Consider the following 55,654-nt stretch of genomic DNA (forward strand, 5'->3'; position numbering starts at 1 on the left):
GCGAGTGAGGTCACCTTCCAGTTGCCGACGTTCCCCTCCGCCACCATCCAGATCTCCGGGTGAGGCCACCGTGACCACAGCCCGTAGCCTCCCCATGGCCGTAACCACAGCCACCTTCCTCCTCGCCTCGACCCTCTACGGCACCGCGGCCCACGCCGATGACACCGACCCCAGCGTCCCGCCAGGAACCGAACCGTCCGCCACCGCCCCCGTGAAGATCGACCCCACCGACCCGGACCTGAAACTCCCCGAGGGAGCCACCCTCGCCGACCTCAAGGTCCTGGACATCAAGTCGGTCGTGGAGGACCAGAGCGGAGACGAACGCCGCGAGGACACCAACGCGGACGTGAAGTTCGCCCTCCAGGCAGAGGTGCTGTTCAGCAAGGACAGCGCCAAGCTGAGCGACGAGGCGAAGGCCCGCATCGCCGGTATCGCGGAGGAGATCAAGAAACAGAACGCGACGCAGGTCAGGGTCTTCGGCTTCACGGACAACCTGGGCTCCTCCGCCCACGGCGACGTCCTGTCCAGGCAGCGGGCCAACGCCGTCCAGGCGCTCCTGGACCAGGACCTGAACGACGCGAACATCACCTTCGAGGTACGGGGCTACGGCGAGCAGTACCCGATCGCGGACAACTCGACGGAGGAGGGCCGCAGGAAGAACCGCCGGGTGGAGGTCACCTTCCCGCGCTCGGAAAGCTGAAGCGGCCTACTGGCCGGTCTCGAGCTCGTAGTCGAACCAGATCCGATGGGTGCCGTCCGCGTCGACGGCGATGCCGCCGGCCCCGCGGATCCCGAGGAGCGCCCCCGTCCCGCTGCCGGGCACGATGACGAAGAACTCACGCTCCCGCCCCTCCCCGAGGGTCGTGGCGGAGTGGGCGAAGTTGAAGGATCCCGCACGCTCGTGGAGGGCGCCCTCGAAGGATTCCATGGCGACGTAGGTGCCGGTCCCCGTCGCCTGATCGAACGCGGCGGTGAACAGGGTGGCCGAACGCCCGGCGACCTCCCCCTCGTACTGCTTCTCCATCGTCGCCACCCCGACGGGCACCGCTGTCTCGACGCCCGGGCCGGGCACCGGGGCAGGAGTGAAGTCCGCGACCTTGAACGTCCCTGAAGCTCTCATGCCCGGATCGTAGGCCGAGGCACTGACATCGGCGGGCATCACGCACCCGATCGCGGCGCGCGACAGGGAATCACTCGGCCTCGCCCGTCACCGTCACCTGCGTTCCCACACCCAGCCCCCACCCGGCCATGGCCCCCGCCGCCGCCTCCAGCACGTGCCGGGAGCGGAGCCGGGGCAGGCCAAGGCGGCCCGGCTTCATGGTGCGTACGGCGATCACGCGGAGCCGGCGGTCGAGGTAGGCGACGTCGATGGGCATCCGCATACGAAACGTGTGCACGCTGCTCGCGGGGGACAGCAGCATGGCCCCCTCGACGGAGTCCCGCCCCAGCAGCCCTTTCGTACGCGCGCGGTACGACACCGCGATCTCCAGCGGAACAGTGGCCGCCGGCTTCCCCGTCCGGACGACCAGCGTTCCTCGCCCGTCCCGCCACCGTCCCATGCCGGCCACCTCCGCTGCACCGCCGTCGGCTGTCCGGACCGACCGTATCCTGGGTCCTACGACGCCACGTCCGGCGAAACCTCCCTTTCCGGCCGGAGGTCCCACACCGCCACACCCACCTTGTGCGCCAGCTCTTCGATGTCCGGGGCGGCCCGGACGATCTGCGCGGTGTCGTCGGTGGCGGTCCACATCACCACATCCGCGCCGACCCTCTCGTCGCGCCAGGCGTAACGCAGCGCGGCGAGCAGCTCGGCAGTGCCGTCCTGGCGCAGGTACCGAAAGGCCCGCACTCCCTCGCCGAGCAGTTCCGTACGGAAGGCCTCGACAAGCGGCGGCTCAACGGCGTCCGGATCCTCCGCCCCGACGAGAAACCGCAGCGTATCCTCGCGGTTCCCGGAGGCGGGCTTGACCATGGCGAAGAGCTGAAGGGGCATGCTCGCCGGCTCCCACACGCGCAGCAACACACGGGTGTCGAAGGGCGCGGGGGCGAAGGCTTCCGCGAAGCGGCGCAACGTGTCGGCGAGAAAGAGGATCTCCGGCCGGCCTGCTTCCCCTCCGTGCGACCGCCAGAACAACTCGGCACACTCACGTGCCCACGCGCCGATGTCGCGCCACTCCTCGACGTCCCAACGCGGAGGGATCTCCAGCCACCGGGTGGGGTCGTACTCGATATCGAGACTGAACTCGTGCTCCAGCTCGACTTGGGGTTCGGTCATGGGGAAGTAGTGTCCGGTCCCCGGCCGTCCGTTAAGTCGTCCACGGACGCCATTCACTCCCGGGTGTCACGATCCGCGGTCAGACGGTTGACGGCCCGATTTCCTGGATGCCCTTGGGATCGTTGAAGCGGTACCAGGGGAGAGAGGGAGCAGCCGCATGGCGGAACGGCTGGCCGTTGACGGTCACGAGCTCGCGCACTTCATGAAGATGCTGAAGAAATCCGCGAGTGCCCTCGACGGAGTCCGCAAGGCACTGCTGGACGCGGACGTCACAGGGCTCGGCACCGACGACCTCGACCGCGCGTGCGAAGACTTCCAGGGCGACTGGCAGTACGGCACGCAGGAGATCGGCAAACAGACAGAGGATCTCGCCGACATCATCGGCCAGAGCAGGGACAGTTACCGCGAGGTGGACAAGGCGCTCGAGGAGGTCCTGAAGAAGGCCAGGGGTGACAAGAAGGGGAGCCGGAGGTGACGGGCACCTCCGGAACAGAGAACACCGGTGCGGCCCTCGACCCGAAGTCGCGCGCGGATCTCGGCAAGCCGCAGGGGCTCAAGTCGGCGCCGTACCTCCCCCATCCCGTCTATCCTCACCTCGGTTTCGATCCCGTGCCCGGTAGCACGGATACCGTCCACGACCTGTACACGAAGCTCGCGAACTGCGCCAAGGTCCTGGAAGAGACGCACGGTCTCGTCACCAAGCTGATGGACGGAAGCTACTGGAAGGGAGACGCGGCCGTTGCCTTCCGGGAGCAACTCGACGGCGGCCGCCTGCCGCTGAACCTGAAGAACGCCGCCCACTCCATCCGTAGGGCGGCCCGGCAGCTGGATCGCTGGGAAGGCGAACTCGACGACTTCCATCGCCGGGCCAAGCGCCTCGAAGAGGACGCGAAGGACGCCCAGACCGCGCTGGACGCCGCCAAGGGCCGCGCCGACGCGAACAACAATCCCGGCCCGGACAAGAAGGGCTCGCGTCACGACAACGCCCAGAAGGCCCTGACCCACGCGAACACAGCCATGGACGAGGCCCAGGCGGAGCTCGACAGGATCATCGGCAAGGCGAAGAAGCTCGCCGAGGAACACGAGGCGAAGGCACAGTACCGAGCGGGCAAGATCCGAGACGCGACGAGGAGGCTGGCGCCGCATGAGCCGGGCATGTTCGACAAGTTCACAGATTGGTTGACGGACAACCTGCCTGACATTCTCAGCGCTTGCGCGGCGGTGTTGGGCGTGGTTGCGCTGCTGGGTCTTACGGCTATCGCACCCTGGGCGCTCTTCCTGGCGGCGGGGTTGCTGAGCGCGACGGCCCTCGGCCTGCGTCTCTCAGATCCCGAGGTTCGGGCTTCGCTGGCCGAAGGCTTGCACGGCGAGCTGGACCTTGATTTCTGGAGCAACGCCCTTGGGGTGGCGGGGGACTTTCTGGGAATGCTGCCGATGTTGGGCGCGGTGGCGAAGGGGGCCATGAAAGCTCCGGAGTCCCTGGCGGTGGCGTCCAGAACGGCTGGTGAGGCCGACGAGGTGTTGACCCTCGGGCAGAAGATCGCCAAGGCAGGGACTTCGATCAAAACGGTCGGAGCTGCGGTCGGGACTTCCGTCAAGGCGCAGGCCGCCGCTACGGAAGGCGCTGCGAGCATCCTGGCTCACGAGAAGGTGTTCGGCGGTCGGCTGGGACCGATTGTGGAGAGGGCCGACCGTCCGGCGACCATCTTGGGCGCCGGGACTGCTGTTTACGGCGTTGCTGGTAGCGTCGTGGAAAGCCTTGACAATGACACGGCCACGGTGATTACCAGCGGCCTCGACGGTCCCAGAACTCTGGGGGTGGACGTGCCGGCGACGTTCGGAGCACTTCACTTCCTCGTCTTCGGAGCGAGGCCGGCCTCATGAGCGGCACCCCCTTCCTCATCGATGACTCGGCGCGCAGCCAGGAGGCAGACATTTGGTTTGCGCTGCCTGCGGGCTTCGTCGCACTTCCGCTCCTGGAACTCGGGAGCAGCCCTGAGAAAGCCGAATTGGGGGACACGTTGCGCCCCCTGTTGGAGGCGCTCCCCGCTGCCGAGGTTCGGCAGCGGTTGGTATCCGGCTTCGCTCCGATCCGGCGGATGGCTCAGGTACTGCTGGAGACTGGAGCCGTCCATTGGTCCCTCGGCCTGCACGCCGACGATGAGGGCGACGAGAGTCCTCTGCTCTCCTTGTTCACACTCGCTTGGCGGACAACTGCCTGGGCCCCGCGCAGCGTGATCGCGGCCCGTGCCGCCGTGGGCAGCGGGAACGCCGAACACATCGAGGCTCTTGATCTTCCCTGTGGCCCAGCCTCGCTCGTGCAAGAGCGCCTGACGATGCTGCCGGAGACGGGGCTTTCCAAGCAGGAACTGCTTCAGGTCACCGCGTATGTTCCGTGCCCTGACGGTGTCAGAATCGCGATCTTGACATTGGCTACCACGGCAGTAGAGCGCGCGCAGCACTATTGCACGTTGCTTCGGCATATCGCGCACACGGTCAGTTTCGCCAACCCGCTTCAAGACGTACCTGGTGAGGAATGACATGACCCCCGTCCGCTACCCGACAGCCTGGGATAGCCCAGCCACGCGGCGTTCCTGGACGATCCTCCTCATGTGGGCCTTCGTCGGCCAGATTCTCTGGCCGGTGGCTTGGGTGGGTCTCCTGGAGTGGTACGTGACCTCGCCGACCTGGACGCTGTGGTTGTTCTTCGTTCCGATGCTCTATGCCTTCTACCGATCTTTTCTCCAACCCGCATACATCACTGGGGCGTTTCGCACACGCCGTCTCTTGCGGGAGTGGCCGTGGAAGGTATTCGTAGCACCGGAGAGTGGCATTGGAAAGATCCCCGGAGGGGGCATGGGGGATGTCTGGCTGAGCTTTCCCGATCCTGAGCGACCGGAAGAGAAGGTGCCGGTGATCCTGCACGGGCACATTCGGTCCGCCTGGTGGAGGCGACGCCTCGGACGGGGCTTCACAACTAGGAAGACCGCGCAGGTGAAAGAGATTTGGTTCGCGGGCGACCCTCGAGCCGCCGGCGTTATCGCGGTCCCGGGGCCACGTCGCTTGTTCGTGATTTACCAGCGCTCGAGCCATAGCAGCGATGTCCCTACCAATGCTTGAGCAGCCTGAAGGGGCCAGGGGGCGGCCCGGCACCGGTGGTCCGTAAAGGCGTTGTCTGGCGGCGCTCGGACTGGATAGGAACTCCCCATGACCACACTAGGCGCCGTATTCCGCCCCCAGCTCCCCCGGAACGCCTCCGCCCCATAGCCCGACTCGCGGACGCCGCAGGGCTGGAGGAGCTCTGGCTCTGGGAGGACTGCTTCCGTGAAGGTGGGATTTCCACGGCCGCCTCCGCTCTCGCCTGGACCGAGCGGGTGCGGGTCGGGGTCGGGCTGTTGCCCGTGCCGTTGCGGAATGTGGCCGTTACCGCGATGGAGGTGGCGGGGCTGCACCGGATGTTCCCCGGGCGGGCTGCTGTCGTCGTCGGGCACGGGGTGCAGGAGTGGATGGGGCAGGTCGGGGCGCGGGTCGAGTCGCCGGTGCGTTGCTGCGGGAGCATCTCGTCGCGCTGCGTGCCCTGTTGCGCGGGGAGCGGCTCACCACCGAGGGGCGGTACGTGAAGCTGGACGGCGTGGCCCTCGACTGGCCGCCGGAGGCCGCCGTGGAGGTCCTCGCCGGCGGCACCGGTCCGCGCACGCTGCGGCTGACCGGTGAGGCGGCCGACGGGACGGTGCTCACCGCGGGCACTCCGCCCGAGGGGGTGCGCAAGGCCCGCCGGCTCATCGGGGAGGGGCGGGTGTCGGCCGGGCGGGCCGGGGCCGATGACCACAGGGTCGTCGTCTATCTCCTCACCGCCACCGGGAGCGACGCCGCCGCCCGTCTGCGCGCCGAGCTGGAGGACGAGGGGCTCGGCGACGTGCCGGATTTCGGTGTCGCCGAGGCCGTGCGGCGGCTCGCGGACGCCGGGGCCGACACCGTGGTCCTGCAGCCGACGGGGGACGAGCCCGGCCTGGAGGGCTTCGTGCGGTTCGTGGCCGAGGAGGTACGGCCCCTCGTGCCGTAGGAAGTGGCGGCGGAGAGCCGTTGTCAGTGCCTGGTGCCCACACTCGGACCCATGAGTCAGCCGTACGACAACCGTGACGACGTACAGCTCCGTGACGTCCTCGACGCCGACCTCGAAGCCTTCCTCGCCTACGAGCACGAGCCGGAGGCCGTCCGGCGGTCGAGGTTCACGCCCCGGCCGCGGGAGGCCTTTCTCACCCACTGGAGAAAGAACGTCCTCGGCGACCCCGGCTGCCTCGTACAGACCGTCACCGTGGACGGCGAGGTGGCCGGGAACATCGTGTCCTGGTGGGAGGGCGACCGCAGGTTCCTCGGGTACTGGCTCGGGCGGCCGTACTGGGGGAGGGGCATCGGCAGCCGTGCCCTGACGCTCTTTCTGCGGAAGGACCGGATCCGGCCGTTGTACGCCGACCCGTTCTCCGGGAACAACGCCTCCGTCCGCCTCCTCGAGAAGCACGGCTTCGCACGCGACGGCATGGTCCGGCACGGGGAGGACGAGCATGTGCTGCTCGTCCTCCGGGACACCGCGGGGGAGGAGGACCGGTAGTGCCCCCGGGGCGCCCGCCCTCGAACCCTGCCTGCTGCGCGGCAGCGCCCCCGTCCACAGCCGTGTCCCGCACATCCGCGGCGGACGGATGGCTGCCGCCACTCGCCCGCTTCGGTCAACGCCTCATCGACCGGCGGGGAGTCGGACCTCGTCAGACCCCACCGGTGACCGGCCGCCGGTCCCCCGTCGCCCCGTCGATGAGCTCCCGCACGATGTCCATGTGCCCGGCGTGCCTCGCGGTCTCCTCGATCATGTGGACGAGGACCCAGCGCAGGGAGACGGGCTGTTCCCGCCAGGCGGGCGGGCCCAGGGTTTCCAGGGACAGTTCGGCGATCGTGCGGTCGGCGGCGGCGCGGGCGTAGAAGGCGACGATCCGTTCCGTCGTCTCGTCGGGAGCGACGGTCATGTCCTCGTCGGAGTACGGGTCGAACCACGGCGGCTCGACCTCGCGGCCGAAGGTGCCGGTGAACCAGCCGTACTCCACCGACCCCAGATGCTTCACCAGGCCGAGCAGTTGCGTCCCGGACGGGGTCATCGGGCGCCGCAACTGCTCGTCGTCCAGGCCCTCCAGCTTCCACAGGACCGCGTCCCGGTGCCGGTCGAGGCTCGCGTGCAGCGTCGCCTTCTCGTCGGCCGCCGTGTACGCCGACTCCCCACCCGCGTCGACTGTCATGTCCCGGAAAGCCAGCAGCGTCCCGCCCCGGAAAATCAGCAGCTTTCCCCGTGGCCGCCCTGCGACGATCTCCTCATGGACAACTCCCGGACCTTCGATGACCTGGTCGCCGAGGGCGCCGCCGTGCCCACCGAGGGCTGGGACTTCTCCTGGTTCGAGGGGCGGGCCACCGAGGCGCGGCCCTCATGGGGCTACGCCCGCTCGGCGGGCCACCGGCTGGCCCGGGCCACGGCGGCGCTCGACATCCAGACCGGGGGAGGGGAGGTGCTCGACTTCGCCCTCGGTACGGCGGCGCCCGCCCGGCCCGTACTGGTCGCCGCCACCGAGGGCTGGCCGCCGAACGCCGCCAAGGCGACCGCCCTGCTGCGGCCCCGCGGTGTCGTGGTCGTCGCCGCGCCGGAGGACGCGTCGCTGCCCTTCGCCGACGAGGCCTTCGACCTGGTCCTCAGCCGGCACCCGGTGTGCCCGCAGTGGGAGGAGATCGCCCGCGTACTGCGGCCGGGCGGTACGTACTTCGCCCAGCACGTCGGGCCGAGCAGCGTGTTCGAGCTGGTCGAGTACTTCCTCGGGCCGCAGCCGGACGGCGTGCGCAGCGGCCGCCACCCCGACCGGGAGCGGGCCGGCGCGGAAGCGGCGGGGCTGGAGATCGTCGACCTGCGGGCCGAGCGGCTGCGGATGGAGTTCCACGACATCGCCGCCGTCGTGCACTTCCTGCGCAAGGTGGTCTGGATGGTGCCCGGCTTCACCGTCGAGGCGTACGAGCCGCGGCTGCGTGCCCTGCACGAGCGGATCGAGGCCGAGGGACCCTTCGTCGCGCACAGCACCCGCCACCTCTTGGATGCCCGGAAGCCGGAGTAGCGAATCGGGCGATCTGCGCATAAGTGAACGGGCCGACCCCCGTGTTCACCTTTCGCATCCCTGGGGTTTCCACATCGTTATACCGGGCGACTCCCAACCGCCTCGACCCTCGCGTAAGTTCAGACCAAGAAAATTCGCGCAAGCAAATCCGCGCGGGTGGTACCGCGCGGTGGAGGGGGCTGCGCGGTGCCGGAATCCCGTCGGCGCACGCGTCAAGCGGCCGTTCGCGACCGGGTCGCCCATCGGAGGGATCGGGAGGACAACTCGCCGAGCGGCCCCCAAGAGGGCCCAAACCCTCTTGATCTCACCGCATACGGCCCGCTTCCCTGTGAATCCGCTGTGATTCAGCCGTGCGAACCCCCTGAACGAAGCCTTCCGTCCTCACCGCCGCGTCGCCATGTGACTCCGGAGCGTAGTTGTGGCCCGCCGATGCACGCATCCGCCCTCACGAAGGGTTATGGTGGAAACCCCCCCTCGGGCCGGTCCGTCTCCCCCCCCACGGACCGGCCCGTTTTTTCTCCCCAGGGGGTGAGCCGACCAGCGGCACGGGGCTCAAAATCCCGTGTCAAAGCCCCGCGGGGGTAGGCTTCGGCCCGCGGGGACCGCGACACCGGAGGGGCTGACAATCACGTGAACCTGCGCGACAGGCTGCGCGGCCTGCTGGTCAGGCTGTACGCACACCGGGTGGAAGGCCACCTGGACCACGCTCAGGTGCCCAAGCACATCGGCGTCATCATGGACGGCAACCGCCGGTGGGCGAAGGCCGCCGGCTCCAGCACCGTCCACGGTCACCGGGCAGGTGCCGACAAGATCGAGGAGTTCCTCGGCTGGTGCTCCGAGACGGACGTCGAGGTGGTCACGCTCTGGCTGCTGTCCACGGACAACTTCGACCGGCCCAAGGAGGAGCTCGTCCCGCTCCTCGGCATCATCGAGGACGTCGTGCGCACCCTGGCAGCCGACGGCCGCTGGCGGGTGCACCACGTCGGCACGCCCGACATCCTCCCCTCGCAGATGCAGACCGCGCTGAAGGAGGCCGAGGAGGCCACCGCGCACGTCGACGGGATACTGGTCAACGTCGCCATCGGCTACGGCGGCCGCCAGGAGATCGCGGACGCCGTCCGCGCGATGCTCCTCGACGCCCACGACAGGGGCGTCTCGATGGAGGACCTCGCCGAGTCCGTCGACGTCGAGATGATCGGCCGTCACCTCTACACCGGCGCCCAGCCCGACCCCGACCTGGTGATCCGTACCAGCGGCGAACAGCGGCTGTCCGGATTCATGCTGTGGCAGACGGCCCATTCGGAGTACTACTTCTGTGAGGTCTTCTGGCCGGCCTTCCGCAAGGTCGACTTCCTGCGTGCCCTGCGCGACTACGCCGCACGTCACCGGCGTTACGGCGGCTGACCGGCGGACACCGGCCCCCGGGACATACCCCAGGGGGAAAGGCGCTCGTATACCCCATTTCGACCGGGTGTAACAAGGAGTTCATCAGCGCGCTGTCCCATGCCTTTGCATGGCGCCGCTTGTTCGAGGGCATAAGCCAAGCAGGTCGACACCCGAACCACGGGTGTCGCATCTCAGCGGACGGCACGGGGCCGTCCGCCCGGGAGGCCCTTTGCACCAGCCCGACCGTGCGGTCACTGCACGGACGCAGCCGCGGAGGGCCGGTTCTCGGCCCGCCGTGCGCGGAGGCCGTCGACCGGTCCAGCTCACTCTCGTCGCTCCCCGACCTCATCCGAGGGGGTACGTCCTTCCGTGGTGACCAGCACAAAGCGCCACAAGCCAGACCGGCGCACGTATGTTCTCGACACCAGCGTCCTGCTGGCCGACCCGAACGCCCTGGCCCGCTTCGACGAGCACGAGGTCGTGCTCCCCATCGTCGTGGTGACGGAGCTGGAGGCCAAGCGGCACCATCCCGAACTCGGCTACTTCGCCCGGCAGGCCCTGCGCCTGCTTGACGACTACCGGGTGAAGTACGGTCGCCTCGACGCCCCCATCCCGATCGGGGAACTCGGCGGAACGATCCGTGTCGAGCTCAACCACTCGGACCCCAGCGTGCTGCCCACCGGCTACCGCCTGGGGGACAACGACTCCCGCATCCTCGCGGTGGCCCGCAATCTGCAGGCCGAGGGGTTCGACGTCACCGTCGTGTCGAAGGACCTGCCCCTGAGGATCAAGGCGTCGTCCGTGGGCCTCCTCGCGGAGGAGTACCGGGCCGAACTCGCCATCACGGACGCCTCCGGCTGGACCGGAATGTCCGAGCTGGTCCTCTCCGGCGAGCAGGTGGACATCCTCTTCGAGGAAGGACACGTGTACGTGCCGGAGGCCTCCGGCCTCCCCGTGCACACCGGCCTGACGATCCAGTCGGAGCGCGGCAAGGCGCTCGGCCGGGTCACCGCGGAGGGCAATGTCCGCCTGGTGCGCGGCGACCGGGAGGCGTTCGGCATCAAGGGCCGCAGCGCCGAGCAGCGCATCGCGCTCGACCTGCTCCTCGACCCGGACGTCGGCATCGTCTCGATGGGCGGCCGGGCCGGCACCGGCAAGTCGGCGCTGGCGCTGTGCGCGGGCCTGGAGGCGGTCCTGGAGCGCCGTCAGCACCAGAAGGTGATGGTCTTCCGCCCGCTGTACGCGGTCGGCGGGCAGGAACTGGGCTATCTGCCCGGCTCCGAGGCGGAGAAGATGAGCCCCTGGGCGCAGGCGGTCTTCGACACCCTCTCCGCGGTCACCAGCCGCGAGGTCATCGAGGAGGTCACCGCGCGCGGGATGCTGGAGGTCCTGCCGCTGACCCACATCCGCGGGCGCTCGCTGCACGACGCGTTCGTGATCGTGGACGAGGCGCAGTCACTGGAAAGGAACGTACTTCTCACTGTTCTGTCCCGGATCGGCGCGAATTCACGTGTCGTTCTGACCCATGATGTGGCACAAAGGGACAATCTGCGGGTCGGCCGGTACGACGGTGTGGTCGCCGTCGTCGAGAAGCTGAAGGGGCATCCGCTCTTCGCACATGTCACGCTGACCCGGTCCGAGAGGTCCCAGATTGCAGCGCTTGTGACCGAAATGCTCGAAGACGGTCATATCTGACCTGAGTGGCCAGAGTGTCCAACCAGGGCGATACGTCCGTCAGTTGGCGCCGTCCGACAAAGGCCCTGAGCCTAGTCGGGCGGCGCCTTCGCGTGTGGCTGTTTCTTTGAATCCCCTGGGCCAAACCGGATGTGAGCTTTCACACTCAACTCGGAATTGCCACCCGGCGTCCGGTTACGGCAGAGTCTCACTCCTGTCAGGCCCCGCATACGACACACCTGTACCCCCAGCGGTACGGCATCACATAGCACCACCACCAACTCCATACGGAATGTCGTATGCCGCCCGAGCACCTCGCGGCACTCCCTGTGCGGGAGTTGCCCACCGGGCCCGTGCCTCCCGTGACCCCGCAGTTGGGAGGCCAGCGTCAGGGGCACGATTGCGTCCGCCAGGGTCACCGAAGCGGGCGATGCTGGAAGGAAACCGTGTGAGCCGGATTTCGGTCCGGGGATTCGCAGTGGCCTCGGCCACCGCGGTCACCGCCGTCGGAAGCGTCGTCGGAGTTGCCTCGGGCAGCGTCGCGCAGAACAACGACGCCGAGGCGACGGCTGCCGACACCCCGCTCCTCGCGGACATACCCGCGGGTCAGCAGGCCCAGGTGCAGACCGCGTCCCTGACGCAGCAGGCCGACACACAGGCCATCGCCGCGGACACGAGCGCCAAGAAGGACGCCGAGGAAGCGGCCCGCAAGGCGGCTGCCCAGACCGCGATCGCGAAGAAGGAAGCCGCCGAGAAGGCGGCGAAGGACGCCAAGGAGCGCGCCGAGACGAAGTCCGCGGCCAGCCGCGACGACGTCCGCGACTCCTCCAGCTTCCCGGTGCAGAGCACCTACACCGTCGCGCAGATCCAGGCGATGGCCCGCCAGATGGTGCCGGCCGGCCAGTTCCAGTGCTTCAGCAACATCGTGGACCACGAGTCCAGCTGGAACATGCACGCGGTGAACGCCTCCTCCGGCGCCTACGGTCTCTTCCAGGCACTGCCCGCCTCCAAGATGTCGTCCGCGGGTGCCGACTGGCAGACCAACCCGGCCACCCAGATCAAGTGGGGCCTCAGCTACATGAACGGCCGGTACGGCAGCCCGTGCGAGGCCTGGTCGTTCTGGCAGGCGAACCACTACTACTGAGCCGCCGTTCGCCGCTCTCAACCTCACGCAGCCCCTCCCCGTCCTAGGGGGAGGGGCTGTTGCCCTGTACGGTCGGACGCGACGACTCCGGGGGGGAGTGGTGGGGAGCACCCGGGGACACGGGGGAAGAGGACGGATCATGTCGCGAGTGCCGGGGTGGCTGGGCCGGATCGGAGCCCGACTCACCGAAGTGGGCGAGCGGTTGGAGGAGCGCAGGGCCGAGGCGGAGAAGGAGGACGCCGAGACCGGACCGCCGGCCCCCGAAACCGAACCCCCGCCCGCCGACCACCAGGCACCGGTCGCCGTCCCCGTCCGCCCCGATCCCGCGCAGGCGGTGCCCTGGGGCGTACGGGTCGCGGCCGAGGCCGGGTGGCGGCTGCTGGTGCTGGCGGGCACGGTCTGGGTGCTGATGCGGGTCATCAGCGCCGTACAACTGGTGGTGCTGGCCTTCGCGACCGCGCTGCTCATCACCGCTCTGCTGCAGCCCACGGTGGCGCGGCTGCGGCGCTGGGGGCTGCCGCGGGGGCCCGCCACCGCGCTCACCGCGATCCTCGGCTTCGTCATCATGGGCCTGATCGGATGGTTCGTCACCTGGCAGGTGATGGAGAACATCGACGATCTCTCCGACCAGATCCAGGACGGTATCGACGAACTCCGCAAGTGGCTGCTGAACAGTCCCTTCCACGTCACCGACAAGCAGATCAACCAGATCGCCAAGAACCTGCGGGAGGCGATCGGGGCGAACACGGACCAGATCACGTCGGCGGGGCTCGAGGGCGTGACGGTGGTCGTGGAAGCCCTCACGGGCATCCTCCTCACCATCTTCTCGACCCTCTTCCTCCTCTACGACGGCCGGCGGATCTGGGAGTGGACGCTGAAGCTCGTGCCGGCGGCGGCGCGGCCCGGGGTGGCCGGGGCGGGGCCCCGGGCCTGGCGCACCCTCACCGCGTACGTCCGGGGCACGGTGATAGTGGCGTTGATCGACGCGATCTTCATCGGCCTCGGCATCTACTTCCTCGACGTCCCGATGGCCGTCCCGCTCGCGGTGTTCATCTTCCTGTTCGCCTTCATCCCGCTGGTCGGCGCGGTGGCCTCCGGCGCGCTGGCGGTGGTGGTCGCGCTCGTCACCCAGGGCGTGTTCACCGCCGTGATGACGCTGGCGGTGGTGCTGGCGGTCCAGCAGATCGAGGGGCACATCCTCCAGCCGTTCATCCTGGGGCGTGCGGTGCGGGTCCATCCGCTGGCGGTGGTGCTCTCCGTCACCGCCGGGGGGATGATCGCGGGGATCGGCGGCGCGGTGGTCGCCGTGCCGCTGGTGGCGGTCACCAACACGGTGGTCGGCTACCTGCGCGCCTACTCCCAGGAACAGGCCCGCCGGCTGGCTGCCGCCCAGGCGCAAGCACGGCCGGCGGAGCCCGCCGCGGAGACGTCGGCTTCCTAGGGGGGCGCTCAGGAAACGCCGGGGCCCCGCCCACCAAGAGCAAGAGGTGAGCGGGGCCCGGAGTGAACCCGGTCTACTCAGCGAGCAGCGCCTCCGCGTCCAGTGTCACGCCCACCGCCTGGATGACGGAGGCGATCTTGAAGGACTCCTGGATGACCTCGCGGTCGACGCCGGCCTTGCGGAGTACCTGCTCGTGGGAGTCGAGGCACATGCCGCAGCCGTTGATGGCGGAGACCGCGAAGGACCACAGCTCGAAGTCGGCCTTGTCGACGCCGGGGTTGCCGATGACGTTCATCCGCAGGCCCGCCCGCAGGGTGCCGTACTCGTGGTCCGACAGCAGGTGACGCGTGCGGTAGAAGACGTTGTTCATGGCCATGATGGCGGCCGCGGACTTGGCCGCGGTGTACGCCTCCGGCGTGAGGTTGGCCTTCGCCTCGGGCTCCAGCTCGCGCAGCACGATCGGGGAACGGGAGGCGATCGCCGTCGCCAGCACCGTGCCCCACAGCTGCTGCGCGGGCAGCTCGGAGTTGCCGATGACCGAGCCCAGGTTGAGCTTCAGGTCCTTGGCGTAGTCCGGAATCCGGGACTTGAGGGAGTCGAGCGACATGTCAGGTCACTCCCCGGCCAGCAGCGCGACCGGGTCCAGGGTCTCGTCGCCCTTGCTCCAGTTGCACGGGCACAGCTCGTCCGTCTGCAGCGCGTCCAGCACCCGCAGGACCTCCTTGGGGTTACGGCCGACCGAACCCGCCGTCACCATGGAGAACTGGATCTCGTTGTTCTGGTCCACGACGAAGACCGCGCGCTTGGCGAAGCCGTCCTCGTCCTCGATGCCCAGCTCCCGCATCAGCTCGTGCTTGGAGTCGGCCATCATCGGGAACGGCAGGTCGCGCAGGTCGTCGTGGTCCTTGCGCCAGGCGTGGTGGACGAACTCGGAGTCGCCGGAGAAGCCGAGGATCTGCGCGTCGCGGTCGGCGAACTCGTCGTTCAGCTTGCCGAACGCGGCGATCTCGGTCGGGCACACGAAGGTGAAGTCCTTGGGCCAGGCGAAGACCACCTTCCACTTGCCTTCGTAGGTCTTGTGGTTGATCTTCTCGAACTCCTTGCCCTTCTCCAGCGAGACGCAGGCGGTCAGTTCGAACTCGGGGAACTTGTCACCGACAGTGAGCACACGCTCTCCTTGCAGCGAAGAAACACCCGGATCGCGGGTGTTTCCCATGGGTTGGACTTTTTCGATGTTGGCACAGGGTGCATTGATACGGGAAATAGCTACACTCGGTCAGGTTGATCGGAGGTAGCTATCAGTGACCATGAGTAGCAGCAAGCGGAGACTGCCCAGCCTTTCCCAGCTGCGCGCCTTCGCCGCCGTCGCCGAGTACCTGCACTTCCGGGACGCGGCGGCAGCCATCGGAATGAGCCAGCCCGCGCTGTCCGGGGCGGTGTCCTCCCTGGAGGAGACCCTCGGGGTCACGCTCCTCGAACGTACGACCCGCAAGGTGCTGCTCTCGCCCGCCGGTGAGCGTCTGGCCGTACGGGCGAAGGCGGTACTGGAGGAGGTCGGGGCGCTGCTGGAGGAGGCCGAGGCGGTCCGGGCGCCGTTCACGGGGGTGCTGCGGCTCGGTGTCATCCCCACCGTCGCGCCCTATCTGCTGCCCACCGTCCTCAACCTGGTCCACGACCGCTACCCGCACCTCGACCTGCAGGTCCATGAGGAGCAGACCGCCAACCTCATCGAGGGGTTGACCAGCGGACGGCTCGACCTCTTGCTGCTCGCCGTCCCGCTCGGCGTACCGGGGGTCGTCGAAGTCCCCCTGTTCGACGAGGACTTCGTGCTCGTCACTCCGCTCGACCACTGGCTCGGCGGACGGGAGGGCATCCCGCGCGAGGCACTGAAGGAGCTCAACCTGCTGCTCCTGGACGAGGGGCACTGCCTGCGCGACCAGGCGCTCGACATCTGCCGGGAGGCGGGCCGGGAGGACGCGCCGGTCACCACCACGGCGGCGGGCCTGTCCACCCTCGTCCAGCTCGTCGCCGGCGGACTCGGCTGCACCCTGCTGCCGCGCACCGCCCTCAAGGTCGAGACGACCCGCAGCAACCAGCTCCTGACCGGCTGCTTCGCCGAGCCCGCCCCGAGCCGCCGCATCGCCCTGGCCATGCGCGCCGGCGCGGCCCGCGGCGCCGAGTACCAGGAGCTGGCGGCCGCCCTCCGCGAGGCCCTCAGGCCACTGCCCGTGCGGGTCCTGGACCGGGAGGCATAGACGGCGAAGGGCCTCTTCCCGTCCCCGGGAAGAGGCCCTCAAGAACACCGCGGCGAGGCCCTACTCGGTCCGCAGCCCCTCCGGCCGCATCAGCCGCAGCAGCGGCGGCAGGCTGAGCAGCGTCACCGCCAGGACGACGGCCGCGCCGACGCCGGTCATCGACAGCACGCTCGCCCAGTCGATACGCACCGGTGTGGCCGTCATACGGAGCAGCACCGCGCCCAGGGTCAGGCCCACCGTCGAGGCGAGGAACAGGCCGAGGGCGACCGGGACGGCCGTCTGCCACAGCACGGACAGGCTCAGCGTGCGACGCCGGGTGCCGAAGGCGACCAGGGCGGACAGCAGCTTCTTGCGCTCGCGCAGCTGCTCCAGCTGCGACACCAGCAGGCTCGCTCCGATCAGCGCCAGCACACAGGCGGCGCCGACGAGCAGGCCGGTGCGGATGGAGGTGAACTCCTTGGACTGTTCACTGGACGCCCACTCCATGGCGTCCGCCATCGGGGAGATCTCCGCCGCCGCGTTGCGCGCGTACTCCCGCGCGTCCGGCACGGACTCGTCCAGCGACAGGTAGACGTGCCCGTACAGCGTCCCCGCCACCCGCGCGGGCACCGCGCCGGGAGTCATCAGGAAGCCGCCGCGCCGCATGTTCGTCGGGTCCTTGACGGAGCGGGCCTGCTTGATGTTCCGGGGCACGGCCCAGGCGACCTCGCTGCCTCGCTCACCTGAGTACGACGGATCGAGGTACAGCGTCCGGCCGGGATGGGCGAGCTTCGGCGCGTCGGTGTCGTACTCGCCTCCCCGGAGGACGAAGACGTCCCCGTCCCGGCAGGACGGCAGGGCGGCCACCTCGCGCAGGGCTTCGCAGTCACCGACGGTGAGCCGGCTGGAGGTCTCGGGATCCTTGCGTGTGGTCCCCAGCGCGCCGCCGGCCAGGGCGCTGGCCTTGCGCACGCCCTTGGTGGCGGCGAACTTCCTGGTCGCCGAGGTCAGTTCGACCCCGGTCGGCACGGACACGTCCATCTGCGCCCGCGACAGGTCGTTCGCCGACCGCTTCGTGTAGGCGCTGTCCACACCGGAGAACAGCATCTGCAGTGCGATCGCCCCGGCCACCGCGACCGCGATGCCGTTGACCATGCGCGCGGCCGAACCGCTGCTCAACTGCAGCCGCCGTACGGCCAGCTGCCAGGCGACCCCGCCGGAGCCCAGCCGGGCGACGACCGTCTCCACCACCCACGGCAGCAGCGCGGTGACACCGACCAGCAGCAGGATGACACCGCCTGCGACCAGGTACTGGTTGAAGTCCCCGTTGCCCCGGCCCTGCCCGATCATCGGGTAGAGCATCGCGAGCCCGCCCAGCGGCAGCAGCAGCCGCCACCACAGGCGTCGGCGCGCCGGCCGTGCCGCACGGACCACGCCCAGCGGCTCGATGACCACCCCGCGCAGCGCGAACAGCGTGACGGCCACCGCCGCCGCCGGGACCGCGACCACGATCAGCATGGCGAGCAGGGGGGAGGGGGTGAGGTAGCTGGGGAAGACGCTGACGCCGAGGATCTCGACGGAGCCCGCCGCCTGACGGCCGATCAGGAAGAAGACCGTGCCGAGCAGCAGGCCGAGCAGCGAGCCCGCGAGGGCCTCGCCCGCCGCGATCCGGCGGGTCATCCGGCTGTCGGAGCCGACCAGCCGCAGCGCCGCCAGCCTGCGGTCGCGCCGCTCGCCGCCGAACCGTACGGCCGCGCCGATGAACACGGCGACCGGCATCAGCAGCACGACGAAGACGACGAGGGCGAGCAGGACCAGCACCGGGTCCGTCTGCTGCTGCGACGGGTGCGGGTCGCCGTAGCGGTCGATGCGGTCCACCCGGGAGTGGTCGATCTTCGCCGCGAGCCCCTTGACGCCCGCATAGTAGGCGAGTTCGTGCGAGCCGATCAGCCCGTGCTCCCCGATGGTCCCGACGACCCGGTACGGCAGCCGCTCCCTGAGCAGCTTCCCCCCGTCGGAGTCGAGCAGCGACTTCAGCGCCGGCGAGACCACCATCTCGCCGGTCGCGGGGTACTTCCGCACGCCCGGCGGCAGGGGCGCGTGCGGTCCCTCGGGCTCCACCAGTCGCCCGCGGACGTCGCTCTCGCGGAACGTGGAGTCGACGTCGGCGATGACGAGGGTGCCGTCCGTCTTGGGCGGCGTCTTCAGGTTGTACGTGAAGTCCAGCCGAGCCTTTTCGCGCTCGTGCCGCACCGTCAGCACGTTCGGTATCGCCGTCGTCAGCAGCAGCACCGCCACGCCGAGCCCGACGCCGACGCCCGTCAGCAGCATCCGTACCCAGCCCTCGCGTCCGCCGGTGACGGCGAACCGGGCTCCCATGGCCAGATCCCTCAACCACTGCCGCACGCTCATACGGCGCGCTCCATGTCCCTGGACTTGCCGTCCCGTACGACGATCTCGCGGTCGGAGTAGGCCGCCACCCGGGCCTCGTGCGTCACCAGCACCACGGCCGCGTTGGTCGACCGGGCCGCGTCCGTCAGCAGTTCCATCACGCGCTCGCCGTTGAGCGAGTCGAGCGCGCCGGTCGGCTCGTCGGCGAACAGCACCCGCGGACTGGTGACCAGCGCCCGCGCCACGGCGACCCGCTGCCCCTGGCCGCCGGAGACCTCACCGGGCCGCTTGCCCTTCAGGTCGTGGACCTCCAGCCGCTCCATCCAGGTGAGCGCGGTGCGCTCGGCCTGCTTGCGGGAGGTGCCGTTCAACCGCAGCGGCAGCGCCACGTTCTCCACGCAGGTGAGCTCCGGGACGAGCTGCCCGAACTGGAACACGAACCCGAACTCGCTGCGCCTGAGGGCACTGCGCTGGGCGTCGCTCATCGTGGCGAGCTCCCGCCCGTCGTACGTGATCGAGCCCGAGTCGGGCGGCACGATCCCCGCGAGACAGTGCAGCAGCGTCGACTTGCCGGACCCGGAGGGGCCCATCACGGCGACGACCTCGCCGGGGTGGATGGAGAAGTCGGCGCCGTCCAGCGCGACGGTCGGACCGTAGGCCTTGCGCAGCCCGTCGGCGGCGAGCAGGGAACCGGGAGGAGCCGTCATGCGGCAGCCACCGCCTCACGGAGCTTGTCGAGGCGCGCGGCGGTGAGTTCCAGCCAGCGCAGGTCGGCCTCGAGGTGGAACAGGGCGTGATCGCAGATCAGCTGGTCCGCCAGATCGCCCTTGCGCTTGCGGTCGGTCAGGATCCGCATGCTGCGCAGGTGCTCGGCGCGCTGGGTGTCGAGGATGTCGGCCGCGTTGCGCCGCGTCAGCAGCGCGAGGACGACCTTGGTGTAGAGGGTCGACTGGAGGTACGGCTCCGGCTTCTCCGGCGTCGCCAGCCACCGCTCCACGTCGGTGATGCCGGCGTCGGTGATCGCGTACCGCTTGCGCTCGGGCCCGCCGCCCGCCTCGATCCCGTCGACTTCGACGAGGCCGTTCTTCAGCAGCCGGGACATCGTCGAGTAGACCTGGCCGTAGTGCAGCGGCCGGTCGTGACCGAACTTCTCGTCGAAGGCCCGCTTCAGGTCGTAGCCGTGCCGCGGGCCGGACTCAAGGAGTCCCAGAAGGGTGTGACCGATGGACATGTCAAGCACTCTACACGTGGTGTATACGCCGTATGTATACGCCGAGTGTGTAGATCATGGCGGGGGGTAGGGCCGCGCAGGTGGGCGACGAATGTCACGGTTCTGCTACACGCCCCGGCCTCCCCCGGGGGAAGCCGTTTCCCCCGCCGAAGCAACCCTCCGGCCCCTCCAGCCGTCGGTTCCGTTGGAACGGGGTGCTGATTGTCACGTCCACAAAAGGGCGGATCGAAGGTCCTTTGTCATATAGAGCGGTGTTAGCTTTCTGAGCTGACCAGAGACGGAAGCGGAGCGTAGGGACTCATGGGACGAGCGGAAGAGAGACGAGCGCGGCAGCGCGGTGGCCACCGCGCGGCGCCCAGGCGCCACCGCTCGCAACCCACGGCGAACGCCCAGCCGGCGGCGGCGAACGGCAAGCCCGCCAAGGGCCGAATACGCAGGCTGTTCACCTGGAAGAAGATCCTCGGCACGTTCTTCGGCTTCTGCCTGCTGTGCATCGGCGCCTTCATCGCGCTGTACATGGCCGTGGACGTCCCCGCGGGCAACGTGGCCGCGAAGCGCCAGAGCAACGTCTACAAGTTCAGCGACGGCACGATCCTGGCCCGGGACGGCAAGGTCAACCGGGAGATCGTGGACCTGTCGAAGGTGCCGAGGAAGGTCCAGCTGACCTTCGTGGCGGCCGAGAACAAGAGCTTCTACCACGACCCCGGCGTCGACTTGAAAGGCACCGCCCGCGGCCTGATCAACACCCTCTCCGGCAAGGGCAAGCAGGGCGGTTCGACGATCACCCAGCAGTACGTCAAGAACTTCTACCTCAACCAGGACCAGACCGTCACGCGCAAGCTGAAGGAACTGGTCATCTCGTTGAAGGTGGAGCGCGAGAAGTCCAAGGACGAGATCCTCGCGGGCTACATCAACACCAGCTACTACGGCCGCGGCGCCTACGGCATCCAGGCCGCCGCCCAGGCCTACTACCGCGTCGACGCCGAGGACCTCACCGTCGAGCAGGGCGCGTACCTCGCCGCGCTGCTCCAGGCACCCAGCCAGTACGACTGGGCCGCCGCGACCGACCACGGCAAGAAGCTGGTGACGGCGCGCTGGAACTACGTCCTGGACAACATGGTCGAGGAGCACTGGCTGGACTCCGCCGAGCGCCAGGCCCTGGACTTCCCCAAGCCCAAGGAGCCCAAGGGCGCCCCGGGCATGGAAGGCCAGAAGGGCTACCTGGTCGATCTCGCCAACACGCAGCTGGCACAGCGGCTGATGAAGGACGAGGGCATCTCCAAGTCCGACGCGGAGGCGCAGGTCCTGAACCAGGGGTGGACCATCACCCTGAACATCGACAAGAAGAAGCAGGCGCAGCTGGAAAAGGCGGTCAAGTCCCGGCTGACCAGCAAGCTCGACCCGAAGAAGCGCAAGGTCGACGGCAACGTCCAGGCCGGCGCCGTGTCGGTCGACCCCAAGACGGGCAAGATCGTCGCCCTGTACGGCGGCCAGGACTACTTCAAGCACTACTACAGCAACGCCACCCGCCGGGACTACCAGCCCGCATCGACGTTCAAGCCGCTGATCCTGGCCGCCGCCCTGGAGCAGGACGCCACGACGCAGGACGGCAACCCGATCAACGCCGACACGATCTACGACGGCACCAGCCGCCGCCCGGTCGTGGATCACGGCACCAAGGTCGGATTCGCCCCGCCGAACGAGGACGGCCACAGCTACGGCGACATCACCGTCCAGCAGGCGATGAACAAGTCCGTCAACTCCGTCTTCGCGCAGATGGGCGTCGACGTCGGCATGAAGAACGTGCTGAAGGTCGCCGGCGAGCTCGGCATGGACACCGAGGGCCTGGAGGCGGTGCCCGCGCAGACCCTGGGCACCATGGGCGCGAGCCCGCTGGAGATGGCCGGGGTGTACGCCACCCTCGACAACCACGGCGCCAAGGTCACGCCGTCGATCATCAAGGCGGCGGAGAACAAGGGCCGTACGGTCGACATGCCCGACCCGATCGGCGGCCAGGTGATCAGCCGTACCGCCGCCGACACGGTGACCTCGGTGCTGACCGGCGTGGTCGACGACGGTACGGCGCAGCGGTCGGTCGCGGCGAACCCGCTGCGCGACGGGCAGCAGGTGGCGGGCAAGACCGGTACCTCCGACGAGAACAAGTCCGCCTGGTTCACCGGCTACACGCCCGATCTGGTCACCTCGGTCGGCCTGTTCGGCGAGGAGAAGAAGACCGGCCGCCATGTGTCCCTGCAGGGCGCGACCGGCCTGATCCCGGGCTCCGGCCGGATCGACGGAGGCGGGTACCCGGCGCACATCTGGGCGGCGTACACCTTCGGGGTCACGCACAAGGCCACGTTCGACCTGAACACCACGCAGGGCGCGGCGGTCGAACCGACGAAGACCCCGACCTACTCCCAGTCGCCGACCGAGACCGCGTCCGAGACGCCGAGCTCCCCACCGCCGTCGTCCGAGTCCCCGACGTCCGTGTCACCGTCACCGTCCTCGACGACCAGCAAACCGCCGACGCCCACCGCGCCGACGACGACGGCACCGCCGACTCCGACGGACACGCCGACGGACGACATCACGGACAACCCGCTCAACCCCAACAGCCAGTAGGGGCAGCGGCGGAAAGGGGCGCCCGGGAGAAACCGGGCGCCCCTTTCCCTCCGGTCCCGCTCAACTCCGGTTCAGCTCGAACCAGACCACCTTGCCGGTGCTCAGCCGCGTCGCGCCCCAGCGCCGGGCCAGCCGGTTCACCAGGTACAGCCCGCGCCCGCCCTCGTCCGTGGCCCGGGCCTGGCGCAGGCGCGGCAGCTGGGGCACGTCGTCGCCGACCTCGCAGCGCAGCACGTCGGTGCGCAGCAGACGGAGCGTGATCGGGCGGGAGGCGTAGCGCACGGCGTTCGTCACGACCTCGCTGACCAGCAGCTCCACCGAGTCACTGAGGTCCTCCAGGCCCCAGCGGGCCAGCGCGCGCCGGGCCAGCCGGCGGGCCCGGCCGGGGGCCGCGTCCTCCGGCTCCAGGAACCAGTACGCGACGTCACTCGGCGCGATCCCGTCGAAGCGGGCGGCGAGCAGTGCGATGTCGTCGTCCCGGTCACCCGGGCCGAGCATGTCGAGCACCTCGTCGCACAGGGCTTCCAGCGGCGGCGGATGGTCCGGCCCCGTGAGCTGGGCGGTCGCGGCGAGCTTCTCCCGCAGTTGCTCTATGCCGGTCCACACGTCCCTGAGGCGGGACTCCACCAGGCCGTCGGTGTACAGGAGCAGCGTGGCCCCGGCGGGCGCGTCCAGCTCGACGGCCTCGAAGTCGACACCGCCGACGCCGATGGGCGCGCCCGGCGGTACCCGCAGCACCTCGGCCCGGCCGCCCAGGTGCAGCAGGACGGGCGGGGGATGGCCGGCGTTGGCGATGGTGATGCGGTGCGAGACCGGGTCGTAGACCGCGTACAGGCAGGTCGCCATCCGGTCGGTGCCCAGCCGCTGCGCCTGCTCGTCCAGGTGGTGCAGCACCTCCTGCGGGGGCAGGTCGAGCCCGGCGAGGGTCTGGGCGGTCGTCCGCAGCTGGCCCATGATCGCCGCGGAGGTCATGGAGTGGCCCATGACGTCACCGACGACCAGCGCTACCCGGCTGCCGGGCAGCGGGATCGCGTCGTACCAGTCGCCGCCGACCCGCGCGGTCTCGGCGGCCGGCAGGTAGCGCGAGGCCAGCCGGACGCCGGTCGGGCGGGGCAGCGTCTCCGGCAGCATCGTGCGCTGCAGCTCGTCGGCGATGTACGCCTCACGGCCGTACAGCACCGCCTTGTCGATGCCGAGGGCGCTGTGCGTGGCCAGCTGGGCGGCGACCAGCAGGTCATCGGCCTCGAACGCCAGCCGCTCGGGGCGGCGCAGGAACAGCGCGGCCCCGATGACCCGGCGCCGGCCGCGCAGCGGCGCGAGGATCGCGTGCTGTGCGCCGGGGACCACCGACTCGCCGCCCTCGCCGAGGAGTTCGGGGAGCGCGGCGCGGGCGGCGGGGGAGTCGGCGAACACCGGCCGCACCCCGCGCAGCACCTCGTTGAGCGCGCCGCCGGGCCGCACCTCGCACAGCTCGGCGGTCATCGCCGACAACTCCGCGAGCTCGGTCTCCGGCGTCGGCGCAGGCAGGAAACCGCCCTCGGTGTCCCGCTCCTCCGGGATCCGGTCGGTGCGGCGCAGCCGCAGCACCACGGGTCCGGTGGGGCGTTCGTCGCCGACCGGCAGCGGGTCGCGCAGATAGACGAGGATCGCGTCCGAGAAAGTCGGCACGGTGGCCCGGCACAGCCCCATCACGATCTCGTCGAGGTCGATGCCGCGGGCGATCCGCCGGGTCGCGGCGCCCACGAAGCGCAGCCGGTCGCCGTCCCGCCGCATCGGCAGGGGACGGCCCGGCGGCAGTCCCCGCCCGGTACGGCGCTCCGGGCCGCCGGGGCCGTGCTCCTGCTCGTCGGCGGCCGGCTGGACCGGGATGGCCTCGGGCGCGGGACGCGGACGGTGAGCGTCCGGCTCGGCCGCGGAGGGCTGGGCGTGCTCGGGGCCGTTGACTGGGAGCTCCTTCCCCTTGCCGCAGGGCGTGGTGGCACCCGGCGAGGAGGGTGTCTCGCCGGTGCGGGCCTGTGCGGGTAAGGCGGGGGCGCCGAGGGGCGCCGGGGTACGCACGAGCGCCCCGCGGGGCTCCGCGGGGTCGACGCCCGGCTGGGGGCGCTCGTAGGAGGTGGGCTGCTCCGTCACGCGTGTCGAATCCATCCGTTGGGGGCCGCGCGCCGCGCGCGCAGTTCGTCCCGCAGAAATCCCGATACCCGGAATACGTGCCCCGGGAACGGAATTCCCGCGTGGTCAGAGGCTGTTTCTGTGCCACCGGCGGACCATCGCGGGTCCACTGTGGTGTTGCCCTCGTACCACTCGCTCACGTCCTGCCGCCCCTCGGTGACGTTCGGTCAAGCCCGGTACCGACCCCGGGAGTTGTCGTTGATCGTCCCTCCGGAGGACGATCCTACGGTTGTGGACCGGGGGCGCATCAAGGGTCTCATGAGGACACGTGCGCGGGCGTACGGTCCCAGTCCTCCGGCAGTGACGGTACCGCCCAGGACGGGTCCGGGCGCCAGTGCTGCCAGCCATCCGAGAACGGCGGGCCCCAGGCGCGGATCACCTCCACCGCGTCCCGGCCCGCCTGCCGCACCCGTTCGGCGAGCCGGGCGTCCATCAGGCCGTCCCGCTGGGCCTGCGCGAACTCGTCCTCGTCGCGCCAGTGCCAACTGCGGTCCGGATGCACGGAGATGTCGAGGAAGTGGTCCTCGGAGTCGACCCCGCCGTCCCAGCGGACCAGCGGCTCCTCGAGATTGACGTACCAGTTCTTGAACCGCCAGCCCGGCTCCCAGAACAGCCACACCGACCACGGCTCACCGGGCCGGGCCAGCTTCAGCACGCCGGTCCCGAACCACCGGTCGCGCTGCACCGAACGCGGCTTGGTGTAGCGCGACCGGAGCGGCTCCAGGTGCACGGGCGTGCCGTCGGCGAGCACCGGCCGCACGCACTCGGTGCCCGGCGCCATCCACACGGCGAGCAGGCCCGCGTCGTCCCGTACGACGGTCACGGGGCGCGCGATGTGGAAACGGTCGCCGGCGTTCTCCCGGTACCGCCACAGGATCTGGCTCCCCGGCGCCCAGAAGGCCGTAGCACCGCCCGCTTCCCCGCGTTCCACGCGTCTCACCGCTCCACCGTCTGCCATGCACAGATATTAGGTGCCCCAGGCATACGACGCTGCGGCACGTGTCACGGTTCTGGCCGGGCGGCGCGAATGGTTCCCTGCCGGTTACGGGTGCGTCATACGCAGGACATCCAGCGCCTCGTCCAGCTGCTCCCGGGTGAGGTCGCCGCGTTCGACATACCCGCTCTCGAGTACCACCTGACGGATCGTCTTGCGTTCCACGAGCGCCTTCTTGGCCACCTTGGCGGCCTCCTCGTACCCGATGTACTTGTTGAGCGGCGTCACGACGGAGGGCGAGGACTCCGCGTACTCGCGGGCCCGGTCCCGGTGGGCGGTGATCCCGTCCACGGTACGGTCGGCCAGCAGCCGCGCCACGTTGGCGAGCAGCCGGATCGACTCCAGCACGTTCTTGGCGATGACCGGGAGCATGACGTTGAGCTCGAAGTTCCCGGACGCGCCGGCCGTCGTGATGGTCGCGTCGTTGCCGATGACCTGGGCCGCGACCATGAGGACCGCCTCCGGAATGACCGGATTCACCTTCCCCGGCATGATCGAGGAGCCGGGCTGGAGGTCGGGCAGGGAGATCTCGGCGAGTCCCGTCCTCGGCCCCGAGGCCATCCACCGCAGGTCGTTGGCGATCTTTGTCAGCCCGACCGCGATGGTCCTCAGCTGTCCGCTCGTCTCCACGATCCCGTCCCGGGCACCCTGCGCCTCGAAGTGGTCGCGCGCCTCGGTGAGCGGCAGCCCGGTGACCCCGGCGACCTCCGCGATCACGGCGGCGGAGAAGCCCGGCGGGGTGTTGATGCCGGTGCCGACGGCGGTGCCGCCCAGCGGCAACTCGGCGAGGCGCGGGAGGGAGGCGTGCAGCCGCTCGACGCCGTACCGGACCTGCGCGGCGTACCCGCCGAACTCCTGACCCAGGGTCACGGGAGTGGCGTCCATGAGGTGCGTCCGGCCCGACTTCACGACATCGGCGAACTCCTCGCTCTTGCGGCCGAGCGCGTCGGCGAGATGCTCCAGGGCCGGGATCAGGTCGTGCGTGACGGCGGCGGTGGCGGCGATGTGGAGGGAGGAGGGGAAGACGTCGTTGGACGACTGCGAGGCGTTGACGTGGTCGTTCGGGTGCACGGGCCGGCCCAGCCGCTCCGTCGCCAGCGTGGCGATGACCTCGTTGGTGTTCATGTTGGACGAGGTCCCCGACCCCGTCTGGAACACGTCGACCGGGAAGTGCTCGTCCCACTTCCCGTCCGCGACCTCCTTCGCCGCCTCCTGGATCGCCTCGGCCACGTCCTTGTCGAGCACCCCCAGCTCGGCGTTCACCTTCGCCGCCGCGCCCTTGATCCGGGCCAGGGCCTCGATGTGCGCGCGCTCGATCCGCTGTCCGGAGATGGGGAAGTTCTCGACGGCGCGCTGGGTCTGGGCACGCCACTTGGCGTCCGCCGGGACACGTACCTCGCCCATGGAATCGTGCTCGATCCGGTATTCGCTCATGTCCCTTACAGCGATCGGGACGGCGGGGATGTTCCGGACTGTGGGCCGCACGGGACTCAGCCCGTCCGGCGTTTGAGGACGAGGCCGTTCGGGCCGAAGGGGCGGGGCCCCTGAGGTATGGGAATGGGCAGGGGCGGCGGGGCCGAGATCCGTCCCCGGCCGCCCCGAGAGCGACTACGCCGGCCCAGGCCCCCGCACCGGAATCGACGTGAAGGTCGGCTGCGGAGCCGGATCCTGGAAGAAGTCGTTCGACTTGTTCAGTTGGCGGCACCACCCGTAGCATCCGCGCATGATCTCTAACCCGAGGGTGCTGGGCAACGTCCGCTTGTCCGTCATGAAGGACGACACGACCAGCCCGGAGAAGCAGCGTGCGGCCGTCGAGCACTGGGCGAACGGACCCTCTATAGAAGGACGCATCGTCGGGTGGGCCGAGGACGTAGACGTGTCCGGCGCTATGCACCCCTTCAAGAGGCCGGGCCTCGGTCCCTGGTTCAACGAGCGGGCCGACGAGTGGGACGTGTTGGCCGTCTGGAAGCTCGACCGCCTCAGCAGGAAGGCGGGTCACTTCGCCGAGGTCTTCGAGTGGTGCCAGAAGCACGGCAAGGTGATCGTGTCCGTGACCGAGGGCATCGACATGTCCACCCCCATGGGCAAGATGTTCGCGCAGATCATCGCCGCCTTTGCCGAAGGCGAGTTGGACACCATCCGTGCGCGTGCCCTGTCCGGCTCGATGGCCCGGAAGGCGAAGGGCGTTTGGATCGGCGGTGTCCTCCCGTTCGGATACCGATTTGAGCGCCAAGAGGACGGGGGTAAGAAGCTCATTCAGGATGACGAATACGCGAACCTTCTTCGTGACATTGTGGAGAAGTTGAAGAGCGATTGGTCCTCGTACAAAATTGCCGTTGATCTGAACAAGCGTGGCGTTCCTACGTGGCGGGATTACCTGCGCATTGATCGCGGCGACGAACCGAAGGGTGTCGCTTGGACTGCCAACGCCATTCGAGCGATCGTGACTAACCCCACGGTCGGCGGCATCTACACGTACAAGGGCGAGCCTGTCATGGACGACGACGGTGAGCCGGTACGGATCACGGATGAGCCGCTCATGGAATACGGGGAGTGGGCTTCCCTGGTCGCCGACATGACCGCCAATCGACCGGTGGCCCGCGCTACGCCTTCGCGCTCGATGCTGGGCGGCGTTGCTATTTGCGATGTATGCGGTTCGAAGATGTCTTCGTCCAAGAAGACCAAGGAGAATGGCCGAGTCTTTCACTACTACGCCTGCAACAACATCAACACGGGGACTTGCCCGAGTCCCGCCCGAATCCGGAGAGAAGACCTTGACGCCGCCGTAGGTCAGTTCGTGAATGTCACCCTCGGTCCTCTGCCGGTAATGGAAAGGGTGAATAATTCGATCAGTCAAGCCAAGACTGAGCTTTCCGAGGCGGAAGCGACCCTTGACCGGCTGGAGAGTGATTATCTGGCTGGACGAATCAAGACCGATGTTCAGGTTGAGCGTTACTGGAAGCAGCATGAATTCCAGTCCGCCAAGGTGGAGAGGCTGCGTAGCGAGATCAAAGAGGCGGAGAACGCGCCGTCCTGGAAGGAGACGGGTCGCACGTACGCCGAGGAATGGAAGAACAAGGATGACGAACAGCGTCGTGTCTTCATTCAGCGGCACGACATAACTGTGACGGTCGGAATGACTGAGGACGGAAATCGGCGGGCGCGCATCAAGATTCCCGAAGTTTCGGAGATTGCGAAGGAGACGGGCCTTCACGTCCCCGAAGGGTACCTCTGGACCGAGCCGGAATCCGAATGGATTATCCCCGCTCGCCGTCCTTACGTGGGAGGCTGACGACGGTAGAGGCTGGCCCCCGTCGCGTGTAAACGCGTCGGGGGCCTTCCCATGTCTGCACCCTCGGAGAGAGCGTTTACACGCTCTCACTGCCCCCGTTTAAACACCCTGCGTTGAAACCGCCAGTGATTTGATGTTATGTCGCAATCACCTTTGATTCCGCCACCCTCCCTGACGTACAACCGGATCACAGCCGAGCACTCAAGTCGGGGCCCACCTGAAAGGGAGCTATGTGAATGACGTTTCTCGAACGGTATGCGGACGCTATCGAGATCAGCAGAGTGAAGCTACGGAAGCGCGGGGCTGCCCTCGCGGCTGAGACCGCACTACCGACCGGGCAAGCCGCCCTGTGGTACGCCGATGCGGTTCAGTGCGTCCCTCGCAGCGGTCAGGCCGTGGCCAGGCAGATAGCCCGCCTGTGCGGCGACGAATCCGAGGTCACCATTCCATGGCGCTCGCTCGCTGATGCCGTCGGCGTGCGTGACCGGGCCGGGAACCTGCGCCGCTACACCGAACGCGGGGCAAAAGCTCTCACCGATGCCGGATGGCTGGAAGTTGAAACGGTCGGGAACAAGCGCGGAGCGAAGACGACGTTCCGACTCCTTCCCGGTGAGCGTTCCTCGGAATGCCTGGGGTGGATCGATGATGCGGAGTGGTTCGCCGAGGCAGCCTGAACGGCCCTCGGCGACTTATGGCCTTAGTAAGGCCCCCTCGGGGGCCGCCGTTAGCTGCTGCGCTCCGCTACGCCGCTATGCCCTGGCCGATCAAGGCCGGGAGAAGTTATGGCCTTAGAGAGGCAGCGCCCCTCGAAGGGCGCTGCTCTATAGAAGCTCACCGCCGTTCGCTTCTCGCCCTGGCCGAGTAATGGAGGCCAGGCAGGATAACCACACTACGGGTACCCCGCCGAGGGTGCCCTAACTCTTTCTATCTAGAAGCGCCCCCTGTAGGGGCGCTCTCTTGGAGTAGCTATGCCTATGTCTATGTGTGTAAGCGGCTCTATCCGCTCGGCTCCCTCTGTGAGCCGTGCGCCCGGTCCAGAGCGAAGCGACGGGAGCAGAAGAGAAAGCACACGCGCCCTTCGGCCTGGGCGCGTGGATACAACACCCTGTATCGGATAGCCAGGGCCGCGACCTTCGCGGCTAACCGTGTCCGCTTTATCTGCTATTCCCGGCCGGCTGAGACGGCCGATCAAATTTCTCCGACATCGCCGAGGCGGAACGAACGACATTAAGAATCTTCGCCTGGCCTGCGGGCCGAGCAACGTCAGCCGAGGAAACAGGACCGTCTAGGCGGAATCGCTCGCCGGTTCAGGTGCCGCGTCACCAGAGCGTGCTTCACCGCGTGCTCGCTCAATCGCCGACTGCCGCTGTCGCTCACGCGTCAGCTCACTTCGCATCTCCTTCAAGGTTTTCGACAACTCACGCAAAGCCTTTACCCCATCATCGACACCATATTCGCTCACGGAAAGTAGTTTCCGACGAACCGAAAGGTCGAGAATATAAGTAAGAGGCTCCTGTCGCCTTCCGCGAGCATCCTCAAAGTGAACAGTAGCGGTGTACCGCGAAGGCAGATCCGTAGCTTGGCGCTCTGGAGCGGAATCGAAGAGTGCAGCAATTCGCTTCCTTGGTGGAAGCGATGGGATGCCCTGCGCTATCAGAGGAGCATCCTTCAGTGGAAACCCAGTTTCATCCAAGGTTGAAGAAAATGGTGGATCAACGACGATCCTGACGTTCTTAGCGAGAGTCTGCCCCATGTTCTCGACAACGAAGTCGATGCCCTGTCGCATTGCGGGATTGTCTTGGAAGTCAACGACAACGAACGGCTGAGCCTGTTCCTCTCGAAGTTGTCGAGCCAAGGTGACTTGCTGGCGCGCGTAGAGCGCGGCCAACAGGGCAATCACCACTGTCAGGAGAGTCAGTACGGATGTCGCGACGGATGCGGCGGCCGACCAGTCGTTCGGCTTCCAGGAGCCGAAGTCAACTGCCAGCACGGTAGGGGCGCTTGTCATAGCGCAAGGCTAGGGCACCATCGCACGAAGGTTCAGGCAATCCGGTAGAACCTGCTTGCTTCCATCCAGGTCGGGAGGGCGGGTTCGAAAGGATCTTGGCTGCCTTCCCTGCACCCGCAGCCTTCCCTTCGCTTGAGCGCGCGGGGGTTAGCCGGAAGTCGTGGGACCGGAACCCGGACCGCTTTCCGGCCAGGGCTTCCAAATCGCTCGACAAATCGCGCGGGATGCCGCGTGCGGTTTCGCACGTCCTAACAGGTCTTCTAGTGATGCAAGAAAGACTTCGATCCCTTCGCACGGGATCGGGGGAACACGCGGCATGGGCGGCAGCGGTAGGGGCGGCCCGGTTTCCATGGTTTGACTCCAAAGGCCATGGGGACCGGGCCGTTTCGCATATCCACCACCGATAGTCAGCCGTTCCCCGCTCGCCGTCTCGAAGAGATGTGGAACATGAAAAACACAGTAGAACTGAATTGCTGGACCTGCGGGAAGCCGTTCAGTACCGAGTACGGCCCCGGTAGGCCGCCTCGCTACTGCGATCCCTCTTGCAAGAACCAAGCGCGCAAGATCGCGCGCAGAGTGCGCTTCGTCGAGCTAGCCGAACGGCAGCGTAAGGCGCACATCGTTTCAATCTGAACGCGACACAAGTAAATAACCGCCGCCCCTATTCAAGCCGCCCCACCCATTCCGGGTGTTCGGGCGGCTTTTTCGTGCCCCGACCAAACGAAGGAACCATTGATGAAGTCTGAGCTGCGCAAGATTTTTGATTCTGCCGAGTCCGAGGATCGCGGCCTTACGGCCCGCGAGGTAGCTTCTGTTATCAACTCGATTCCGGCCGAAGAGCGCATGGCACGTACGGAAATCCTCGCGGCTGTGAATGGTGAAGGCGGAGCGTCCTCCCCGGAGGTTCGCGACGCTATCGCCTCGACTCTGAAGGCCATGGAGATGCGGGCGGCTGATGCCCGCGAAGACCGCGCCGCGCTCGACCGAGAGACCGAGGTTCGCAGCCTCCTTGCGGCCAGCTCCGGGCTTCTCACGCCGACCAGCACCGGGCCGATCCACTCTGACGAGTGGCGGTCGCTGATGCCGTCTCTCAGTGAATACCGCGCGCTGATCTCCGAGGGTGTTCCCCAGGATGGCGGGTACACCGTGCCCGACCAGGTTTCCAGCAAGTACATTGACGCTCTCAAGGCGAAGTCCACTTTCCTGCGTGGCCTTCCGACCGGAAGCATCATCCCCTTTACTTCGGCCACTTTCTCCGTTCCTCAGCTTGTCTCCTCGACCGGCGCGGATTACGTCGCCGAAGGGCAGACCATCCCCCAGGGCCAAATGGTGTGGGGTGAGGTCAAGTTCACGGCGAAGAAGATCGGGGAAGTGCAGTGGGCTTCGACTGAGGTATTGGAAGACTCCGCGCTTGACCAGCGGCGCGTGATCGCCGAGAACCTTCTTCGTGACGCTTCGCTGAAGTTCGATGCTGATGCGTTCACCGGGTCGGGTGCCAATCCGATCAAGGGAATCGTGTCCCAGGGCACGTCTACGACTCTCGGCACTGGAAAGGTGACCGTCACGTATGACGACCTGGCCGACGCGGTCGCCCGCATCGAGGCCATGAACGGGACTCCGTCGGTTGTGTGGGCATCCGTCGATATGGCTGCGGCTCTCCGCAAGGAGAAGGCCGCCGGATCTGGTGTCTATCAGGGCGGTCCCCCGACCGATGCCCCGGCTTCTACGGCCTGGGGCCTGCCCATTCTTCCCAGTGCATTCCTGGCCCCGAAGACGGTAATCGTCGCCGACGCTTCCCGAATTGTTGTGGGTGTTCGACGCAATGCCACGGTGAAGGTCAGCGAGGATGCCCGGTTCGATTCTGATCAGGTCGGCTTCAAGCTGACCATGCGCATGGCTGGCGTTTCCCTGGCCGAGGCTTCCTCGGTGCAGATCGTCAAGGCTGCCGCTAGCTGAGATTAGCTGTCCCTCATCCCCTCGCACCCCGACCGGGTGCGGGGGGGATTTCTCGTTTCAGGTCTTCTCTGAGGTCATGGGCAGATAGGCATAGACGCCTGGCCAATCGCTCGATCGCCAAAACCCGGTACGCCTCTTGAGGCTGTAACCGGCACCCGTAAGGAACCGCTTAAGCTCCGACAAAGCCTTTTCCTGATCTTCGCCGGTGGCGTCCTTGGGTGGGTGCCATCCCACAAAGCAGCAGGCGGAGGAGTAAGGGGGCCAGAAAAACCGGTCAATGTTCCCGACGAAGCATCCACTTCGTTCCGACCAGTTCGTAAGACCCGCTTCCCGCAGTAGGTGCCGAAGCTCTGCTTCGGGGCTTCTATCGGGCCAGTGAGGGCGCTCCGGATATCGTTCTTCCAAATGGTCCCAACCGTCTTTTGGGCAAGCGGCCGGCTGCACCCCATCCCGAATACGGTAGACGAGAAGGGAAGCCCGCGTATCGCGCATAGGAGAGGGCCGGGGGCCAGGCATCTGGACGACGTAACCGACAGACTCCAATGCTTCAGCTACGTCACTCAGTCGAGTGCGCCAATGATCCTCGTTTTCAGCCTTGGAACCCTCTTCTCTGATCTTCTGGTCGGGGTGCCATTCCACTTCGACGCAGAGTTCCGCACCGTCCGGCCAATGAGCCTCGGCTACGTAGAGAGCGCGACACCAGCCGTGCCCGGGCGGAATTTGGCGGCCAAAGATTGACAATCCCGCCTGCCCGCCTACTCGCGCCCAATGCTGGCCGATGCCGAGCTTATCCAAGTCATGGGTGACCACGGTCGGGCCGCTCTGCGGGTCTGTCGGGTTGTAAGTCGGTTGTAGCACTTGAAGCCCATTCGCAGGAAAGGGAAGCCGTCAGAGCCAGTAAGACCAGTTCCCGCCCGCGCACTCGGGGCAAGGAACCTTCAGCCGTTCATTGCACGTCTCGCAGCCATCCAGGCCCCCGCAGAGGGGGCACCAAAGTTCCCGGTGACCGAAGCACATCCCGCAAATGGTTGAGATCTCGTTCAGGAACTCCAACAGCGAAGGCTTTCCGAGGTCGAATCCTCGGCGGCCTCCGCGCCTCGGGGGCCGCTCTGGGGCGACGGTCACGCCCTGGCCCCGTGCGTGCACTGCCGAATGTTGCGGGCCGCGTCGAACCGCGCGTTCGCATCGCCGGACTTCGCGGCTTCGTCGAGCTTCGCCTTCTCGTCCGCACACCGGGCGCAATTGGGCTTCGGCTTGGCTTCGTACAGCCAGTCATCCAGCGCCCCTAGGGGAACCCGCTGCGGACTCACACGGCCACCCCCCACACGGTCACGACAGGGAGCTTGCGGCCGTCACCTACACCGCTATGCGGATGGTTGCTGATCTCCCGATTGGAACTCGTCACGGCTTCAGTTACGTCCGCTTCACGGGCGTCTTCGCGGGAGTGGGAAAGCGCGGCACACGTCATGCACCCCTCGACCCCGACCGGTTCAAGTCCCGGAATGTTCCTCGCTACGGGTACGGAACGGGATTCAGCGTGCGGTTTATGCTCCAGCATCGATCGCCCCTCGGCTCCATGTCTGTCACATCATGGTGCCAAGGGGGGTGCATGGTTAGGCGTTTTATGCGCGTCTTGGGTTAAAGATCATGAGCGACAGGCCGCCGACCATTCAGACAACTTCGCCCTGGCGTCCTCCCCAAAGAGCGCACTGCCCTCATATCCTGAGAACTCTTCGAGGTAACTTTGAATGTCTCGGTCGTCACGGAGAACGAGCAATCCCGCCGAAGTTTCGATCGTGGCCAATGATGCGTCATAGATGGTGAACGTGTTTAGGGGTGTTCTCGGGGTAGGCGTGCCCATTGGGATGAGGCCGATTCGCACGTTCGGGAGATAAGTCAGCGAAGCAAGCCTGTCCATCTGCTCGGCCAAGGTTAGCGGAGCAACCACGGGCCATCTAACGGCCTGCTCGGTAAGAATGAATGTGAACCGCTTCGTGGTGTCATAGAGGACGGCTTGACGTTCTAGCTTTCCCGCCACGGCCCTACTTGTGTCTGCCGTGGAGTGCGCAAGGCTTGCCCGCACATATTCGGGGGTGGCAAGAAGGCCGGTGACCATAGACAACAGGAAGTAGCGAATGTGCGCCGAGGACGCTTCTAGCGCCTTCAGTTCAGCTTGCCTTGTTCCTAGACCCTTGCGCCGCAGTTCTCGAAGGTTCCGCCATTCAGTGTTCGCAAGCCGGGCAAGTGAGGAAACTTCTTCAATCAAGCCCGGCGGCGCGTCGAGGGCTCTCAAGATTTGCTCAACGTCGACCAGCGATGGCCGCACTTTCCCATTCTCAATCCGGGACACCTTGGATTGAGACATGTTGCAGCGCGCAGCAAGCCGGACCCCTGAGAGTCCGGCTTGCTTGCGTAGTTCTCTGAGCTTCGCGGCCAGTTCCTGACTGGACTGGCCAAGTTGCTCGGGTTCGAACGTCACTCCTTCACATACTCCAGAAACGGGATCGACTCTGCCTCGGCGATTCGCTGGTACTCGACATACGGCGCGGGATCACCCTCGTACAGCTCTCGACTGATCTGCGTTCCGTCTTCCTCGTAATGCATGAAGACGACGGTCGACCGATCAAAGATCCAGAAGTCTTGAACACCTCGAAGAGGATTCTCGCGGCCGGTCACATCGAGAATGCGGATATCCTCCCCGGCGAGCGCGTGGGGCGCGTAGTACCGCGAGAACTCGAAGCGCAGATACTCGGAAAGAGGTTGGGTCAGGATGTGCACCCGCCCCTTCCTCTTCCCTTCCTTCCGAAGCCTTTTCAGATCTTCCGTGTATGACGACGTGTATGCGTGCGGGTCGATTCGCTTACCCGCTCGGAATGCCTCGATCTCTGCGGACTCCTGCGGTACGAGGTATTGAGGCAGGGTTTCCAGTCGCCACGCTTCCGATCCGATCCCCCGGAACATTGCCCGCCACTCGTCACCATCCAAGAGCACGGAACGCCTCCCGAAGCACGCTCTCGGGAATCTCGACCAGCCCCTCACCCGTGGGCGGCTGGAAGGCTTCGGACACGTCGCCCTGCACGACGAACGTTCCCCGCTTCGTGGCGTACACGTTCGGGCAGTCGTCTTCGCCGCACTCGCCGTTCCCGTTCCCGGTGAGCCGAGTCAGTTCTTCGCGCGCCATAGCGAACCCCCTGATACATGGCCCCGGTTGGGCCGTCAGCACGACGGTACGAGGGGGCACATCGGGGCGTCTATGCGTTCACGCGACTATGCGCGTTGTCGCATAAACCGCTGCCAGGAAGGGCCGTGCCGCTGGCTGTCGTGGCCTGGCCTCGTTGTGAGGCCTTACGCGGCTCTGTGCGGGCCGCTCGCGGTCGGGACGGCCCCGCTTGCACGTAGAGCCCCCGACCGATGGCCGAGGGCTCTACGTGGTGTCGCTGCCTAGGTCAGGCCAGCCCCGGACCCCGTACCGGGATCGTGGTGAACGTCGGCTGAGAGAGTTGCTGCGGGCTGAAGAAGTCATTGCCCTTGTCGTCCACGACGATGAACGCCGGGAAGTCCTCGACCTCGATCTTCCAGACGGCCTCCATGCCGAGCTCCTCGTACTCGACGACCTCGACCTTCTTGATGCAGTCCTGGGCGAGCCGGGCGGCCGGGCCGCCGATGGAGCCGAGGTAGAAGCCGCCGTGCGCGGCACAGGCGTCGGTGACCTGCTTGCTGCGGTTGCCCTTGGCCAGCATCACCTTGGAGCCGCCCGCCGCCTGGAACTGCTCGACGTAGGAGTCCATGCGGCCGGCGGTCGTCGGGCCGAAGGAGCCGGACGCGTAGCCCTCCGGCGTCTTCGCCGGGCCCGCGTAGTACACCGGGTGGTCCTTCAGGTACTGCGGCATCTCCTCGCCCGCGTCCAGCCGCTCCTTGATCTTCGCGTGCGCGATGTCACGGGCCACGACCAGGGGACCGGTGAGGGACAGGCGGGTCTTGACCGGGTACTTGGTCAGCTCGGCGAGGATCGCGTCCATCGGCTGGTTGAGGTCGATCTTGACGACGTCGCCCTCTTCGTCGAGGTGCTCGTCGGTCGTCTCCGGCAGGAACCGCGCCGGGTCCGTCTCCAGCTGCTCCAGGAAGACGCCCTCGGCGGTGATCTTCGCGACGGCCTGACGGTCGGCGGAGCACGAGACGGCGATGGCGACCGGGCAGGAGGCGCCGTGGCGGGGCAGACGCACCACGCGCACGTCGTGGCAGAAGTACTTGCCGCCGAACTGCGCGCCGATGCCGATCCTCTGGGTGAGCTCGAAGACCTTCTGCTCCAGCTCCTTGTCCCGGAAGCCGTGACCGAGCTCGGAGCCCTCGGCCGGGATCTCGTCCAGGTAGTGCGCGGAGGCGTACTTGGCCGTCTTCAGTGCGTACTCGGCCGACGTACCGCCGACGACGATCGCCAGGTGGTACGGCGGGCAGGCGGCCGTACCGAGCGAACGGATCTTCTCCTCCAGGAACTTCATCATGGAGGCCTCGTTCAGGACGGCCTTCGTCTCCTGGTACAGGAACGACTTGTTGGCGGAGCCGCCGCCCTTCGCCATGAACAGGAACTTGTACGCGCCGCCGTCGGTGGCGTAGAGCTCGATCTGCGCGGGGAGGTTGGAACCGGTGTTCTTCTCCTCCCACATGGTGAGCGGAGCCATCTGCGAGTAGCGCAGGTTCAGCTTCGTGTAGGCGTCGAAGATGCCGCGGCTGAGGGCCTCCTCGTCACGGCCCTCGGTCAGCACGTTCTGGCCGCGCTTGCCCATGACGATCGCCGTGCCGGTGTCCTGGCACATGGGCAGCACGCCCGCCGCCGCGATGTTCGCGTTCTTCAGCAGGTCGAGCGCGACGAACTTGTCGTTGCTCGACGCCTCCGGGTCGTCGATGATGCGGCGCAGCTGGGCGAGGTGGGCCGGGCGCAGGTAGTGCTGGATGTCGTGGATGGCCTCCTCGGCCAGCTTGCGCAGCGCCTCCGGCTCCACCTTGAGGAACGTCCGCCCGTCGGCCTCGAAGGTGGAGACACCCTCGGAGGTCACCAGTCGGTACGGGGTGGTGTCCTCTCCCTGGGGGAGCAGATCGGTGTACGCGAACTCAGGCATCTCGCCCATTCCTCACTCGACAGACGGCGGCCCGCCGACGCTGGCGGGCCTCACCAGCGTAGAACCTGGCCCCGACGGCGAACCTGTGAGGTCCGGCTCAGTTCGCGGCGCGCGGGTGGTCCCCATCCCTAGTCGCGATCTATCGCGTTTCGGTACGCTGCTGCCGTGGACCTTCAGAAGCAGACCGAGCTGCGCGCCTCGGACGCCGATCGTGACCGCATCGCCGACATCCTGCGCGACGCCCTCGCCGAGGGCCGCCTCACCGCCGACGAGCACGCCGAGCGCGTGGAGGGGGTGCTGAATGCCAGGACGGTCGGCGAGCTGGAGGTCTTCATACGGGACCTGCCCGCCGCCCATGAAGGCGAGAGGCCTCCCGCCCACACGCCCGCACCGCCCCGCCCGACCGCCGGTGCGATACCTGCCGAGGCCGACGCCACCGTGTTCGCGGTGTTCAGCAGCGCCATGCGCCGGGGCCGCTGGCGTGCCGGGCGCCGGCTGCACGCGTACGCCGTTTTCGGCAGCGTCGAGATCGATCTCAGCGAGGCGATCTTCGAGTACCAGCAGGTCGTGATCAAGGCGGTGTCGGTCTTCGGGAGCGTCGAGATCCGCGTCCCGGAGAACGTGTCGCTGCGCGGCACCGGCGGCGGGGTGCTCGGCAACTTCGAGGTGGACACGCTGGATTCGGTCGAGTCCGACGCCCCGGTTGTCTACGTGGACGGATGGGCCGTGCTGGGCAACGTGGAGGCGCGGCCGAAGCGGGGCAAGCTCGTCGCGGACATCCTCGACCGTGTGCAGCGCAGGGCCGACAAGGGTTTGCGCAAACACCTGGACCGTTGACGGTCGTGAAGGAGGCCGGAACCGGAACGATTCGGTCCTCTGACAGCCGGCGCGCAGGGTCGCGAACAAGCCGCCGCACTCCCGCGGCCGGGAACGCAGTGCATAGGCGCGCGCACAGCGGGTAGGGCTTGCTGCATCGTCTCTCGCTCGCGAAGCCGTCGTCAGGAGTAGACCGTGCTGCAACCGCCGCATTCGTCCCTGCAGGTAGCTGCCGTTCCGGCCCAGCGGGTGCCAGTGCGGGACAGGGACCAAGACGCACCCTGGCACACCGAAGCGGTGTGCCGGCGCGACGAGGCAGGCCTGTTCTTCGCACCCTCCAAAGAACCCACCGCCGCCCGGCTGTCCCGCGAGGAGGCGGCCAAGCGGGTCTGTGCGCGCTGCCCGGTGATGGTCGAATGCCGCGAGCACGCCCTGCTCCAGCCCGAGCCGTACGGCGTCTGGGGCGGCCTCACCGCCGCCGAACGCCGCGTGGTCCTCGCCCGGCGCCGCCGCCGCGACATGGAACTGAAGAAGGCGGCACGCGCGGCGAGCCGCATAGCGGCGGCGGGTTGACGGACCGGTCCGGCCGCTCACGCGCATGTAGAGCGGGGCGCCCCCTTCCGCACCAGGGGGCGCCCCTTTTACCGCGTTTTCCGCCGGACCGACGCAGTCACTTCGCCCGGTCGAAGTCGATCGCGCTGTAGGCCCGCAGCTTGCTGAGCCGGTGCTCGGAATCGATCCTCCGCACCGTCCCGGACTTCGACCGCATCACGATCGAGTCGGTCGTCGCGGTCTCCGACCGGTACCGCACACCCCGCAGCAGCTCACCGTCCGTGATCCCGGTGGCCACGAAGAACACGTTCTCCCCGGTGACCAGGTCCTCCGTGGTCAGCACCCGGTCGAGATCGTGCCCGGCGTCGACAGCCCGCGCACGCTCCTCGTCGTCCTTGGGCCACAGCTTGCCCTGGATGGTGCCGCCCAGGCACTTCACGGCGCAGGCCGAGATGATGCCCTCGGGGGTGCCGCCGATGCCGAGCAGCAGGTCGACGCCGGTGCCCTCGCGCAGCGCGAGGATCGAGCCGGCCACGTCGCCGTCGGAGATCAGCTTGATGCGGGCGCCGGTCTCCCGGATCTCCTTGATGACGCCCTCGTGACGGGGGCGGTCCAGGATGACGACGGTGACGTCCTCGGGCGTGGCCCGCTTGGCCTTGGCGACCCGGCGGATGTTGACCGACACGGGCGCGTTGATGTCGACGAAGTCGGCGGCCTCCGGGCCGGTGACCAGCTTGTCCATGTAGAACACGGCGGACGGGTCGAACATCGCGCCGCGCTCGGCGGCGGCCAGCACGGCGATCGCGTTGGGCATGCCCTTGGCGGTCAGTGTGGTGCCGTCGATCGGGTCGACGGCGATGTCGACCTCGGGTCCGGTCCCGTCGCCGACGCGCTCGCCGTTGAAGAGCATCGGAGCCTCGTCCTTCTCGCCCTCGCCGATGACGACCACGCCGTTCATCGACACGGTGGAGACGAGGGTCCGCATGGCGCGCACCGCGGCACCGTCGGCGCCGTTCTTGTCGCCGCGCCCGACCCAGCGGCCCGCGGCCATCGCCGCGGCTTCGGTCACCCGGACGAGCTCCAGGGCCAGGTTGCGGTCAGGGGCCTCGGAGGGCACATCCAGTTCGGAGGGCAAGTGATGATGCTCGGTCATCGGAGCGCACCTTTCTGATACGACGACGGCCGGATGAGGGTGTTGGCCCCGACTCTATCGTTAGGCAGACGAAATGAGCAGGGGACCCCACGGATGAGCACGTCGGGCACCTGCGACGATAGAGGCGTGGCAGGTACGAAAGGCAAGCAGAAGACGGTCCGGGACATGATCCTCTCCCTGGGCGTGGTCGGGATCGCGGCGGGAGTCATCTACCTCTTCGTCCCGCACGACGACCACGCTCCCGACCTCGAGCGGGTCGACTACCGGGTCGAGCTGGACACGGCACGCCGCGCCGCGAACTACCCGGTCGCCGCGCCCGAGGGTCTGCCCGGCTCCTGGAAGGCGACGTCCGTCCGCTTCCAGGGCGACAACTTCGACCGCTGGCATCTGGGTTTCCAGAATCCCGGCGGTCAATACGTGGCGGTCGAGCAGTCCACTCAGAAGCGCGCCGACTTCATCGACGACGCGAGCCAGGGCTCGAAGGCGACCAAGGTCACCGAGAGGATCGACGGCCGGACGTGGACGCGCTACACCGGCGGCCGCTACGACGCCCTCGTGCTCGAGGGCACCCCCGGGTCCACGACGGTGGTGGCGGGCACGGCGTCGTTCGCGCAGCTGACGAAGATGGCCGACGCGCTGAAGATGGCGTGAGCCGGGAGTCCGCGGACATGACAGAGGCCCGCGGTGGTGCCGGGGGCCTCTGTGTGCGCGTATGTCAGACGGTGGTGACGACCTCGTCGTACGCCAGGCGCGGCGAGCGCGGGTAGGCGGCGTTCTGGCCCGGCTTGCCGATGTTGACGATCACCAGCCCGCCGCTGCCCCTACTCCTTCACCGCTTCGTCTTCCTCCTCGGCCAGCGCCGCGTCCAGCCGGGCCCGCGCCCCCTCCAGCCACCGCCGGCAGACCTTGGCCAGCTCCTCGCCGCGCTCCCAGAGCGCGAGGGACTCCTCCAGCGTCGTACCGCCCGCCTCCAGCCGCCGTACGACCTCGATCAGCTCGTCCCGCGCCTGCTCGTAGCCGAGCGCCTCATCCACCTTGCTGGTCATCCACCCACCCTATGTGTCCACTCGTACGGAGAACTCGCCCTCGGCGACCCGCGCGCGCAGCGCCTCGTCCGCCGCCACCTCGGCCGGATCGCGCACGGCATGGCCGTCGGCCCGCTGCAGCACCGCGTACCCGCGCTTCAGCGTCGCGGCGGGGGAGAGGGCCACCACGCGCGCGTGCGTGTGCGTCAGCTCCGAGTCGGCGCGGTCCAGGAGATGGCCGAGCGTGCGCCGGCCGCGGTCGACGAGGGACGCCACGTGGTCGGCGCGCTCGTCGATCATCCGGTGCGGGTCCTGCATGCAGGGCCGCGCCAGCGCATGGGCTAGCCCCCGCTCCTCGCGCTCCACCAGCGCCGTGACGCACCGCCGCGTCCGGTCCCGCAGCTGCCGTACCCGCTCCAGCTCCTCGCCGACATCCGGTACGACCTTCTTGGCGGCGTCGGTCGGGGTGGAGGCCCGCAGATCCGCCACGTGGTCCAGCAGCGGGTTGTCCGGCTCGTGGCCGATGGCGGACACCACGGGGGTACGGCAGGCGGCGACGGCCCGGACCAGCTGCTCGTCGGAGAAGGGCAGCAGATCCTCCACGCTGCCGCCACCGCGCGCCACGATGATCACGTCGACCTCGTCGAGCTCGTCCAGCTCCTTCACCGCCTGCACGACCTGGGGGACGGCGTGCACGCCCTGCACGGCCACGTTGCGCACCTCGAAGCGGACCGCGGGCCAGCGGTGGCGGGCGTTCTCCAGAACGTCCCGCTCCGCGGCCGAGGCACGGCCGCAGACCAGGCCGATCAGCTGCGGCAGGAAGGGCAGCGGCTTCTTCCGCTCCGGCGCGAACAGCCCCTCGCCCGCCAGGGTCTTCTTCAGCCGCTCCAGCCGGGCCAGCAGCTCCCCGATCCCCACGGGCCGTATCTCGGCGGCCCGCAGCGACAGCTGCCCGCGCGGCGCGTACCACTCGGGCTTCGCCAGCACGACGACCCGGGCGCCCTCCCCGACGACATCGGCGACGGCGTCGAACACCTGCCGGTAACAGGTGACGCTCACGGAGATGTCGTACGACGGGTCGCGCAGAGTCAGGAACACGACCCCGGCCCCCGGCCGCCGCGACAACTGCGTGATCTGCCCCTCGACCCACACCGCCCCGAGCCGGTCGATCCAGCCCCCGATGAGCCGCGAGACCTCGCCGACGGGGAGCGGGGCGTCCGCGGACGTGTTCACAGCCATGCGGTCGAGCGTAACGGCCGGTACCGACAACCCGGGGCAGGCCGGGAACCCCCGCGGGGTACGCCCGGTCACGCCGGATCTTGGACCCCCCGGAAGCGGCCTTACGATGGGTGCCATGACCGCTTCGCCTGCCCGCCGTGTCCTGCTCGCCGCCCCCCGGGGCTACTGCGCCGGTGTGGACCGCGCCGTGATCGCCGTCGAGAAGGCCCTGGAGCAGTACGGGGCCCCGATCTACGTCCGGCACGAGATCGTCCACAACAAGTACGTCGTGCAGACCCTCGAGAGGAAGGGTGCCGTCTTCGTCGAGCGCACGGAGGAGGTGCCGCCGGGGAACATCGTGATGTTCTCGGCGCACGGGGTGGCCCCCGTCGTCCACGAGGAGGCCGAGCGCGGCCGGCTCGCCACCATCGACGCCACCTGCCCCCTGGTCACCAAGGTCCACAAGGAAGCCGTCCGGTTCGCGAACGACGACTTCGACATCCTCCTGATCGGGCACGAGGGCCATGAGGAGGTCATCGGCACCTCCGGCGAGGCCCCCGACCACATCCAGCTGGTCGACGGCCCCGAGGACGTCGCCAAGGTCGAGGTCCGCGACCCGTCCAAGGTCGTCTGGCTGTCGCAGACCACGCTCTCCGTCGACGAGACCATGGAGACGGTCGACGCCCTGAAGGAGAAGTTCCCGCAGCTCATCTCCCCGCCGAGCGACGACATCTGCTACGCCACGCAGAACCGTCAGCTCGCCGTGAAGCAGATGGGCGCCCAGGCCGAGCTGGTCATCGTGGTCGGCTCCCGCAACTCCTCCAACTCCAAGCGGCTCGTCGAGGTCGCCAAGCTCGCCGGCGCCCGCGAGGCCTACCTCGTGGACTTCGCCGACGAGATCGACGAGGCCTGGCTGGACGGCGTGACCACGGTCGGCGTCACCTCCGGCGCCTCCGTCCCGGAGGTCCTCGTCGAGCAGGTCCTGGAGTGGCTCGCCGAGCGCGGATACGGGGACGTCGAGCTCGTCAAGGCGGCCGAGGAGTCCATCACCTTCTCCCTGCCGAAGGAGCTCCGCCGCGACCTGCGCCAGGAGGCGGCGGCTCTGGCGGCGGAGCGGGGCGGTTCGGGTACGGGGACCGCGCAGGCGTGACCAGGCGGTCTGTTCCGGGCGTGACGGTCCGTCGTACGTCGTAGCGTGGAGCCATGCAGATCTTCGGCGTGGACATCGGCGGATCCGGGATCAAGGGCGCTCCCGTGGACCTGGAGAGGGGCGACCTGGCCCAGGAGCGCTGCAAGGTGCTCACCCCGCACCCGGCGACGCCGGACGGGGTGGCCGACGGCGTGAAGCAGGTCGTCGAGCACTTCGGCTGGACGGGCCCGGTCGGGCTGACCTTCCCGGGCGTGGTCACGGGCGGGGCGACGGTGCGTACGGCGGCGAACGTCGACAAGAGCTGGATCGACACGGACGCGCGCGCTCTGTTCAGCGGGCGGCTGGGCGGCCTGCCGGTGACCGTGGTCAACGACGCGGACGCGGCGGGCGTCGCCGAGATGGAGTTCGGCGCCGGTCAGGACCGCCGGGGCACGGTCATCCTGCTCACCTTCGGCACCGGCATCGGCAGCGCCGTCTTCTCAGAAGGCGCCCTCGTCCCCAACACCGAGCTGGGCCACCTGGAGCTGCACGGCCATGACGCGGAGAAGCGGGCCTCCAGCAAGGCCAAGGACGACCACCAGCTGACCTGGGAGCAGTGGGCGCACCGGGTGCAGAAGTACCTCGAACACGTCGAGATGCTCTTCTCCCCGGAGCTGTTCATCATCGGCGGCGGCGTCAGCCGCAAGGCGGGCAAGTTCCTGCACCTCATCGAGGGCATCAAGGCCGAGATCGTGCCGGCGCAGCTGCAGAACAACGCGGGGATCGTGGGGGCGGCGATGCGGGCGGCGAAGGACGGGTAGGGCACGGCCGGGCTCTTGACCGCGCCCGTGCGGGCGTTCAGTCCGGCCGGCGCCGCACGGCCCGGTGGCGCACCAGCCGGACCCTCCGTCCGAGGACGATCGCACCGGCGAGGAGCGTCCCCCCGTACAGCCACCCCGCCTGGGTGGCCAGCGCGGTCACCAGCCCCATCATCCGGCCCCCCATCCCCCCGGAGCTGTCGGCCACGGGGACCAGCCCCACCGCGAAGGCGATCGGCGCGACCACGGGCGCGGTCAGCAGGTCGCCCGCGCGCACCCACAGCGCGGTCAGTACGCACACCGGCAGGAACAGCACGCCGTACACCGTCAGGGACGCCCCGAACAGCCACTGGTCGAGGCAGCCCAGCAGGAACATCGCCGCCCCGGCGAACAGCCCGCCGCCGAGCCCGGTGAGTCTGGGGTTCGGCAGCCGCCGTACCGGTGCCGGTCGCATCGCCGGTGCCGGCCGTGCGGTCCCCGGTGCCGGCCGTCGCTCCTCTCCCGGGCGGCGCCTGGCCTGCGGCGGCAGTGGCGTCGGCGGTGAGCCTCGTCGCGGTCCGTGTCGCTCGGGTGGCGTCCTGTGTTGCTCCACACGATCAACTTAGGTCCTTTTATGTGTCGAATAGGCCGTCTGACACGCCGGTGACCGGAGCTCGGCCGGTGTTCGACAGGGCCGCCGGGCCGATGCCGGGGACGCCGTAGACTGGTGGATCGGCCAGACCAGTCCCCTGGCCCCTCACCCCTGGCAGCCTCTGGCCCTCTCACGTAACGGGAAGTCGCAACGTGTCGCTCACGATCGGAATCGTCGGTCTGCCGAATGTCGGCAAGTCGACCCTGTTCAACGCCCTGACCAAGAACGACGTGCTGGCGGCCAACTACCCGTTCGCCACGATCGAGCCCAACGTCGGCGTGGTCGGCGTCCCCGACCCCCGTCTGGCCAAGCTGGCCTCGATCTTCAAGTCGGAGCGGATCCTGCCGGCCACCGTCGACTTCGTCGACATCGCGGGCATCGTGCGCGGCGCCTCCGAGGGCGAGGGCCTGGGCAACAAGTTCCTGGCGAACATCCGTGAGTCCGACGCGATCTGCCAGGTCATCCGCGCCTTCAAGGACGAGAACGTCGTCCACGTCGACGGCAAGGTCTCGCCCAAGGACGACATCGAGACGATCAACACCGAGCTGATCCTCGCCGACCTCCAGACCATCGAGAAGGTCCTGCCGCGCCTGCAGAAGGAGTCGCGGATCAAGAAGGACGTGGCCCCCAAGGTCAAGGCGGTCGAGGAGGCCAAGGAGATCCTCGACAAGGGCGACACCCTCTTCTCCCAGGGCATCGTCCAGGGCAGCGAGCGCGCCGAGCTCCTCCACGACCTGCACCTGCTCACCACCAAGCCCTTCCTCTACGTCTTCAACGTCGACGAGGACGAGCTGATGGACGACTCCTTCAAGGACGAGCAGCGCGCCCTCGTCGCCCCCGCCGAGGCGATCTTCCTCAACGCCAAGCTGGAGGCGGACCTCGCCGAACTGGACGAGGACGAGGCCCTCGAACTCCTGCAGTCGGTGGGCCAGGACGAACCGGGCCTGGCGACGCTGGCCCACGTCGGCTTCAGGACCCTCGGCCTGCAGACCTACCTCACCGCCGGCCCCAAGGAATCCCGCGCCTGGACCATCAAGAAGGGCGCCACCGCCCCCGAGGCCGCCGGCGTCATCCACACCGACTTCCAGAAGGGCTTCATCAAGGCCGAGGTCATCTCCTTCGACGACCTGGTGGAAACCGGCTCGGTCGCCGAGGCCCGCGCGAAGGGCAAGGCGCGGATGGAGGGCAAGGACTACGTGATGCAGGACGGGGATGTCGTGGAGTTCCGCTTCAATGTCTGAGCGGATGAAATAACACCACGTCGCTGACGTGGCAAACATGCGGTTCAGAAGGGGTCGGACGCTGTCGAGTCCGACCCCTTCGTCGTCACTGTGCTGGATGGGTGCTGGGTATTCTGACGGTGCGTCAGCGGAATCAGGTCTCGTAAACGGTGGACCGGTGTCCCACATGAACGACCCAGACCACCAGCTCCCCGTTGTCGATCGTGTAAACGACGCGGTAGTCGCCGACGCGCAGACGGCGTCGCTCGGGCTGGGACACGAGTGCGGTGGTGTTGAAGCCGAGAGGGTCGGTCTCCAGCTCGGTCAGCTTGGCCAGGATGCGCAGCGCCATGTCACGAGGGATCTTCCGAAGCTCGGCCTGCGCCTCAGGGCGGAAGACGGTTCGGTACTCACTCACCGCGCGCCAGCGTCTCCCTCATGATGTCCTCGATCGGGATGCCGGGAGCCGGGCTGGCCATGCGCTCGTCGATGATCCGGTTGATCTCGCGCTCTTCCCATTCCTGGTACTTGCGCAGCACATCGATGGAGACGACGGCGGCGACCTCCTTGCCTCGGCGTGTGATCACCGTGGGCACGTCGTCGCGGTCTGCGCGCTCCACCACCTCCGCCAGGTGTGCGCGCACGTCGCGGATGGACTCTATGGGCAGTGGCTGCGTCATGCGCCCAAGGGTACCGAGTGTCCCATGTGTACACAAGAGGGTCGTGGCTGCGGGCAGGAGGTCTCGCCGTGCGCGTAGCTGGATGTGCTGGATGAACTCGCACCGTGCTGGATTGGTGCTGGATGAGATCGCCAGAAACCGCATTTTCGCAGGTCGCAGCTCTGTAATCGACTTTCCGCTTCAACGTCTGAGCGGATGCACGGCCTGGTAAACACGCAGGTCAAATGGGGTCGGCTTCGCCTGGAGTCGGCCCCTTGCTGTTTCCCGTCCTGGGATGGTGCCGGGTAGGGTCGCCGCCGCGAGACGCAGAGCGCCGGCATCGCCTAGGGCCGTGCAGGTTTCGAACGCAAAGAGAACAGGGGCCGCCCCAGCCCCGGACCACCCTCGGTGAGGGCGTCGAGGGCCTGCACCACGCGGGCGTGCGTCGCGGGATCGAGGCTGTTGATCCACTGGAGGACCTCGGCGGTGACGAAGATGTCCCACTCGTTCTGTGGCCCGTTCCCGGTATAGCGATAGCTATATACGCTGCGCTCCGTACCTGGGGGGACACCTTGGTGAATCGGGGGTGCAGGACCTGGGCACCCGTGCACGAAAGCCGGCTCGGGTGAGGTGCGGTGGCCGGCGTGAGCTTCAGGTCCCCGAGGCTGTTGAACGGCCAGGGGGTGTGGGCCCGCACCAGGGGTACCTCCGGTGCGGGCCCGCCGGTCAGGAAAGGGTGCGGCTGTCCCAGCCCGAGCCGACGCGGAGTCGGCTGCCGAAGGTGCCGCGGCCGGTGCCGGGGTTGAGCCAGGCCACGCCGTCGGAGTCGACCGAGAGCAGGTCGGCCTTCGCGTCGCCGTTCAGGTCGGCGGCGCCGAGCACCTGGCGGTAGGTCTTGCCCCAGTCGCGGAAGACCAGGACGCGGTCGGCGAGCTTGCCGGTGCCGGTGCCGTTGTAACGCCACAGCTCGCCGGAGCCGTCGAGGGCCAGTACGTCCCCATGCCCGTCGCCGTCGAGGTCCCCCGCGCCGATCACCCGGGTGTACGCCTTCCAGCCGGACCGGATCTTGACGCGCGAGGCGAATCCGGCGCTGCCGTTGCCCGCGTACAGGTAGATGTCACCGGTCGAGGCGGAGCGGGCCAGAAGGTCGGTGCGGCCGTCGCCGGTCAGGTCGCCGGGGGTGGTGAGGATGTTGTAGCCGCGCCAGTCGGTGCCGGTCTTCCGGTACGGGGACCCCGGCGCGGGCAGCCGGCCCGCCGGGGTCTCGTACATGCGTGCCTCGCCCGTGGGCAGCACGGCGAGGACGTCGTTGAGGCGGTCCCCGTTCAGGTCGCCGAAGCCGGTGAACCGGGTGCCGGCGGGCCAGCCGGTGGTGACCGCGCCGCTGTGTACAGAGCCCGCGGCGAGGTGGCCGGCGGCGTCGCCGTCGTACCGGGTCAGGGTGGTGCCGGTCAGGGCGAGCACGTCGGCGCGGCGGTCGTCGCCGTAGTCCCGGGCGAGGGGCAGCGGGCGGGTGGTGCCGGAGGCGGTGTGCAGCGGGCCGCCGAGGGCGGAGCTGTCGCACCAGAGTGCGGTGGGGCGGGTGCCCGCGACCGTGACGGCGCCGCCGACGGTCCGGTTGTCGGTGGTGGTGGCCAGTGTCTTGGGGGCCGACCAGCCGCCGCGGGTGCGGAAGCCGGAGACGAACCGGTACCTGCCGTTGCCGATGGACACGGTCCAGCCCGCGTGCACGGTGCCGTCGGAGGCGATGCCGGAGCTGACGGCGTAGCCGGTCGAGCCGAGGGGACGGCGGTCGTCGGCCTGCTCGACGGCGCCCCAGACGCCGGAGCGGGCGGAGCGGGTGGTGGAGAGCACCGCCTTGTCCGTGGCTCCGACGAGGGTGACGTCGCCGTTCGGGGCGGTCAGCGGACGGGGCAGGGCGCGGGGGCCGTACCAGCCGGTGAGCCCGGTCTGCTCGGTGGCGCTCCACGCCTGACCGGGGGCGCTCTTGCGGGCGAAGCGGACGGGGCCGCCGAGGCTCGCCCACAGGAGGCTGAGGCCGCCGGCCGGGTCGGCGTCGAGACGGAGGGCACCGGGCTGGGTGCCGGTGAGGGGGGTCAGGTCCTCGGCATCGCCCCACGCGGTCGCGCCGGCCTTGCGCTCCATGATCCGGGAGTGGTACGAGGCCCCGGCCACGGAGATGAGGCCGCCGCCGTCGCGTGGGCGGTCGTCGAGATTCCATGCGACGGCCGCGTTGCCCTCCTTGTCGATGGCGGCGTGCAGCCCGGTCAGGAACCACTCCCCGTCTTCGGCGTCGCTGGTGACGGTGTCGAACACGGTGGGCTCGGACCAGGCGTCGCCGGGAGCCGGCCGCTGTGACATGCGCAGCTCGCGGCCGCCGGGGACCGGGACGGCCCAGACGGCGGTGAGGCGGCCGGTGGCGCTGCCGAAGACCAGCGGTGGGCAATCGATCCAGGAGAGAGCGGCGACGGTGGTCGGGTCGGAGAAGCGGGTGGCGCCGGGTGCCAGGGTGGCGGCCTTCAACAGACTCTTGCCCCCTGGGAGGCGTTCGCGCCAGTAGGCGACGAAGGAGCCGTCGGCCTGCGGGGCGAGGGTGCTGGCGTCGAGGTAGTAGTCGGCGGCGGTGGACAGCGTCTGGGGCGCGGCCCAGGTGGTGCCCGCCGGGCGGACCTGGACGGTGAGCCGACGGACCTCCAGGGTCTGCGCGGGGTCCTGTGGCTGGTCGCGCAGGGCGACGAGGGCGCCGTCGGCGCGGGCCTGCAGACCCAGGACGCGGTGCTGGGCGGTGGAGGCGAGCTCGGTGGCCGTGCCCCAGACGCCGGGCTGTACGGGGTCGGTGACCACGGTGGCCGTCCCCACCGTCGCCCCGGACGCCTCGGCGGACAGCGCCGCCACCAGGCTCCCGCTCAGCACCAGCGCGAAAGCTCCTCGTATGACATGCGAGTTCACGATCCGGCCCCCCAGGTTCCAGACTTGTGATCAAAGTGGGTGGATCTTATATGACCGGAGTGAAATCAGGGCATCACGATGACCGGGCCCCGTGGCGCAGAGAGCGGCAGCCACCTCAGGTGCAACCCCTGTACATGCTCAGTGCACTTCAGTACATCCGCGTGACCGCCTCCGGCCCCTCCCCGCTCGGCGGCGTCCTGCGCTGCCACTCCTGGGCCAGCTCCGTCGGGAAGCGGCGGCCGCTGCGGGCGAGGACGACGCCCTCGGTCAGTTCCAGTTCGTCGCCGGCGCGGAAGTCGCGGGCCGTGTCCTTCGGGAGGTCGCGCCAGGGGCCGGGGCCCGACGTGCCGGACGTGACACGCCGGCGTGTGCCGAAGCTGCTCAGGTCACTCACGTGCACCAGGCCTTCCCTGACCCGGAGTTCGACGTGCGCGCGGCTGATCCGGGCGGCCAGGTCGTCGGGGAGCAGGCCGTGCAGGGCGATGCCGCCCGGGCCCGGTTTCCGGCCGACACGGACCGTGGAGCCGTCCTCCAGGGTGAAGCGGTCCTTGACCTCGCCGTCGACGAGCAGCTTCACCTGCACGGTGGCGGTACGCGGGCCGTCGTCGAGGAGTTCCAGGCCGTGCTGCTCGCAGGTGGGGACGCCGCGGCTCATGCGGGGCAGCAGTACCAGCGTGCCCTTGCGGGTGTCGTAGACGGTGCAACGCCGGTCCGGGCAGCGCCAGTTGCGACGCACGACCTCCGAGCGCGGTGTGCGCTGCGGGCCCAGCAGGCCCTGCTTCTTCAGGACCGACTCCTCCTTCTTGCGGGAGATCTGCGCCGCCGTCGCCACCCCCATGTCCAGCGGGGCGAGCCGGACCGTGCCGCCCGGCGCGGGCACCGGCTCCAGGAAGTCGTCGGTGTTGCCCTGCAGGAAGGGAAACTCCTCGCGCATGTCCCGGTAGTGGTCGCCGGTGATGACCGGGATGCCGGTCATCTCGCACAGTTCCAGGATCCGTTCGTCGGCGTCGCCGAGTTCCTCGACCAGTCCCTCGCGCACCCACCGGCCCAACAGGCGGATGTCGGCCGGGTCGTTGAACTCGTGCCGCCCGCCCAGGCGCAGGCTGCGGTCGGCCACCAGATACAGCTTCAGGTCCGGATCGCGGGCCAGGTCGACGGCCGCGTCGACCACGAGGGCGAGGCGGCGCAGCGAGCGCAGGCCGGGCTCGCCGAGGTTCTGCCGGCGCACCACGTTCGACAGGTCGACCAGGAAACAGGCTTCTTCGAAGTCGGCCGTCAGATGCTTCTCCACAGGAATCCCCCGCTTCTTCGAAAGTGCCCCCGCCCATGGCTGATGTGATGTTAATTAACTTACGGTGATGGGGGCTTGCCGATTCGGAAACGTGGGGGGCGTTGTGTCCGAGTGGGGTACGTTCGAGGACGAGACTCCGGCCGAGGGGCCTGCGGAGTCCGAGGAGTCCTGGGGCTCCTTCACCGACGCGTCCACGCAGCCCGGCCCCGCGCAGCCGACGCCGCCACCGGCCGCTCCGCCGGCCGGGGTACCCACGCCGTCCCCCGAGGTCGTAGCGTCCCTGCTGAAGGCGGGCGAGACCCTCTGGGCGCAGGTCGACGGAACCGTCGGGGTGCTCGGGTCGGGCGCCAAGGTCACCGCCGTGTACGACGACGGGCCCGACGGCTTCAGCGGCTGGCGCCCGGTCACGGTCCTCGACCCCGGCGCGCTCACCGTCCGCCCGGTGCCGCTGGCGCTGGCCGAGCCGCCCATGGGCGCCGCCACGTCCGTCGCCGAGCTCTACGCGGACACCGAGCCGCTGGACGACACCGAGCCCCGCCGTCCCGCGCCGTTCCCGGTCGGCCAGGGACCCGACCTGGACGCGCTGCTGGACCGGGCGGTGGAGGAGGAACGGGCGCGGGCACGGGCGGAGGCCGCCGCGTCCGCCCGACGCGCCGAGGCGGAACTCGCCGCCCAGCGACGGGAGTTGGCCGACCGTGCCGAGGCCGTCGAGCGTCAGGCGCGGCTGCGGGAGGAGCGGGCCCAGGACGAGGTGCGGCGCGCCCAGGACGAGGCCGCCCGGCAGGTCGCCGCCGTCCGGGACGACGCCCAGCGGCAGGTCACGGCCGCCCGTGACGAGGTCGCGCAGGTCGTGCAGCAGTGGCAGTTCCGGGCGCAGCAGGCGGAGAGCGAGCGGAGCCGGCTGTCCGAGGAGCTGAACCGGGCCAACCGGGCGAGCGTGCAGCGCCTGGTGCTGGTCGGCGTCCTCGCCGTCATCGCGGTCGTGCTGGCCGTCGTACTCAAGTGAGGTCGTCGCCGTACCGGCCGTCGTGGACACGGAAATGTGGGGTTCAGGGGTGCGTGAGGGCAAGGAGCCGCCGGTGAGCGGGGTCGAGGAAGCTGGTGGGGACACGGCAGCGGGGGAGGAGACGGCGCCGGGGGCGGAAGCCGCCGAGTCCCCGGTCTTCTCCGCCGTCGCGGTCCCCGAGATCACCGTCCGCTGGAACCAGGAACTCGCCCCCGCCCTGCGGGACGCCGTCACCGAGCACGGCAGCCTGGAGCCCGCCGGACTGCTCGACGCGCTCCCGGAGCTGTGGCGCACGGTGGACGCGGCGCTGGAGCGGGTCGGCCCGGGCTGCCTGGTGACCGAGTCGGTACGGCACGACGCGTACGAGGGCTGGCAGGTGGCCGCCCTGCCGCGCTACGACCTCGACGGCGGCATCCGGCCGCAGGACCGGCGTGACGTCGTCGTCCAGGGCCCACCGGCCCGGGACCGGCGGGCCCTGGTGCAGGCGCTGGTGGACGCGGTGGCGGAACGGCCCTGCCTGGACCTGCGGGACGCCCTGCGGATGCTGGACGTGTTCGCGGGGATCTTCCCGCACGGCCTGGACGCGGTCTGCCACCGGCTGCTCGCCCACGATCTGCGGCTCGGTGCGGCCGCGGGGCTCGCGCCGCTGCACGAGGCCCTCCGGCGCCGCGCGCCGGGCCGGATCTCGGCCACCTGCTACCAGGAGAGCGCGGTCGGCTCCCGCAAGGCCAAGGGCGATCCGGCCACCGACAACGAGGACGCGGCCGGTGCCGCGCGCGGCGCGTCCGGCGCGGTGCGGTGCGCCGTCTTCGACGGGGTGACCGGCTCCGGCGACGGCTCCGGCGCCCTCGCCTCCCGCGCGGCCCTGGACCAGGCCGGCCGGCGCTGGCGGATGGACGAGGACCTCCCGCCGCAGCAGCTGGTCGACGAGCTCGACGCGGCCATCGGCCGGGCCACCGCAGAGGGCAGCGCGGCCGCCGTCCTGGCGACCGTACGCCCGGACGGCACCGCCTCTCTGGTGTCGGCCGGTGACGCGGAGGCCTGGCTGGTGCGGCCCCTGCGCGGCCCGGCGTCGACCGCGCGCGAACTGCCCTTCGCCGCCTGGAAGCTGACCCCGGCCCACACCGGCTACGCCGAGCAGCTGCGGATCACCCCGGACGCCGAGGGCGAGGAGTCCGCGCTGGTCAACTACCTCGGCAACGGGCCCGGCCGCTGGACGCACAGCACCCTCGCCCTGGCCCCCGGTGACCTGCTGCTGCTCGCCTCGGACGGGGCCACGGAACCGGAGCGCGACCGCTGGTTCGGGGCCGTGCTGGCCGAACTGGCCGCCCAGATCGACGCCTCGGGCCGCCCACCGGCCCCCGCGCTCGCCGCCGCCCTCGTCCAGCGAGCGGAGGCCCTGGGCGGCTGGGACAACGCGACCGCGCTGGTGTGCGCGATCGGGGAGGCGAAGGACGCATGACCGCCGCAAGAGCCACAAGCACCGCCGGAGCCACGACCACCGCACTCCCCGCGACCGCCCGGAGGGCCCCTGCCGCGACCGCCCCGAGGGCGTCCACCGCTGGTCGGGTCCTGGCCGGTACAGGTGCCGTGGCCGTCGGCGGAGATGAAGGACGCCGGATCGCCGGGGAGGGTGACGACGTATGAGCGAGGACATCAAGATCGCGGCCGACCGCCACGAGGTCCATCTCGGTGACGAGTTCGTGGTCTCCGTCGCCCCGCGCGTCCTGCGCCGCGCCGACCGGGTGGCCGACGGTGTCGCCTACGTCCTCGCCGTGGACGACAGCTGGTCGATGGGGATCCGGGCCGACTCCACCGCCGACGAGTTCGCGGACCCGGACAATCCGCAGGACGTCAGCCGCAAGGACGTGGCGGAGGCGGGCGTGCGCGAGCTGGCGGCCGCGCTGCCGCACAGCGCCCGGGTCGAGATCGTCACCTTCGCGCAGAACGCCGGCCTGCGCTTCTCCGGCACCGCCGACGAACTGCGCCGCAAGGGCCGCTGGAACGGCAACATCGAGGACGAGCGCCGCTGGACCAACATCGAGGGCGCTCTCCGGCGGGCGTACCAGCAACTGGAGCGGCAGCAGGCGGGTTCCCGCCGGGTCGTGCTGCTCAGCGACGGGCTGCCCAACTTCGGCGAGACGGACCCCGAGCGGCTCGCCGCCCTCGCCCGGCAGGCCGCCGACCGCGAACTGCACACCGATGTCATCGGCATCGGCGCGGGCGCCGACTACGCCCTCCTGGAGCGGCTCGCGCCCACCGGCATGGCCGAGCACGTGGCGTCCCGGGCCACCGCCGCCGAGGCGATGAAGCAGATCACGGCACGTTTCGCCGCGTACGGCAGGGACGTGGTCGCGGGCAGCGGCGAACTCTCCCTGGAGGTCAACCCGCACTTCCAGGTGCTCGGCGTCTACCAGATCGACCCGGTCCGCCGCCGCCTGGACGGCGTCCTCGCCGACGGCGGCGGCCGGCGCCCCAGCGAGGTCCGGCTCACCCTGGGCGCCATCGGTGAGGGGTACGACGGCCAGCCGCGCTACGCGCTGAAGGTCCGCGCCCCCGAACGGGTCAGCGCCGGACCGATCCCCGTACTCAAGGCCACCGGCCGGATCGGGTCGGGCCCCGGCTCCCGGGAACTGACGCCCGGCTCGCTCAAACTGCCCACCGTCAACAACCCCCTGGCCCAGAACATCAGACCCGACTACGAGCGCGAGGTCGCCGCCGTCGACCTGGAGCGGGAGATCAACCAGCGGGCGGACGCGGCCGGTTCGCGCGCCGAACGGGAGCGGATCTTCGAGGAGGGCGTGGAGCGCGCACGCCGCATCCCGGACCCCGACCTCGCCGCCGCGTTCCAGCAGTCGGCGGGCGGGCTGCGGGCCGGGCTCCAGGAGAAGGACGTCCTGAACGAGTCCAAGGCCACCTCCAGCCGCAGTTCCACGCGCAACAAGCGCGACTGGTTCCAGCCCATCCCGGTGGAGATGCCGGACGAGATCCGGGCCCGCCGGCGCCTGCAGAGCCTGGACGACGACGAGGACGACACCGGCTACGGCTCCGCGGACGGCGGCAGCCACGGGTCGTACGGCTCGTACGGTTCCTACGATCCCTCACGCCCGTAC

The 55,654-nt window shown here is 68.9% G+C and carries 52 protein-coding genes and 2 pseudogenes (2 of these 54 cut by a window edge); 27 read left to right on the forward strand and 27 right to left on the reverse strand.

The window, feature by feature from the left end; all coding sequences use genetic code 11:
- Together ACIBBH_RS08045 and ACIBBH_RS08050 are read left to right on the forward strand one after the other, a co-directional pair.
- Positions 1-63, forward strand: partial view of a hypothetical protein gene (locus ACIBBH_RS08045; RefSeq protein WP_399403121.1) — the 3' end only. Its footprint begins 519 nt before the window's first position; only the last 63 of its 582 coding nucleotides appear in the window; its start codon lies beyond the left edge, outside the window; it ends in the stop codon at positions 61-63.
- A gap of 31 nt (positions 64-94) precedes the next feature.
- Positions 95-700 carry an OmpA family protein gene (locus tag ACIBBH_RS08050; protein ID WP_399403123.1) on the forward strand — a complete coding sequence of 202 codons (606 nt, stop codon included), beginning with the start codon at positions 95-97 and terminating at the stop codon, positions 698-700.
- 6 nt (positions 701-706) lie between these two features.
- On the opposite strand, the gene ACIBBH_RS08055 is transcribed toward ACIBBH_RS08050, so the two are convergent.
- From ACIBBH_RS08055 to ACIBBH_RS08065, 3 genes are all read right to left on the reverse strand, one after another.
- Entirely contained in the window at positions 707-1,120 is a 414-nt protein-coding gene (locus ACIBBH_RS08055) for a DUF3224 domain-containing protein (protein ID WP_399403125.1), read from the reverse strand.
- A 70-nt stretch (positions 1,121-1,190) separates the two neighbouring features.
- Complete coding sequence (locus tag ACIBBH_RS08060) at positions 1,191-1,559, reverse strand: DUF192 domain-containing protein (RefSeq protein WP_399403127.1); 369 nt, start codon at positions 1,557-1,559, stop codon at positions 1,191-1,193.
- Positions 1,560-1,615: 56 nt separating this feature from the next.
- Positions 1,616-2,275, reverse strand: a complete 660-nt coding sequence (locus ACIBBH_RS08065) for a hypothetical protein (RefSeq protein ID WP_399403129.1) — start codon at positions 2,273-2,275, stop codon at positions 1,616-1,618.
- Between the two features lie 157 nt (positions 2,276-2,432).
- Between ACIBBH_RS08065 and ACIBBH_RS08070 the strand changes: the two genes are divergently transcribed.
- From ACIBBH_RS08070 to ACIBBH_RS08095, 6 genes and pseudogenes are all read left to right on the forward strand, one after another.
- The gene (locus ACIBBH_RS08070) at positions 2,433-2,750 is read left to right on the forward strand and encodes a hypothetical protein (RefSeq protein ID WP_399403131.1); all 318 of its coding nucleotides are present in this window, start codon (positions 2,433-2,435) and stop codon (positions 2,748-2,750) included.
- Entirely contained in the window at positions 2,747-4,159 is a 1,413-nt protein-coding gene (locus ACIBBH_RS08075) for a hypothetical protein (RefSeq protein WP_399403133.1), read from the forward strand. Before ACIBBH_RS08070 ends, ACIBBH_RS08075 begins: the two co-directional genes overlap by 4 nt.
- Positions 4,156-4,815, forward strand: a complete 660-nt coding sequence (locus ACIBBH_RS08080) for a hypothetical protein (protein WP_399403135.1) — start codon at positions 4,156-4,158, stop codon at positions 4,813-4,815. Before ACIBBH_RS08075 ends, ACIBBH_RS08080 begins: the two co-directional genes overlap by 4 nt.
- A gap of 70 nt (positions 4,816-4,885) precedes the next feature.
- Positions 4,886-5,395, forward strand: coding sequence for a hypothetical protein (locus tag ACIBBH_RS08085; protein WP_399403137.1), 510 nt, complete (start codon positions 4,886-4,888; stop codon positions 5,393-5,395).
- 87 nt (positions 5,396-5,482) lie between these two features.
- Positions 5,483-6,338, forward strand: a pseudogene (locus ACIBBH_RS08090) (LLM class flavin-dependent oxidoreductase).
- A 51-nt stretch (positions 6,339-6,389) separates the two neighbouring features.
- Positions 6,390-6,884, forward strand: a complete 495-nt coding sequence (locus tag ACIBBH_RS08095) for a GNAT family N-acetyltransferase (protein ID WP_399403139.1) — start codon at positions 6,390-6,392, stop codon at positions 6,882-6,884.
- 151 nt (positions 6,885-7,035) lie between these two features.
- Here the strand turns inward: ACIBBH_RS08095 and ACIBBH_RS08100 are convergent, their stop codons facing one another.
- Positions 7,036-7,557 (reverse strand): DinB family protein, encoded by a 522-nt coding sequence (locus ACIBBH_RS08100; protein ID WP_399403141.1) that lies wholly within the window; start codon positions 7,555-7,557, stop codon positions 7,036-7,038.
- A 75-nt stretch (positions 7,558-7,632) separates the two neighbouring features.
- On the opposite strand from ACIBBH_RS08100, the gene ACIBBH_RS08105 reads away from it, so the two are divergent.
- The 5 genes from ACIBBH_RS08105 to ACIBBH_RS08125 all read left to right on the forward strand — a co-directional run bounded on the left by ACIBBH_RS08105 (position 7,633) and on the right by ACIBBH_RS08125 (position 14,060).
- Positions 7,633-8,415 carry a methyltransferase domain-containing protein gene (locus ACIBBH_RS08105; protein ID WP_399403143.1) on the forward strand — a complete coding sequence of 261 codons (783 nt, stop codon included), beginning with the start codon at positions 7,633-7,635 and terminating at the stop codon, positions 8,413-8,415.
- Between the two features lie 630 nt (positions 8,416-9,045).
- Positions 9,046-9,819 carry an isoprenyl transferase gene (locus ACIBBH_RS08110; RefSeq protein WP_399403145.1) on the forward strand — a complete coding sequence of 258 codons (774 nt, stop codon included), beginning with the start codon at positions 9,046-9,048 and terminating at the stop codon, positions 9,817-9,819.
- A 351-nt stretch (positions 9,820-10,170) separates the two neighbouring features.
- Entirely contained in the window at positions 10,171-11,496 is a 1,326-nt protein-coding gene (locus tag ACIBBH_RS08115) for a PhoH family protein (RefSeq protein WP_399403147.1), read from the forward strand.
- Positions 11,497-11,905: 409 nt separating this feature from the next.
- Positions 11,906-12,619, forward strand: coding sequence for a transglycosylase SLT domain-containing protein (locus tag ACIBBH_RS08120; RefSeq protein ID WP_399403149.1), 714 nt, complete (start codon positions 11,906-11,908; stop codon positions 12,617-12,619).
- A 139-nt stretch (positions 12,620-12,758) separates the two neighbouring features.
- Entirely contained in the window at positions 12,759-14,060 is a 1,302-nt protein-coding gene (locus ACIBBH_RS08125; RefSeq protein WP_399403151.1) for an AI-2E family transporter, read from the forward strand.
- Positions 14,061-14,133: 73 nt separating this feature from the next.
- Here the strand turns inward: ACIBBH_RS08125 and ACIBBH_RS08130 are convergent, their stop codons facing one another.
- Positions 14,134-14,667, reverse strand: a complete 534-nt coding sequence (locus ACIBBH_RS08130; protein ID WP_399403153.1) for an alkyl hydroperoxide reductase — start codon at positions 14,665-14,667, stop codon at positions 14,134-14,136.
- A gap of 6 nt (positions 14,668-14,673) precedes the next feature.
- A complete protein-coding gene (locus ACIBBH_RS08135) occupies positions 14,674-15,228 on the reverse strand; it encodes a peroxiredoxin (protein ID WP_399403155.1) in 555 nt (184 codons plus the stop codon).
- Positions 15,229-15,367: 139 nt separating this feature from the next.
- Here ACIBBH_RS08135 and ACIBBH_RS08140 point away from each other — a divergent pair, with 139 nt between their 5' ends.
- Complete coding sequence (locus tag ACIBBH_RS08140) at positions 15,368-16,315, forward strand: LysR substrate-binding domain-containing protein (RefSeq protein WP_399403157.1); 948 nt, start codon at positions 15,368-15,370, stop codon at positions 16,313-16,315.
- 60 nt (positions 16,316-16,375) lie between these two features.
- Here the strand turns inward: ACIBBH_RS08140 and ACIBBH_RS08145 are convergent, their stop codons facing one another.
- The 3 genes from ACIBBH_RS08145 to ACIBBH_RS08155 are packed head-to-tail and all read right to left on the reverse strand — an operon-like array spanning position 16,376 to position 19,916.
- Positions 16,376-18,706 (reverse strand): ABC transporter permease, encoded by a 2,331-nt coding sequence (locus ACIBBH_RS08145; RefSeq protein WP_399403159.1) that lies wholly within the window; start codon positions 18,704-18,706, stop codon positions 16,376-16,378.
- Positions 18,703-19,392 carry an ABC transporter ATP-binding protein gene (locus ACIBBH_RS08150; RefSeq protein ID WP_399403161.1) on the reverse strand — a complete coding sequence of 230 codons (690 nt, stop codon included), beginning with the start codon at positions 19,390-19,392 and terminating at the stop codon, positions 18,703-18,705. Before ACIBBH_RS08150 ends, ACIBBH_RS08145 begins: the two co-directional genes overlap by 4 nt.
- Complete coding sequence (locus ACIBBH_RS08155) at positions 19,389-19,916, reverse strand: PadR family transcriptional regulator (protein WP_399403163.1); 528 nt, start codon at positions 19,914-19,916, stop codon at positions 19,389-19,391. The genes ACIBBH_RS08150 and ACIBBH_RS08155 overlap by 4 nt, the downstream gene beginning before the upstream one ends.
- A gap of 300 nt (positions 19,917-20,216) precedes the next feature.
- Here ACIBBH_RS08155 and ACIBBH_RS08160 point away from each other — a divergent pair, with 300 nt between their 5' ends.
- Positions 20,217-22,538 carry a transglycosylase domain-containing protein gene (locus ACIBBH_RS08160; protein ID WP_399403165.1) on the forward strand — a complete coding sequence of 774 codons (2,322 nt, stop codon included), beginning with the start codon at positions 20,217-20,219 and terminating at the stop codon, positions 22,536-22,538.
- 60 nt (positions 22,539-22,598) lie between these two features.
- Here ACIBBH_RS08160 and ACIBBH_RS08165 read toward each other — a convergent pair whose 3' ends face one another.
- From ACIBBH_RS08165 to ACIBBH_RS08175, 3 genes are all read right to left on the reverse strand, one after another.
- Positions 22,599-24,683, reverse strand: a complete 2,085-nt coding sequence (locus ACIBBH_RS08165; RefSeq protein WP_399403167.1) for a SpoIIE family protein phosphatase — start codon at positions 24,681-24,683, stop codon at positions 22,599-22,601.
- A gap of 280 nt (positions 24,684-24,963) precedes the next feature.
- A complete protein-coding gene (locus ACIBBH_RS08170; RefSeq protein WP_399403169.1) occupies positions 24,964-25,665 on the reverse strand; it encodes a DUF402 domain-containing protein in 702 nt (233 codons plus the stop codon).
- An 84-nt stretch (positions 25,666-25,749) separates the two neighbouring features.
- A complete protein-coding gene (locus ACIBBH_RS08175) occupies positions 25,750-27,135 on the reverse strand; it encodes a class II fumarate hydratase (RefSeq protein WP_399403170.1) in 1,386 nt (461 codons plus the stop codon).
- Positions 27,136-27,424: 289 nt separating this feature from the next.
- Here ACIBBH_RS08175 and ACIBBH_RS08180 point away from each other — a divergent pair, with 289 nt between their 5' ends.
- A complete protein-coding gene (locus tag ACIBBH_RS08180; RefSeq protein WP_399403172.1) occupies positions 27,425-28,993 on the forward strand; it encodes a recombinase family protein in 1,569 nt (522 codons plus the stop codon).
- 236 nt (positions 28,994-29,229) lie between these two features.
- Positions 29,230-29,667, forward strand: coding sequence for a hypothetical protein (locus ACIBBH_RS08185; RefSeq protein WP_399403174.1), 438 nt, complete (start codon positions 29,230-29,232; stop codon positions 29,665-29,667).
- Positions 29,668-30,278: 611 nt separating this feature from the next.
- Here the strand turns inward: ACIBBH_RS08185 and ACIBBH_RS08190 are convergent.
- Complete coding sequence (locus ACIBBH_RS08190; RefSeq protein WP_361704909.1) at positions 30,279-31,001, reverse strand: hypothetical protein; 723 nt, start codon at positions 30,999-31,001, stop codon at positions 30,279-30,281.
- A 735-nt stretch (positions 31,002-31,736) separates the two neighbouring features.
- On the opposite strand from ACIBBH_RS08190, the gene ACIBBH_RS08195 reads away from it, so the two are divergent.
- A complete protein-coding gene (locus ACIBBH_RS08195; protein ID WP_399403176.1) occupies positions 31,737-32,957 on the forward strand; it encodes a phage major capsid protein in 1,221 nt (406 codons plus the stop codon).
- Positions 32,958-34,078: 1,121 nt separating this feature from the next.
- Here ACIBBH_RS08195 and ACIBBH_RS08200 read toward each other — a convergent pair.
- The 5 genes from ACIBBH_RS08200 to ACIBBH_RS08220 all read right to left on the reverse strand — a co-directional run bounded on the left by ACIBBH_RS08200 (position 34,079) and on the right by ACIBBH_RS08220 (position 38,083).
- Positions 34,079-34,267 (reverse strand): hypothetical protein, encoded by a 189-nt coding sequence (locus ACIBBH_RS08200; protein WP_399403178.1) that lies wholly within the window; start codon positions 34,265-34,267, stop codon positions 34,079-34,081.
- Positions 34,268-34,602: 335 nt separating this feature from the next.
- Complete coding sequence (locus ACIBBH_RS08205) at positions 34,603-35,436, reverse strand: helix-turn-helix domain-containing protein (protein WP_399403180.1); 834 nt, start codon at positions 35,434-35,436, stop codon at positions 34,603-34,605.
- Positions 35,433-35,948, reverse strand: a complete 516-nt coding sequence (locus ACIBBH_RS08210; protein WP_356461558.1) for a DUF6879 family protein — start codon at positions 35,946-35,948, stop codon at positions 35,433-35,435. Before ACIBBH_RS08210 ends, ACIBBH_RS08205 begins: the two co-directional genes overlap by 4 nt.
- Positions 35,932-36,138, reverse strand: coding sequence for a hypothetical protein (locus tag ACIBBH_RS08215; RefSeq protein WP_319198958.1), 207 nt, complete (start codon positions 36,136-36,138; stop codon positions 35,932-35,934). The genes ACIBBH_RS08210 and ACIBBH_RS08215 overlap by 17 nt, the downstream gene beginning before the upstream one ends.
- A 265-nt stretch (positions 36,139-36,403) precedes the next feature.
- The gene (locus ACIBBH_RS08220) at positions 36,404-38,083 is read right to left on the reverse strand and encodes a fumarate hydratase (protein ID WP_399403182.1); all 1,680 of its coding nucleotides are present in this window, start codon (positions 38,081-38,083) and stop codon (positions 36,404-36,406) included.
- 156 nt (positions 38,084-38,239) lie between these two features.
- Here ACIBBH_RS08220 and ACIBBH_RS08225 point away from each other — a divergent pair, with 156 nt between their 5' ends.
- Positions 38,240-38,911, forward strand: a complete 672-nt coding sequence (locus tag ACIBBH_RS08225) for a DUF1707 domain-containing protein (RefSeq protein WP_399403184.1) — start codon at positions 38,240-38,242, stop codon at positions 38,909-38,911.
- A gap of 174 nt (positions 38,912-39,085) precedes the next feature.
- Positions 39,086-39,463, forward strand: a complete 378-nt coding sequence (locus ACIBBH_RS08230) for a WhiB family transcriptional regulator (RefSeq protein ID WP_388792152.1) — start codon at positions 39,086-39,088, stop codon at positions 39,461-39,463.
- A 97-nt stretch (positions 39,464-39,560) separates the two neighbouring features.
- On the opposite strand, the gene glpX is transcribed toward ACIBBH_RS08230, so the two are convergent.
- Positions 39,561-40,595, reverse strand: coding sequence for a class II fructose-bisphosphatase (glpX, locus tag ACIBBH_RS08235; protein WP_399403187.1), 1,035 nt, complete (start codon positions 40,593-40,595; stop codon positions 39,561-39,563).
- A gap of 126 nt (positions 40,596-40,721) precedes the next feature.
- Here glpX and ACIBBH_RS08240 point away from each other — a divergent pair, with 126 nt between their 5' ends.
- Entirely contained in the window at positions 40,722-41,246 is a 525-nt protein-coding gene (locus ACIBBH_RS08240; protein WP_399403189.1) for a DUF4245 domain-containing protein, read from the forward strand.
- A gap of 64 nt (positions 41,247-41,310) precedes the next feature.
- Here ACIBBH_RS08240 and ACIBBH_RS08245 read toward each other — a convergent pair.
- From ACIBBH_RS08245 to xseA, 3 genes and pseudogenes are all read right to left on the reverse strand, one after another.
- A pseudogene (locus tag ACIBBH_RS08245) lies at positions 41,311-41,403 on the reverse strand (nitroreductase family protein); the annotation flags it as partial.
- 13 nt (positions 41,404-41,416) lie between these two features.
- Positions 41,417-41,641, reverse strand: a complete 225-nt coding sequence (locus ACIBBH_RS08250) for an exodeoxyribonuclease VII small subunit (RefSeq protein WP_399403191.1) — start codon at positions 41,639-41,641, stop codon at positions 41,417-41,419.
- A 9-nt stretch (positions 41,642-41,650) separates the two neighbouring features.
- The gene (xseA, locus tag ACIBBH_RS08255; RefSeq protein WP_399403193.1) at positions 41,651-42,859 is read right to left on the reverse strand and encodes an exodeoxyribonuclease VII large subunit; all 1,209 of its coding nucleotides are present in this window, start codon (positions 42,857-42,859) and stop codon (positions 41,651-41,653) included.
- A 106-nt stretch (positions 42,860-42,965) separates the two neighbouring features.
- Between xseA and ACIBBH_RS08260 the strand changes: the two genes are divergently transcribed.
- Together ACIBBH_RS08260 and ppgK are read left to right on the forward strand one after the other, a co-directional pair.
- Positions 42,966-43,988 (forward strand): 4-hydroxy-3-methylbut-2-enyl diphosphate reductase, encoded by a 1,023-nt coding sequence (locus ACIBBH_RS08260; RefSeq protein ID WP_399403194.1) that lies wholly within the window; start codon positions 42,966-42,968, stop codon positions 43,986-43,988.
- Between the two features lie 53 nt (positions 43,989-44,041).
- On the forward strand, positions 44,042-44,788 hold the full coding sequence (ppgK, locus tag ACIBBH_RS08265; RefSeq protein WP_399403196.1) for a polyphosphate--glucose phosphotransferase: 747 nt from the start codon (positions 44,042-44,044) through the stop codon (positions 44,786-44,788).
- Between the two features lie 37 nt (positions 44,789-44,825).
- Here ppgK and ACIBBH_RS08270 read toward each other — a convergent pair whose 3' ends face one another.
- Complete coding sequence (locus tag ACIBBH_RS08270; RefSeq protein WP_399403198.1) at positions 44,826-45,377, reverse strand: DUF6542 domain-containing protein; 552 nt, start codon at positions 45,375-45,377, stop codon at positions 44,826-44,828.
- A 191-nt stretch (positions 45,378-45,568) separates the two neighbouring features.
- Here ACIBBH_RS08270 and ychF point away from each other — a divergent pair, with 191 nt between their 5' ends.
- Complete coding sequence (gene ychF, locus ACIBBH_RS08275; protein WP_399403200.1) at positions 45,569-46,657, forward strand: redox-regulated ATPase YchF; 1,089 nt, start codon at positions 45,569-45,571, stop codon at positions 46,655-46,657.
- A gap of 133 nt (positions 46,658-46,790) precedes the next feature.
- Here the strand turns inward: ychF and ACIBBH_RS08280 are convergent, their stop codons facing one another.
- The 4 genes from ACIBBH_RS08280 to ACIBBH_RS08295 all read right to left on the reverse strand — a co-directional run bounded on the left by ACIBBH_RS08280 (position 46,791) and on the right by ACIBBH_RS08295 (position 51,535).
- Positions 46,791-47,054, reverse strand: a complete 264-nt coding sequence (locus ACIBBH_RS08280) for a type II toxin-antitoxin system RelE/ParE family toxin (RefSeq protein WP_054221840.1) — start codon at positions 47,052-47,054, stop codon at positions 46,791-46,793.
- Positions 47,047-47,316, reverse strand: coding sequence for a type II toxin-antitoxin system Phd/YefM family antitoxin (locus ACIBBH_RS08285; RefSeq protein ID WP_399403202.1), 270 nt, complete (start codon positions 47,314-47,316; stop codon positions 47,047-47,049). Before ACIBBH_RS08285 ends, ACIBBH_RS08280 begins: the two co-directional genes overlap by 8 nt.
- A 705-nt stretch (positions 47,317-48,021) precedes the next feature.
- Positions 48,022-50,244 carry an FG-GAP repeat domain-containing protein gene (locus ACIBBH_RS08290; RefSeq protein WP_399403204.1) on the reverse strand — a complete coding sequence of 741 codons (2,223 nt, stop codon included), beginning with the start codon at positions 50,242-50,244 and terminating at the stop codon, positions 48,022-48,024.
- 148 nt (positions 50,245-50,392) lie between these two features.
- Positions 50,393-51,535, reverse strand: coding sequence for an FHA domain-containing protein (locus ACIBBH_RS08295; RefSeq protein ID WP_399403206.1), 1,143 nt, complete (start codon positions 51,533-51,535; stop codon positions 50,393-50,395).
- Positions 51,536-51,638: 103 nt separating this feature from the next.
- Between ACIBBH_RS08295 and ACIBBH_RS08300 the strand changes: the two genes are divergently transcribed.
- From ACIBBH_RS08300 to ACIBBH_RS08310, 3 genes are all read left to right on the forward strand, one after another.
- Complete coding sequence (locus tag ACIBBH_RS08300; RefSeq protein ID WP_399403208.1) at positions 51,639-52,541, forward strand: hypothetical protein; 903 nt, start codon at positions 51,639-51,641, stop codon at positions 52,539-52,541.
- Between the two features lie 73 nt (positions 52,542-52,614).
- Entirely contained in the window at positions 52,615-54,003 is a 1,389-nt protein-coding gene (locus ACIBBH_RS08305) for a SpoIIE family protein phosphatase (protein WP_399403210.1), read from the forward strand.
- A 181-nt stretch (positions 54,004-54,184) separates the two neighbouring features.
- On the forward strand, positions 54,185-55,654 hold the 5' portion of the coding sequence (locus tag ACIBBH_RS08310) for a VWA domain-containing protein (RefSeq protein WP_399403212.1). 63 nt of this gene lie beyond the right edge of the window; the window shows 1,470 of its 1,533 coding nt (coding positions 1-1,470); it begins with the start codon at positions 54,185-54,187; the stop codon falls past the right edge of the window.

The organism is Streptomyces sp. NPDC051636, from assembly GCF_044453765.1.
In the GTDB taxonomy this organism is placed as follows: Bacteria; Actinomycetota; Actinomycetes; order Streptomycetales; family Streptomycetaceae; genus Streptomyces.

What these genes read in the sequence shown, in the direction of transcription:
- ACIBBH_RS08050 (WP_399403123.1), top strand. Translation starts at nt 95, where the DNA reads ATGGCCGTAACCACAGCCACCTTCCTCCTCGCCTCGACCCTCTACGGC.
- ACIBBH_RS08055 (WP_399403125.1), bottom strand. Translation starts at nt 1,120, where the DNA reads ATGAGAGCTTCAGGGACGTTCAAGGTCGCGGACTTCACTCCTGCCCCG.
- ACIBBH_RS08060 (WP_399403127.1), bottom strand. Translation starts at nt 1,559, where the DNA reads ATGGGACGGTGGCGGGACGGGCGAGGAACGCTGGTCGTCCGGACGGGG.
- ACIBBH_RS08065 (WP_399403129.1), bottom strand. Translation starts at nt 2,275, where the DNA reads ATGACCGAACCCCAAGTCGAGCTGGAGCACGAGTTCAGTCTCGATATC.
- ACIBBH_RS08070 (WP_399403131.1), top strand. Translation starts at nt 2,433, where the DNA reads ATGGCGGAACGGCTGGCCGTTGACGGTCACGAGCTCGCGCACTTCATG.
- ACIBBH_RS08080 (WP_399403135.1), top strand. Translation starts at nt 4,156, where the DNA reads ATGAGCGGCACCCCCTTCCTCATCGATGACTCGGCGCGCAGCCAGGAG.
- ACIBBH_RS08085 (WP_399403137.1), top strand. Translation starts at nt 4,886, where the DNA reads ATGTGGGCCTTCGTCGGCCAGATTCTCTGGCCGGTGGCTTGGGTGGGT.
- ACIBBH_RS08095 (WP_399403139.1), top strand. Translation starts at nt 6,390, where the DNA reads ATGAGTCAGCCGTACGACAACCGTGACGACGTACAGCTCCGTGACGTC.
- ACIBBH_RS08100 (WP_399403141.1), bottom strand. Translation starts at nt 7,557, where the DNA reads ATGACAGTCGACGCGGGTGGGGAGTCGGCGTACACGGCGGCCGACGAG.
- ACIBBH_RS08105 (WP_399403143.1), top strand. Translation starts at nt 7,633, where the DNA reads ATGGACAACTCCCGGACCTTCGATGACCTGGTCGCCGAGGGCGCCGCC.
- ACIBBH_RS08120 (WP_399403149.1), top strand. Translation starts at nt 11,906, where the DNA reads ATGCTGGAAGGAAACCGTGTGAGCCGGATTTCGGTCCGGGGATTCGCA.
- ACIBBH_RS08125 (WP_399403151.1), top strand. Translation starts at nt 12,759, where the DNA reads ATGTCGCGAGTGCCGGGGTGGCTGGGCCGGATCGGAGCCCGACTCACC.
- ACIBBH_RS08130 (WP_399403153.1), bottom strand. Translation starts at nt 14,667, where the DNA reads ATGTCGCTCGACTCCCTCAAGTCCCGGATTCCGGACTACGCCAAGGAC.
- ACIBBH_RS08140 (WP_399403157.1), top strand. Translation starts at nt 15,368, where the DNA reads ATGAGTAGCAGCAAGCGGAGACTGCCCAGCCTTTCCCAGCTGCGCGCC.
- ACIBBH_RS08145 (WP_399403159.1), bottom strand. Translation starts at nt 18,706, where the DNA reads ATGAGCGTGCGGCAGTGGTTGAGGGATCTGGCCATGGGAGCCCGGTTC.
- ACIBBH_RS08150 (WP_399403161.1), bottom strand. Translation starts at nt 19,392, where the DNA reads ATGACGGCTCCTCCCGGTTCCCTGCTCGCCGCCGACGGGCTGCGCAAG.
- ACIBBH_RS08155 (WP_399403163.1), bottom strand. Translation starts at nt 19,916, where the DNA reads ATGTCCATCGGTCACACCCTTCTGGGACTCCTTGAGTCCGGCCCGCGG.
- ACIBBH_RS08160 (WP_399403165.1), top strand. Translation starts at nt 20,217, where the DNA reads ATGGGACGAGCGGAAGAGAGACGAGCGCGGCAGCGCGGTGGCCACCGC.
- ACIBBH_RS08165 (WP_399403167.1), bottom strand. Translation starts at nt 24,683, where the DNA reads ATGGATTCGACACGCGTGACGGAGCAGCCCACCTCCTACGAGCGCCCC.
- ACIBBH_RS08170 (WP_399403169.1), bottom strand. Translation starts at nt 25,665, where the DNA reads ATGGCAGACGGTGGAGCGGTGAGACGCGTGGAACGCGGGGAAGCGGGC.
- ACIBBH_RS08175 (WP_399403170.1), bottom strand. Translation starts at nt 27,135, where the DNA reads ATGAGCGAATACCGGATCGAGCACGATTCCATGGGCGAGGTACGTGTC.
- ACIBBH_RS08180 (WP_399403172.1), top strand. Translation starts at nt 27,425, where the DNA reads ATGATCTCTAACCCGAGGGTGCTGGGCAACGTCCGCTTGTCCGTCATG.
- ACIBBH_RS08185 (WP_399403174.1), top strand. Translation starts at nt 29,230, where the DNA reads ATGACGTTTCTCGAACGGTATGCGGACGCTATCGAGATCAGCAGAGTG.
- ACIBBH_RS08190 (WP_361704909.1), bottom strand. Translation starts at nt 31,001, where the DNA reads ATGACAAGCGCCCCTACCGTGCTGGCAGTTGACTTCGGCTCCTGGAAG.
- ACIBBH_RS08195 (WP_399403176.1), top strand. Translation starts at nt 31,737, where the DNA reads ATGAAGTCTGAGCTGCGCAAGATTTTTGATTCTGCCGAGTCCGAGGAT.
- ACIBBH_RS08215 (WP_319198958.1), bottom strand. Translation starts at nt 36,138, where the DNA reads ATGGCGCGCGAAGAACTGACTCGGCTCACCGGGAACGGGAACGGCGAG.
- ACIBBH_RS08220 (WP_399403182.1), bottom strand. Translation starts at nt 38,083, where the DNA reads ATGGGCGAGATGCCTGAGTTCGCGTACACCGATCTGCTCCCCCAGGGA.
- glpX (WP_399403187.1), bottom strand. Translation starts at nt 40,595, where the DNA reads ATGACCGAGCATCATCACTTGCCCTCCGAACTGGATGTGCCCTCCGAG.
- ACIBBH_RS08250 (WP_399403191.1), bottom strand. Translation starts at nt 41,641, where the DNA reads ATGACCAGCAAGGTGGATGAGGCGCTCGGCTACGAGCAGGCGCGGGAC.
- xseA (WP_399403193.1), bottom strand. Translation starts at nt 42,859, where the DNA reads ATGGCTGTGAACACGTCCGCGGACGCCCCGCTCCCCGTCGGCGAGGTC.
- ACIBBH_RS08260 (WP_399403194.1), top strand. Translation starts at nt 42,966, where the DNA reads ATGGGTGCCATGACCGCTTCGCCTGCCCGCCGTGTCCTGCTCGCCGCC.
- ppgK (WP_399403196.1), top strand. Translation starts at nt 44,042, where the DNA reads ATGCAGATCTTCGGCGTGGACATCGGCGGATCCGGGATCAAGGGCGCT.
- ACIBBH_RS08285 (WP_399403202.1), bottom strand. Translation starts at nt 47,316, where the DNA reads ATGACGCAGCCACTGCCCATAGAGTCCATCCGCGACGTGCGCGCACAC.